The organism is Occultella glacieicola (assembly GCF_004353825.1).
In the GTDB taxonomy this organism is placed as follows: Bacteria; Actinomycetota; Actinomycetes; order Actinomycetales; family Beutenbergiaceae; genus Occultella; species Occultella glacieicola.
In genome coordinates this window covers 110,212-167,882 of record NZ_SMNA01000005.1, presented here as the reverse complement: position 1 = coordinate 167,882, position 57,671 = coordinate 110,212, and the positions used below count along the sequence as shown (strand labels likewise).

The 57,671-nt window shown below is 71.9% G+C and carries 48 protein-coding genes, 1 tRNA gene and 2 pseudogenes (2 of these 51 only partly in view); 25 read left to right on the top strand and 26 right to left on the bottom strand.

Features of this window, described 5'->3' with window-relative positions; genetic code table 11:
• A pseudogene (locus tag EXU48_RS25405) lies at positions 1–767 on the top strand (sensor histidine kinase) (its annotated part extends 1,024 nt beyond the left edge of the window); the annotation flags it as partial.
• 63 nt (positions 768–830) lie between these two features.
• On the opposite strand, the gene EXU48_RS11145 reads toward EXU48_RS25405, so the two are convergent.
• Positions 831–1,520, bottom strand: coding sequence for a response regulator transcription factor (locus EXU48_RS11145; RefSeq protein ID WP_133107735.1), 690 nt, complete (start codon positions 1,518–1,520; stop codon positions 831–833).
• A gap of 65 nt (positions 1,521–1,585) precedes the next feature.
• Entirely contained in the window at positions 1,586–2,239 is a 654-nt protein-coding gene (locus EXU48_RS11140; RefSeq protein WP_133107734.1) for a helix-turn-helix transcriptional regulator, read from the bottom strand.
• Between the two features lie 70 nt (positions 2,240–2,309).
• On the opposite strand from EXU48_RS11140, the gene folE reads away from it, so the two are divergent.
• From folE to EXU48_RS11115, 5 genes are all read left to right on the top strand, one after another.
• The gene (gene folE / locus EXU48_RS11135) at positions 2,310–3,032 is read left to right on the top strand and encodes a GTP cyclohydrolase I (protein ID WP_133107733.1); all 723 of its coding nucleotides are present in this window, start codon (positions 2,310–2,312) and stop codon (positions 3,030–3,032) included.
• On the top strand, positions 3,029–4,282 hold the full coding sequence (locus tag EXU48_RS11130) for an NAD(P)/FAD-dependent oxidoreductase (RefSeq protein ID WP_133107732.1): 1,254 nt from the start codon (positions 3,029–3,031) through the stop codon (positions 4,280–4,282). The genes folE and EXU48_RS11130 overlap by 4 nt, the downstream gene beginning before the upstream one ends.
• Positions 4,283–4,472: 190 nt before the next feature.
• Positions 4,473–5,375 carry a dihydropteroate synthase gene (gene folP, locus EXU48_RS11125; protein WP_133107731.1) on the top strand — a complete coding sequence of 301 codons (903 nt, stop codon included), beginning with the start codon at positions 4,473–4,475 and terminating at the stop codon, positions 5,373–5,375.
• A gap of 10 nt (positions 5,376–5,385) precedes the next feature.
• Complete coding sequence (locus EXU48_RS11120; protein ID WP_133107730.1) at positions 5,386–6,192, top strand: pyrimidine reductase family protein; 807 nt, start codon at positions 5,386–5,388, stop codon at positions 6,190–6,192.
• An 8-nt stretch (positions 6,193–6,200) separates the two neighbouring features.
• The gene (locus EXU48_RS11115) at positions 6,201–7,382 is read left to right on the top strand and encodes a PQQ-dependent sugar dehydrogenase (protein WP_207947695.1); all 1,182 of its coding nucleotides are present in this window, start codon (positions 6,201–6,203) and stop codon (positions 7,380–7,382) included.
• A 17-nt stretch (positions 7,383–7,399) separates the two neighbouring features.
• Here the strand turns inward: EXU48_RS11115 and EXU48_RS11110 are convergent, their stop codons facing one another.
• From EXU48_RS11110 to EXU48_RS11100, 3 genes are all read right to left on the bottom strand, one after another.
• Positions 7,400–7,747 carry a type II toxin-antitoxin system PemK/MazF family toxin gene (locus EXU48_RS11110; protein ID WP_133107729.1) on the bottom strand — a complete coding sequence of 116 codons (348 nt, stop codon included), beginning with the start codon at positions 7,745–7,747 and terminating at the stop codon, positions 7,400–7,402.
• Positions 7,734–7,964 (bottom strand): ribbon-helix-helix domain-containing protein, encoded by a 231-nt coding sequence (locus EXU48_RS11105; protein WP_133107728.1) that lies wholly within the window; start codon positions 7,962–7,964, stop codon positions 7,734–7,736. Before EXU48_RS11105 ends, EXU48_RS11110 begins: the two co-directional genes overlap by 14 nt.
• 137 nt (positions 7,965–8,101) lie before the next feature.
• Complete coding sequence (locus tag EXU48_RS11100; RefSeq protein WP_133107727.1) at positions 8,102–12,604, bottom strand: S8 family serine peptidase; 4,503 nt, start codon at positions 12,602–12,604, stop codon at positions 8,102–8,104.
• 352 nt (positions 12,605–12,956) lie between these two features.
• Here EXU48_RS11100 and EXU48_RS11095 point away from each other — a divergent pair, with 352 nt between their 5' ends.
• The 3 genes from EXU48_RS11095 to EXU48_RS11085 are packed head-to-tail and all read left to right on the top strand — an operon-like array spanning position 12,957 to position 16,394.
• The gene (locus EXU48_RS11095) at positions 12,957–13,613 is read left to right on the top strand and encodes a winged helix-turn-helix domain-containing protein (RefSeq protein WP_133107726.1); all 657 of its coding nucleotides are present in this window, start codon (positions 12,957–12,959) and stop codon (positions 13,611–13,613) included.
• A 44-nt stretch (positions 13,614–13,657) separates the two neighbouring features.
• A complete protein-coding gene (gene metG, locus EXU48_RS11090) occupies positions 13,658–15,454 on the top strand; it encodes a methionine--tRNA ligase (protein WP_133107725.1) in 1,797 nt (598 codons plus the stop codon).
• A 34-nt stretch (positions 15,455–15,488) separates the two neighbouring features.
• Positions 15,489–16,394, top strand: a complete 906-nt coding sequence (locus EXU48_RS11085) for a TatD family hydrolase (protein WP_133107724.1) — start codon at positions 15,489–15,491, stop codon at positions 16,392–16,394.
• 94 nt (positions 16,395–16,488) lie between these two features.
• Here EXU48_RS11085 and EXU48_RS11080 read toward each other — a convergent pair whose 3' ends face one another.
• Positions 16,489–16,938: a hypothetical protein gene (locus EXU48_RS11080; protein WP_133107723.1), complete on the bottom strand. Its 450-nt coding sequence runs from the start codon at positions 16,936–16,938 to the stop codon at positions 16,489–16,491.
• Positions 16,939–17,505: 567 nt separating this feature from the next.
• On the opposite strand from EXU48_RS11080, the gene EXU48_RS11075 reads away from it, so the two are divergent.
• The 4 genes from EXU48_RS11075 to EXU48_RS11060 all read left to right on the top strand — a co-directional run bounded on the left by EXU48_RS11075 (position 17,506) and on the right by EXU48_RS11060 (position 22,167).
• Positions 17,506–18,543 (top strand): aggregation-promoting factor C-terminal-like domain-containing protein, encoded by a 1,038-nt coding sequence (locus EXU48_RS11075; protein WP_133107722.1) that lies wholly within the window; start codon positions 17,506–17,508, stop codon positions 18,541–18,543.
• Between the two features lie 233 nt (positions 18,544–18,776).
• Complete coding sequence (locus EXU48_RS11070; protein ID WP_165962768.1) at positions 18,777–20,258, top strand: resuscitation-promoting factor; 1,482 nt, start codon at positions 18,777–18,779, stop codon at positions 20,256–20,258.
• A gap of 90 nt (positions 20,259–20,348) precedes the next feature.
• A complete protein-coding gene (gene rsmA / locus EXU48_RS11065) occupies positions 20,349–21,242 on the top strand; it encodes a 16S rRNA (adenine(1518)-N(6)/adenine(1519)-N(6))-dimethyltransferase RsmA (RefSeq protein WP_133107720.1) in 894 nt (297 codons plus the stop codon).
• Positions 21,235–22,167, top strand: coding sequence for a 4-(cytidine 5'-diphospho)-2-C-methyl-D-erythritol kinase (locus tag EXU48_RS11060; protein WP_133107719.1), 933 nt, complete (start codon positions 21,235–21,237; stop codon positions 22,165–22,167). The genes rsmA and EXU48_RS11060 overlap by 8 nt, the downstream gene beginning before the upstream one ends.
• Before the next feature lie 28 nt (positions 22,168–22,195).
• Here EXU48_RS11060 and EXU48_RS11055 read toward each other — a convergent pair whose 3' ends face one another.
• Positions 22,196–22,828, bottom strand: coding sequence for a TetR/AcrR family transcriptional regulator (locus EXU48_RS11055; RefSeq protein ID WP_133107718.1), 633 nt, complete (start codon positions 22,826–22,828; stop codon positions 22,196–22,198).
• Between the two features lie 169 nt (positions 22,829–22,997).
• On the opposite strand from EXU48_RS11055, the gene EXU48_RS11050 reads away from it, so the two are divergent.
• A complete protein-coding gene (locus EXU48_RS11050) occupies positions 22,998–25,217 on the top strand; it encodes an MMPL family transporter (protein ID WP_207947694.1) in 2,220 nt (739 codons plus the stop codon).
• A gap of 58 nt (positions 25,218–25,275) precedes the next feature.
• On the opposite strand, the gene EXU48_RS11045 is transcribed toward EXU48_RS11050, so the two are convergent.
• The 6 genes from EXU48_RS11045 to EXU48_RS11020 all read right to left on the bottom strand — a co-directional run bounded on the left by EXU48_RS11045 (position 25,276) and on the right by EXU48_RS11020 (position 30,993).
• Positions 25,276–25,638 carry an iron chaperone gene (locus tag EXU48_RS11045; RefSeq protein WP_133107716.1) on the bottom strand — a complete coding sequence of 121 codons (363 nt, stop codon included), beginning with the start codon at positions 25,636–25,638 and terminating at the stop codon, positions 25,276–25,278.
• Between the two features lie 39 nt (positions 25,639–25,677).
• Complete coding sequence (locus EXU48_RS11040) at positions 25,678–27,453, bottom strand: ABC-F family ATP-binding cassette domain-containing protein (RefSeq protein WP_133107715.1); 1,776 nt, start codon at positions 27,451–27,453, stop codon at positions 25,678–25,680.
• 144 nt (positions 27,454–27,597) lie between these two features.
• Positions 27,598–28,092 (bottom strand): MarR family winged helix-turn-helix transcriptional regulator, encoded by a 495-nt coding sequence (locus EXU48_RS11035; protein ID WP_133107714.1) that lies wholly within the window; start codon positions 28,090–28,092, stop codon positions 27,598–27,600.
• A 70-nt stretch (positions 28,093–28,162) separates the two neighbouring features.
• Positions 28,163–29,347: an ABC transporter permease gene (locus EXU48_RS11030; RefSeq protein WP_133107713.1), complete on the bottom strand. Its 1,185-nt coding sequence runs from the start codon at positions 29,345–29,347 to the stop codon at positions 28,163–28,165.
• Positions 29,344–30,282: an ABC transporter ATP-binding protein gene (locus EXU48_RS11025; protein ID WP_133107712.1), complete on the bottom strand. Its 939-nt coding sequence runs from the start codon at positions 30,280–30,282 to the stop codon at positions 29,344–29,346. Before EXU48_RS11025 ends, EXU48_RS11030 begins: the two co-directional genes overlap by 4 nt.
• 90 nt (positions 30,283–30,372) lie before the next feature.
• Positions 30,373–30,993, bottom strand: a complete 621-nt coding sequence (locus EXU48_RS11020; RefSeq protein ID WP_207947719.1) for a TetR/AcrR family transcriptional regulator — start codon at positions 30,991–30,993, stop codon at positions 30,373–30,375.
• A gap of 162 nt (positions 30,994–31,155) precedes the next feature.
• On the opposite strand from EXU48_RS11020, the gene EXU48_RS11015 reads away from it, so the two are divergent.
• The 7 genes from EXU48_RS11015 (at position 31,156) to EXU48_RS10985 (ending at position 37,845) form a co-directional block, all read left to right on the top strand.
• Positions 31,156–31,230 (top strand) — tRNA-Gln (locus EXU48_RS11015).
• Positions 31,231–31,285: 55 nt separating this feature from the next.
• Complete coding sequence (gene glmU / locus EXU48_RS11010; protein WP_133107710.1) at positions 31,286–32,833, top strand: bifunctional UDP-N-acetylglucosamine diphosphorylase/glucosamine-1-phosphate N-acetyltransferase GlmU; 1,548 nt, start codon at positions 31,286–31,288, stop codon at positions 32,831–32,833.
• Between the two features lie 39 nt (positions 32,834–32,872).
• Positions 32,873–33,850, top strand: a complete 978-nt coding sequence (locus EXU48_RS11005; RefSeq protein WP_133107709.1) for a ribose-phosphate diphosphokinase — start codon at positions 32,873–32,875, stop codon at positions 33,848–33,850.
• A 19-nt stretch (positions 33,851–33,869) separates the two neighbouring features.
• Entirely contained in the window at positions 33,870–34,523 is a 654-nt protein-coding gene (locus tag EXU48_RS11000) for an SIMPL domain-containing protein (RefSeq protein WP_133107708.1), read from the top strand.
• Positions 34,524–34,712: 189 nt separating this feature from the next.
• On the top strand, positions 34,713–35,369 hold the full coding sequence (locus tag EXU48_RS10995) for a 50S ribosomal protein L25/general stress protein Ctc (RefSeq protein WP_133107707.1): 657 nt from the start codon (positions 34,713–34,715) through the stop codon (positions 35,367–35,369).
• Positions 35,370–35,386: 17 nt separating this feature from the next.
• Entirely contained in the window at positions 35,387–35,983 is a 597-nt protein-coding gene (pth, locus tag EXU48_RS10990; protein WP_133107706.1) for an aminoacyl-tRNA hydrolase, read from the top strand.
• A gap of 47 nt (positions 35,984–36,030) precedes the next feature.
• Positions 36,031–37,845, top strand: a complete 1,815-nt coding sequence (locus EXU48_RS10985; RefSeq protein ID WP_133107705.1) for a hypothetical protein — start codon at positions 36,031–36,033, stop codon at positions 37,843–37,845.
• Between the two features lie 265 nt (positions 37,846–38,110).
• Here the strand turns inward: EXU48_RS10985 and EXU48_RS10980 are convergent, their stop codons facing one another.
• A complete protein-coding gene (locus tag EXU48_RS10980; RefSeq protein WP_133107704.1) occupies positions 38,111–39,259 on the bottom strand; it encodes an LCP family protein in 1,149 nt (382 codons plus the stop codon).
• Between the two features lie 180 nt (positions 39,260–39,439).
• On the opposite strand from EXU48_RS10980, the pseudogene EXU48_RS25495 reads away from it, so the two are divergent.
• Positions 39,440–40,460, top strand: a pseudogene (locus EXU48_RS25495) (DUF6777 domain-containing protein).
• Between the two features lie 150 nt (positions 40,461–40,610).
• Positions 40,611–44,345 (top strand): transcription-repair coupling factor, encoded by a 3,735-nt coding sequence (gene mfd / locus EXU48_RS10970; RefSeq protein ID WP_133107702.1) that lies wholly within the window; start codon positions 40,611–40,613, stop codon positions 44,343–44,345.
• Positions 44,346–44,400: 55 nt separating this feature from the next.
• Here the strand turns inward: mfd and EXU48_RS10965 are convergent, their stop codons facing one another.
• From EXU48_RS10965 to EXU48_RS10910, 12 genes are all read right to left on the bottom strand, one after another.
• A complete protein-coding gene (locus tag EXU48_RS10965; RefSeq protein ID WP_133107701.1) occupies positions 44,401–45,333 on the bottom strand; it encodes a dihydrodipicolinate synthase family protein in 933 nt (310 codons plus the stop codon).
• Positions 45,334–45,360: 27 nt separating this feature from the next.
• Positions 45,361–46,257, bottom strand: coding sequence for a carbohydrate ABC transporter permease (locus tag EXU48_RS10960; protein ID WP_133107700.1), 897 nt, complete (start codon positions 46,255–46,257; stop codon positions 45,361–45,363).
• Positions 46,254–47,174, bottom strand: a complete 921-nt coding sequence (locus tag EXU48_RS10955; protein ID WP_133107699.1) for a carbohydrate ABC transporter permease — start codon at positions 47,172–47,174, stop codon at positions 46,254–46,256. Before EXU48_RS10955 ends, EXU48_RS10960 begins: the two co-directional genes overlap by 4 nt.
• On the bottom strand, positions 47,171–48,460 hold the full coding sequence (locus EXU48_RS10950; protein ID WP_133107698.1) for an ABC transporter substrate-binding protein: 1,290 nt from the start codon (positions 48,458–48,460) through the stop codon (positions 47,171–47,173). Before EXU48_RS10950 ends, EXU48_RS10955 begins: the two co-directional genes overlap by 4 nt.
• Before the next feature lie 104 nt (positions 48,461–48,564).
• Positions 48,565–49,566: a LacI family DNA-binding transcriptional regulator gene (locus tag EXU48_RS10945; RefSeq protein ID WP_133107697.1), complete on the bottom strand. Its 1,002-nt coding sequence runs from the start codon at positions 49,564–49,566 to the stop codon at positions 48,565–48,567.
• Between the two features lie 47 nt (positions 49,567–49,613).
• Positions 49,614–50,063, bottom strand: a complete 450-nt coding sequence (locus EXU48_RS10940) for a RidA family protein (protein ID WP_235856971.1) — start codon at positions 50,061–50,063, stop codon at positions 49,614–49,616.
• Entirely contained in the window at positions 50,060–50,539 is a 480-nt protein-coding gene (locus tag EXU48_RS10935) for a nitroreductase/quinone reductase family protein (RefSeq protein WP_133107696.1), read from the bottom strand. The genes EXU48_RS10940 and EXU48_RS10935 overlap by 4 nt, the downstream gene beginning before the upstream one ends.
• 127 nt (positions 50,540–50,666) lie before the next feature.
• A complete protein-coding gene (locus EXU48_RS10930) occupies positions 50,667–51,812 on the bottom strand; it encodes a cysteine desulfurase family protein (RefSeq protein WP_133107695.1) in 1,146 nt (381 codons plus the stop codon).
• On the bottom strand, positions 51,812–52,663 hold the full coding sequence (gene nadC, locus EXU48_RS10925) for a carboxylating nicotinate-nucleotide diphosphorylase (protein ID WP_133107694.1): 852 nt from the start codon (positions 52,661–52,663) through the stop codon (positions 51,812–51,814). The genes EXU48_RS10930 and nadC overlap by 1 nt, the downstream gene beginning before the upstream one ends.
• Positions 52,657–54,213: an L-aspartate oxidase gene (nadB, locus tag EXU48_RS10920; protein WP_133107693.1), complete on the bottom strand. Its 1,557-nt coding sequence runs from the start codon at positions 54,211–54,213 to the stop codon at positions 52,657–52,659. The genes nadC and nadB overlap by 7 nt, the downstream gene beginning before the upstream one ends.
• A 1-nt stretch (position 54,214) precedes the next feature.
• Positions 54,215–55,507, bottom strand: coding sequence for a quinolinate synthase NadA (gene nadA, locus EXU48_RS10915; RefSeq protein WP_133107692.1), 1,293 nt, complete (start codon positions 55,505–55,507; stop codon positions 54,215–54,217).
• Positions 55,504–56,235, bottom strand: a complete 732-nt coding sequence (locus EXU48_RS10910; RefSeq protein WP_133107691.1) for an NUDIX hydrolase — start codon at positions 56,233–56,235, stop codon at positions 55,504–55,506. The genes nadA and EXU48_RS10910 overlap by 4 nt, the downstream gene beginning before the upstream one ends.
• Before the next feature lie 141 nt (positions 56,236–56,376).
• On the opposite strand from EXU48_RS10910, the gene EXU48_RS10905 reads away from it, so the two are divergent.
• Together EXU48_RS10905 and EXU48_RS10900 are read left to right on the top strand one after the other, a co-directional pair.
• A complete protein-coding gene (locus EXU48_RS10905; protein ID WP_165962767.1) occupies positions 56,377–57,348 on the top strand; it encodes a nucleoside hydrolase in 972 nt (323 codons plus the stop codon).
• Between the two features lie 84 nt (positions 57,349–57,432).
• On the top strand, positions 57,433–57,671 hold the start of the coding sequence (locus EXU48_RS10900; protein WP_133107689.1) for a hypothetical protein. 352 nt of this gene lie beyond the right edge of the window; the window shows 239 of its 591 coding nt (coding positions 1–239); the start codon lies at positions 57,433–57,435; its stop codon lies off the right edge, out of view.

Here is a 57,671-nt window from a genome sequence, read left to right as displayed (position 1 = left end):
TGAGCGACGGTGCCCGCCGGCTCGGGGAGATCCGGGTCTACGCCCGGGCCGCGAAGGACCTGCTGCCGGCGACGGCACAGTTGCTCCAGGACGTGGCCCGGCTGCTCTCGGTGCTGCTCGAGAACGATCGGCTGACCCAGGTGCTGACGGAGCAGCTCGCTGAAACCCGCGCCTCTCGGCAGCGGATCGTCCAGGCGCAGGACCAGGCCCGCCGCGAGCTCGAGCGCGACGTCCACGACGGCGCCCAGGCGCGGCTGATCGCCGTGAAGCTGCACCTCGGCGAGCTGCACCGGAACCTGGCCGAGAGCGACGGCCGCGAACTCGCCGATGCGCTCGGCCGGCTCGCGGACGACGTTGACGCCGCGATCCGGGACCTGCGCGCACTGGCCCGGGGCCTGCACCCGCCGGTGCTGGATCAGTTGGGCTTCCCGCCCGGCCTGCGTGCCCACCTGCGCGACATCGCGCTGCCGGTCACCGTCGAGCAGACCGGCAACGCCCGGTACCCGCGCGCGGTGGAGGGCGCGGCCTACTTCACCTGCGTCGAGGCGGTCCAGAACGCAGGACGCCACGCCAACGCCGCCGCGATCCGGGTGGACATCTCCTGCGAGCCCGACGAGCTGGAGTTCACGGTCACCGACGACGGCCGCGGTTTCGACCCAGCGACCGTGGTGCGGTCAGGTCTGGACGGGATCACGGACCGGGTGAGTGCCCTGGGTGGCGTGGCGCGGGTGCGTTCCGCACCGGGGGAGGGCACCCGGGTCAGCGTCAGCATCCCAACGTCCGGCTCGTCCTTGCCACCCGTTCGGTCCGCCCTCGGCGCGGCCCAGCCCTCACTCCTGGTCGCCGACCGCGGCGAGGTAGACCAGGACGGCGCGAACCCGGCGATGGGCCGCGGAGTCGTGCGGGTCGAGCCCGAGCTTGGCCAGCACCGAGGTGATGTGCTTCTCGACGGTGCGTTCGGTGAGGACGAGCTCCTCGGCGATCCGGGCGTTGGAGTCACCGATAGCGACGCGGGAGAGGATCTCCAGTTCCCGAGGCGTCAGCCGTGACAGGAGCGACGCCTCCCGCCGCTCGCGGGCCTGCACCAGGGCGTCGACCACCATCGGGTCCAACACGGTGCCGCCGGCCGCCACCGCGTTGACCGCCGCCAGCACTTGGGCGAGGTCTCCGACCCGCTCTTTGAGCAGGTAGGCACGCCTGGCCGAGGTCGGCTCGAACAATCGCAGCGCCCACTCCGGTTCGACGTAGTTCGACAGCACCACCACGCCGACTCCCGGATGCTCGCTGGCCAACTGCTCGGCCGCCCGGATGCCCTCGTCGACGTGCGTGGGTGGCATCCGGATGTCGGTCACCACCGCGTCCGGCCGATGGTCCGCCACGGCGGCCAGCAGGCCGGGGAGCGAATCGACCGCGGCGACCAGGTCGAGGTCCGGGACCGAGCCGACGAGCAGCCGTAACCCCTCGCGGATCAGGTAGCTGTCCTCCGCGAGCACGACCCGAAGCTGGGTGGGCCGGTCCATACGTGGAACGTACCGTGGTGAGCGGGTTCCGCCGTCCCCAATCGGTGCCAGAGCTGGCAGGGCCCCTACTCGGATCGGGCCTCGGCCCGCACGCAACAGCGACCGGCGCCGGGATCGGCGACCACTCGGCGCCCGCACGACGTGCCCTCGGCCATGCCCCGCACGAGCGAGTAGTTGAGGTCGCAGACCAGTTCGGTGTGCGCCTGCGCGAGCTGATGGAACGGGCAGTTGCCCATCACCAGGTCGCCGGCCGGCTCCTGGCGCGGGGTGAAGCCCACGCTCGCCAGCGCTGCCTCGAACGTGCCCGCGCGCACGCCGCGAGCGCGGCCGTCGGCGGCTGCGCGCTCGCGGAGCACGTCCCGGACGCCGGCGCCGGTGCGTGCGGACTCGGCGATCGCCCCGGCGAACAGGTCCGCGGCGAGCTCGTAGTGCCGGGGCGGCACGGACACCGAGATCTCCTCGGCGGCGCGGGTGTACAGCTTCGTCGGGCGGCCGGCCCCGGGACCGCGGCGCCCGCCCAGTCGCTGGAACTCCACGTCGAGCAGACCCGCGTCGGCCAGTGCGTCCAGGTGGAACGCTGCGGTGCTGCGGCTCAGCCCGAGCGCACCCGCGGCGGTCTCCCGACCTACGGGCTCGGTGGCCTCGGCGATCAGGTCGTACAGCGCGCGGCGCGTCGGGTGCTCCAGCGCAGCGAGCCGGTGGGTGGGGTCCTCGACCATGACGGCGACTGTACGCTTCTAAAAACAACTCTGCTGGACGAGGGTTCTGGAGCGGATCTACGGTCGGTCCATGGACGACCTGACCACCCTCACCGCCGAGCCGCCGAGCCTTCGGTCCGCCCCCGGGCGTCCGCGCGACGCCGCCGACGGAAGCGACGCCGTCGACCGCCGGCACGGGCTGTCCGACGACCCACCGATCGACCGCGCGAAGGCGATCACCGCCGTCGGCGACCTCCTCGCGGCCCTCGGCCGTGACGTGCGTGGACCGCACCTGCGGGACACGCCCCGACGGGTCGTGGACGCCTACCTGGAACTGCTCACCCCGCGCGCGCTCACCCTCACCACGTTCGACAACGACGAGGGCTACCGCGAACTCGTGCTGGTCCGCGACATCCCGTTCCACTCCCTGTGCGAGCACCACCTGCTCCCGTTCACCGGCGTCGCACACGTGGCCTACCTGCCCGGAGCGAGCCTGGTGGGCCTGTCCAAGCTGGCGCGCGTGGTGCAGCACTTCGCCCGCGACCTGCAGGTCCAGGAGCGCCTCACCCAGCAGGTCGCCGACTTCCTGGACGAGCGGCTGGACCCGCGCGGCGTCGGGGTGGTGCTCGCGGCCGAGCACGAGTGCATGTCCCTGCGCGGCGTTGGGGTGCGCGGTACCCGGACCGTGACCAGCGCGCTGCACGGTGTGCTGCAACAGGACCCGAGGCGTTCCGAGTTCCTCGGAATCTGCCTGGGAACTGCCGGGAGTGTTCCTGTACGAGCGGGCGAGGGCGGACGAGGATGGCAGTCATGACAGAGCAGACGTTCGTGATCATCGGGGGCGGGCTGGCCGGGGCCACCGCCGCGACCACTCTGCGCGAGCAGGGGTTCCCCGGCCGGGTGGTGCTGCTCGCCGGTGAGGACGAGGTGCCCTACATCCGGCCGCCGCTGTCCAAGGAGTTCCTCGCGGGCGCCGCGGACAGGTCCGAGCCGCAGGTGCACCCGGAGTCCTGGTACGCGGAGAACGATGTGGACCTGCGCCGGGGGACGCCGGTGCTCGAGTTGCGCCCGGCCACCCGCGAGGTGGTGCTCGACGACGGCGAGCGGCTCGCGTACACCAAGGTGCTGCTCGCCACGGGTGCGTCCTCGCGGCGTCTGCCCGCGGAGACCTTTCCGGACCTCGGCGGGGTCCACTACCTGCGCACGCTCACCGAGTCCGAGGCGCTGCGCGCCGCGCTGGCCGACGGCGGACGGCGGGTCGTCATCGTCGGTGCCGGTTGGATCGGGCTCGAGGTGGCCGCGGCCGCCCGCGGCTACGGCAACGAGGTGACCGTGCTCGGTCAGGAGGCCGTTCCGCTCGAAGTGGCGCTCGGCGCCGAACTCGGCGCCTACTTCGGCGCGCTGCACAGCCGGAACGGGGTCGACCTGCGGATGCGGGTGAGCGTCGCGGGCCTCGAGGGGGAGGGCGACGTCACGGGGGTGCGCCTGGCCGACGGTGAGGTGATCGAGGCCGACGTGGTCGTGATCGGGGTGGGCGCCGTGCCGAACTCCGACCTGGCGCAGGCCGCCGGGCTCCGGGTCGAGCGCGGCGTGGTCGTGGATGCCGCGCTGCGCGCCGAGGGGGACGCTGAGGGTGCCGCGGACGTGTACGCGGCCGGGGACGTCGCGAGCGCGTTCCACCCGGTGCTCGGACGACACCTGCGCTCCGACCACTGGGCCAACGCCGAACGCCAGGGCGCGGCCGCGGCGCGGAGCATGCTCGGTGAGGACGTCAGCTTCGACCGGGTGCCGTACTTCTACACCGACCAGTTCGACCTCGGCATGGAGTTCTCCGGCTACGGCGACCTGATGGCCGGCTCCCGGGTGGTCTACCGCGGCGACGTCTCATCCGGCGAGTTCATCGCGTTCTGGGTGACCGGGCCCGACGACGCCGCCCGGGTCGTCGCCGGGATGAACGTCAACATCTGGGACGTGAACGAGGCCATCGACGCGCTGATCGCGTCCGGCCGCGGCGTGGCTGTGGCACGTCTGGCGGACTTGGACGTCGCGATCGGCGACCTCTGACGCCCGGCCCGTCGCTCGAGAGTGCTGAAGTGGCAGCCAACTCCGCACGCTCACCCGAAGGCGCGCCGCTCGAGAGTGCTGAAGCGGTTGCCACTCCAGCACTCTCACCCCGGGGTGGAGGGCAGGGCGGCCCGCTCGGATGGCACGATGGGCTCGTATCCCGGCGATCCGGTGGGGAGGCCGCGCCACGATGACCCACAGCACGCTCTGCCCGGAACCGGTCAGCCGGCTGATGCCCCGCACGATCGGGGCGCGCACGTTCGACTTCGCGAACCGGGTGGCCGTGATGGCCATCGTGAACCGCACCCCGGACTCCTTCTACGACGGCGGAGCCACCTTCGCGCTCGACGCGGCGGTGGCCGCGGCGTTGCGTGCCGCCGAGGACGGCGCGGACTGGGTGGACGTGGGCGGCATGGCGTTCTCCCCGGACACCCCGGAGCTGAGCGTCGCCGAGGAACTTGACCGGGTGCTCGGCGTGATCGAGGGGATCCGGGCTGGCTCCGACGTGGTCATCTCGGTGGACACCTACCGGCCGGAGGTCGCCCGGGCGTGCGTGGCCGCGGGGGCCGACGTCATCAACGACACGATGGGGATGCGCGTGGACGGCATGGCCGAGGCCGTCGCCGAGACCGGCGCGACGGTGGTGATCGCGCACTCGATCGCCCAGCCGCACCGGCACCACCCCAGGCCCACCTACGGCGACGTCGTCACCGAGATCGCCGACTTCCTGCGGGCCACGGTGGATCGCGCGCTCGCGGCCGGGGTCGCCCGGGACCGGATCGTCATCGACCCCGGCCACGACCTGAACAAGAACACCCGGCACTCGTTGGAGATCACCCGCCGGCTCGCCGAGATCACCGGGATCGGCCTGCCCACCCTGGTGGCGCTGTCCAACAAGGACTTCGTGGGGGAGACGCTGGACGCCCCGCGCGGGGAGCGACTGGTCGGGACCCTGGCCGCGACCGTGATGTGCGTCGAGCGCGGCGCCCGGATCGTGCGCGCCCACAACGTCGCACCGACCGTGCAGACGATCAGGATGGCCGAGGCCGTGCTCGGGCTGCGCGAGCCCGCCCGGACCGGGCACAACATGTGAGGAGCCACCGATGAGCACCTCGCCCCACCCGGCCGACGAGCCGGCCTTCGACACCGACGATCTGGTCGCCGCGTACGCCGTCGCCGACCGCGCCGAGCCGCACCTGCGGGTGAACTTCATCGCCAGCATCGACGGCGCCGCCACCCACGAGGGCCTCTCCGGAGGGCTCAACAACGCCGCGGACAAGCAGGTCTTCGACACGCTGCGCCGCCTGGCCGATGTGGTGATCGTCGGCGCCGGGACCGTGCGGGCCGAGGGGTACGCCGCGATGCGGCTCGCCGAGGAGGACGGCGCCTGGCGCCGGGAGCGGGGCCTGCCCGAGCACCCAGTGTTCGCGCTCGTGTCCGCTCGGCTGGCCCTGGACCCCGCGTCGCCGGTCTTCACCGACGCCCCCGCACGCCCGATCGTGCTCACCGGCGCGGCCGCGCCAGAGCCGCAGCGGGAGGCGCTCGCCGAGGTCGCCGACGTGATCGTCTGCGAGGGCCCGGGCAGCGGACCCGCGGGACTCGCGGGCCAGACCGCACAGGTGCCGGGCGCCGGCGTGCCCGGCGGCGTCGACGCCCACGTCATGCGTCGCGAACTTGCCGCCCGCGGCCTCACCCAGATGCTCTGCGAGGGCGGCCCGCAGCTGTTCGGGACCCTCATCGGCGCCGGCGCCGTGGACGAGGTGTGCCTGACCGTGAGCCCGGTTCTCGAGGGCGGCCCGGCCGGCCGGATCTCCAGCGGCGGGCCGCAGCGCACGCTTGGCATGCGCCTCGCGCATGTCCTGTCCGCCGGTGACATGCTGTTCCTGCGGTACCAGCGCCGAGACGCCTAGGAGCGACGATGCGACGGACCATCCGGCCCCCTCGGAGCGTCCGGCCTGCACGCATGCTGCTGATGGCGGTAACGCTCGCGCTCGCGATCGGCTGCACCGCGGATCCCGAGGGCGGGCCGGTGCCGACCTCGAGTGCCACGGCCCCGAGCGAACCCGCCCCCACCACCACCGAACCGGACGAACCGACCCCGGCCACGCCTGCGCCGTCAGGCCCTCCGGCCGAGTTCTCGCAGGTGAGCGTCGGCGCCACGATCGCCACCGGCCTGCAGACGCCCTGGGGCGTCGCGTTCACGCCCGACGGCGCCGCCCTCGTCACCGAACGCGACTCCGGGCGGGTGCTGCGGGTCACGGCCGACGGCGTCACCGCCCTGGACGCGGGCGGTCCGGGCGGCGCGGTGCCGGACGTCGCCCACGGCGGCGAGGGCGGCCTGCTCGGGATCGCAGTCGGCCCGGACACCGGCGTGTACCTGTACCTGACCACGGGCTCCGGCAACCAGGTGGTCCGGATGGACCTCGACGGCGACGCGCTGACCGGCCCGCGGGTGATCCTGGAGGGCATCCCGGCCGCCGGGAACCACAACGGCGGACGGCTCGCATTCGGCCCGGACGGGTACCTGTACGTGAGCACCGGGGACGCCGGCCGGACTTCTCGCTCGCAGGACCTGGACAGTCTCGGCGGCAAGATCCTGCGGATCACCACCTCCGGCGACCCGGCGCCCGGGAACCCGTTCGGCACCGCCGTCTACAGCTACGGCCACCGCAACGTCCAGGGGCTCGGCTGGACCGGCGACGGGACCATGTACGCCTCCGAGTTCGGGCAGAACGACCTCGACGAGCTGAACGTCATCGAACCCGGCGCCAACTACGGCTGGCCGCACGTCGAGGGCTGGGCGGGCGCGCCCGACTACGTCGATCCCGTGGTGACCTGGCCGACGTCGGAGGCCTCGCCGTCGGGCATCGCCGTGACCGATGCCGGCGTCTGGCTCGCCGCGCTGCGCGGCGAGCGGCTCTGGTACGTGCCGATCGGGCCCGACGGCGTGGGCGAGCCGAGCGCGTACCTGGACCTGGGCAGGCTGCGGGCGGTGACGCTCACGCCCGACGGCGGCCTGTGGGTAGCGACGTCGAACACCGACGGCCGCGGCGACGTCCGCGACGGCGACGACCGGATCGTCGAGCTGGACGTCTCGTAGTCCTCGCCCAGGTGTGGTCAGAGCTGGAGATGGAGGCGGAGGGCGTCGTCGAGCGCGGCCATCAAACGCGTCGGAACGCTGCCCAGAACTGAGCCGACGCGTTCGACGGAGACAGATCGAACCTGCTCGGCCTGAGCCTTACCGTCGATCCGCAGGCCGGTCTCGGCTGCCGGTAGGAGCGTCTGGAAGTCGAATACCCGGCTGGTGTTGCTCGTCACGGGGACGACCGCGAGGACGCCTCTGCCCAGTCGCGCCGCGCTGGCATTTGCCCGGTCGTTGCTGACGATGACCGCCGGTCGCTGCTTGTTCGCCTCGCTGCCCCGGACCGGCTCCAGATCGACCAGGCGAATCTCACCGCGCAGCACTTGTCAGCCCGTCCGCACCTGTGGACTCCCAGGCGGCGGCGTCGCCCGATGCCTCCCACTCGTCCCAGGCGTCGGCGTAGGCATCCTCGAGCCCGGGATCTCCGAGGCGCCGGATGGCGTCCTGGAGTGCTGCGGAGCGGGACTTGAGGCCAACGGCCCGGGCATGGGCATCGAGGCGCGCGACATCGTCGTCGGTCAGACTGACGCTCAACTTCATGACCCAATGCTACTCCGGTAGCACCGCCCTTGCTACCGAATCCGCCGGGCTCCCCTTGACCTCAGCCGAGCCCGCACACGGCGACGGCCGGACACCCAAGGTGCCCGGCCGCCGTCGTGCTGCGGTCCAGTACTACCTCACAGGTCACCCCGCTCGGTGACCCGCAGCGTGTTCACGATCGGGTACTCGTAGCTGCGCCGGTTGCCCAGCTCGACCACCAGATCTCCACCGGTGTGCTCGACGATCACCGTGTGCTGGTCGGCCCACAGGCCGCCCGCCTCCTCGGCGACGTCCACCCCGACCAGGACGTACTCGTCGTTGACGAGGACGTCGAAAAGACGGTCGCGCTCCGGATAGTCCGCGTCGAACTCGGCGAACCCGAGGTCGATCGCGTACGTCCCGGCCGGTGCGTCGGAGAACACGTAGCTGAAGATCCCGGTGCGCCGGGTCTGGAACAGCGTGTCCTCCGTCGTGCCACCGATCGCGAGGTCGGTCGCCTCGGTCTCGGTGCGCTGACCGGTCCAGCCCCAGTCGCCCGCAGTGAGCGGCTGGTCCGCGGACCAGGCGAACTCGCCGGCGTCGGTGTAGGCGCCGCCACCGGCGTTCACCCCGACCTGGTAGGCGGAGACGATCAGGGTCACCGGGACCGTGATCGTCGGGACCCGCCCGGCGTTCGTCTGCACCAGGATGTTCGCGCCGTACACCCCGGGCGCCAGGCCCGTGGTGTCCACCGTGACCTCCAGGGTGGCGGTCCGGTTGGCCCGCACGGTGCCCTCGGCCGGGGTGACCGTCAGCCACGGGACGTCCGTGACGTTCGGGTCGCCCACGTCCACGAGGTACACCTCACCGGTCACCTGGTTCGCGGTCCAGAGGGCGCCGGTGGCGTCCAGGTCCAGGCCGGCGCCCGGACCCTCGTCGGACGTCGGGTAGGCGACCGTGCTGATGGTGGAGCAGTCCTCGGGCGAGATCTGGAAGAACGACGTGACCAGCGCGCTGTTCACGTACCAGATCGTGTTCGAGGTGGGGTTGTACGCGATGCCCGCGATGGACGCGTCCGCCGGCTCGCACTGGGCCAGGGTCTCACCCGGGGTGGCGTGCGTGGTGCCTGCCACCGTGTAGATGATGCCCTCGTTCCAACCGCCGGTGTAGAACACGTCCTCGGCCGCGTTGTAGGCCAGCCCGCGTTGGGAGACGGACGACCACGGTGAGCCGGTGAGGGTGGTGGTGGCCGCCCCCGTCGCCTCGTCGAAGCAGTGGATCCCGTTGTCCCCGCCCACGTTCACCTGGCACAGGTCCCCGGTCGTGGAGTCCTGCGCGAGGTCACCGGACCAGGTACCGCCCCAGTTCGCCGGGAACTGGTTGCCCGGGGTCCCGTCGGTCGAGTACTGCTGGTTGACGATCGCCTCGGCGTCCGAGATCCACACGTCTCCGGTGAACCCGGTGCCCCAGGCGACCCCGGCCAGGCCGGAGTCCCACTGGTTGAGGATCTCGCCGACGGCGTCCGGTGTGACCGGTGCGGCCAGCAGCTCGCGCTGGTCGTCGGTGTACAGGCCGAGCGCCGTGTGGGCGTTCGGGTCGGTCTGGGCCGCAGCCGCATCGAGTGCGGCGAAGGCCCGGTTGACCTGGCCGATCGTGGTGTTGCCCGCGGGCACCACGGCCGCGTCGCGTGCCGCCGCCGAGAGCGCCGGAGTCTGCGCCGCCGTGTTCACCGCACGCGGCAACTCACCGATGGTGTAGGTGAGCGGGGCCGAGCCGGTGTTCTCGATGGTCAGGTCCGCCGACCTGGTCTGGCCCTCGGTGAGTGTCCAGGAGTACGACGGCGGAGCCACCGTTGCGATGCCCGTCTTCAGTTTCGGAGAGAACCGGTTCCGTTCGCCATCGAGGTCGACCACCACGTCCCGCGTGCGGGGCGTGTAGCCGGGGGCCTCGATGTCGACGGTGTAGGCGCCGAAGAACAGCAGCAGGCTGTAGTCGCCGTTCGCGTCGGTGGTGACCGACCGCGGCTCTCCGCCGTCGTCCGGGGTGGCCGTGACGGTGGCTCCCGCGATGGGCAGACCGTCGTTGTAGTCCGTCACGTTCCCGAACACGGTGCCGTTCGGGGGCAGTTCGTAGCGCACCGCGGACCCGGTCGCGAGGACCGGCTCGTTGAACGAGTACTGGCTCGCGATCGTGCCGGACTCGTTCTCGATGCCGGCCGTGGCCGAGTCACCCAGCAGGCGCGGGTTCTCGGGGTTCGACGCCGGACCGTAGCCGATCTCCACGTCGCCGCCGGCGAACAGGGTGATCGAGAAGCTGACCGTGTCCGTGGAGGAGAGCGGGCTGACCTCCCGGTACTCGATCACGAAGGCGTCCTCACCATCGATGGTGGTGCTCGCCGTGTAGGCGGTGCCCCCATTGTTGAAGGTGAGGTCGTCCCAGAGCGCGTAGATGGCTGCGTTCGGAACGGCCGTGCTCGGGATCGCCACGTTCGAGTAGGCGGTCACCGGGGCGAGGAAGTTCACGTGCCCGTTCGTGGACACGTTCACCGCGGAGTACGAGCCTCCGTAGAACGGGAACGCGAACGGAAGGTCCGCGGCCACCGTGGAGTCGTCACCGGTCAGGACGAGCTGCGTGTCACCCTGGCGGAAGCCGTCGGTGCCCACGGAGCAGAAGTAGCCGTACTCGTCCTGGATGCCGACGAGTGCCGCGTCGAGCGTCTCGTCACCGTCGACCACGAGTTCGGCCGAGAACGGCGCGCTGCACCGGTCGCCGGTGATGGTGACGGTGTACGTCCCCGCCGGTACGTCGGCGACGGCGTAGGTGCCGTCCTCGCCGGTGGTCACCGGCTCGATCGGAGCGCCGGAGAAGGCGACGGTCGCACCCGCGACCGGGGCGCCGTCGGCGGCGTTCGTGACCGTTCCGGAGACCGCGAACGACGTCGCCGCCTCCAGGATGAGGTCCACGCTGACCGTCTCCTCGGCCACCACGGTGACCTCGGTCGTGGCCGGGGCGTACCCGAAGGCGGACGCGGTCACGGTGTAGTCGCCGGCGACGAAGGTGCCCGTGAAGGCGCCGTTGTCGTCGGTGGTCAGGACCCGCTCCGTGTCGCCGGTGACGGTGACGGTGGCGCCGGCGATGCCGCCGCCCTCGGAACCGGAGACGGTGCCGGAAAGGACACCCGCGTCGGCGGTCGGAGCCGCCTGCACAAGCGCGAGGGCGTCGAGCTTGCCCTCGCCCCAGACGTTGTTGTCCTCGGCGGTGCCGCCACAGGAGGTGTCGTCGACGTCCACGGCGGTGGCGTCCAGGAGCGCCTGGGTGCCCGGGATGTCACCGATCAGCGACGGCGCCGCGCTCCACAGCAGGGCGATGGCGCCAGCCAGGTGCGGCGCCGCCATCGAGGTGCCCGAGGCGGTGCCGTACGCGTCGCCCGGGAGCGAGGAGCGCACGTTCGAGCCGGGTGCGGCGATGTTCGGCTTGATGGTGCCGTCCTGGCCCGGACCACGGGCGGAGAAGGACGCGATGTTGCCGCTGATGTCGAACGCACCGACCGAATAGGTGATGGTCCGGCTGCCCGGGGACCCGGAGGTGGAGCAGGCCGGTCCGCTGTTGCCGTTGGACCAGGTGCCGAAGATCCCGGCGGCCTCCCACGCGGCGATGATGTCCTCCATGAACGGGTCGTTCGACGGGAACCGCGAGCCCCACGAGTTGTTCACGATGTGGGGGCGCTGGCTCGGGTCGGCGTTCTCACCCGCGGAGTCGGTCGGCGCGATGACCCATTCGCCGGAGGCGATCAGGTCCGGGTCGGCGCAGGTGGAGCAGCCGTTCGCGGCGATCCAGTCGGCGCCGGGTGCGACGCCGATCTGGTTGGCGCCACCGTCGCTGCCGATCATCGTGCCCATCGTGTGGGTGCCGTGACCGTCGGTGTCGCATGGGGATCCGTCACAGGCGCCGGCGACGTCGAACCAGTTGTAGTCGTTGACGACGGTGCCGTCGGGCTGGAGGCCGCGATAGTGCGGGGCGAGGGCGGGGTGGTCGCCCTGCACGCCGGAGTCGATGTTCGCGACCGTGATGCCCTCACCGGTCGCGCCGAACTCGGCCCAGACGTCGTCGGCGTTGATCGCGCTGACGCCCCACTCGAGGACATTGCGGCCCATCGAGGAGGTCTCGACGGTCGGGCCGGCGACGGGCTCCTCGGCGGGGTAGACGGTGACCTGGCGGATCTCCAGGACCTCGCTGCTGGCGGCGGCCTGGCGGGCCAGGTCGAGGGAACCGCCGCGGACCAGTACCGCGTTCGAGATCCAGTGCGGTTCGAAGGTGGCCCCGGCCGCGGTGAGCTCGGCGACCACGCCGGCCTGTGAGGCCTCCGCGGTCTGGACGAGGGCGTCGTGGACGGCGACGCCGCGGGCGTCCCAGTCGGCGATCGCCGCGGCCGCGCTCAGGTCTGCGCGGTCGGCGAAGCGGATCCAGAAGTCCGCGGACTCGGTCGACGACAGCGTCGACATCGCCTCCGTGGTGAACTTCTCGTCGGCTGTGGCCGGAACGGCCGGTGTCGTCGGCTCCGCGGCAGCGGGGATGGTTGCGACGGCCATCGTCGCGACCATCGCCGCTACCGCAGAGGCAGCGACCACCAGTCGTCTGGCGAACATCAGGGGTGTGCGCACTGTGCCTCCATATGACGACGCGCGCCCGGGCGGTGCTCAGGTACGCGTGAGTGATCCCCCGGATCAGGGGATCCAGCCACGCTTTCGTGAACGACTCGGGCGGACAAGGACGGCATCCGGCCAGAACATGGTCAGGTTGCGGTCAGATCACGGTCAGCGCTTCGTCAGTATCTGCTCAGCGGACGTTCAGACGATCGTCAGGTGCCCGACGCCCGGTGTTCAGCCGGTCCCGGCGGTGTGTCGGGCGCGCCACGCCGGATGGAACGGGGTCTGTGGTCGCCCGAACCCTTGACCTGACCTGCGCAATTGGAAAGGATCACGGCAGACCGCACTCGGGGGAGGTAGCAGTCAGGTGTCTATTGGGGATCTAGAAGCCGAACGCAACTACGTGCTGTGCATCGGCGTGCCGCTGGAGGTGTGCAGCGAGGTTGCCCGGTTGGTCGGCCCGCACGCTGTGGTGGTGGCCGCGGCCGATACGCACGCGGCCCGCGAGTTGCTCGCCCACGACCGGGACGACACCGACGCGGGGGCGGGCGCGGCCGAAGGTCTGGGCGACCTGGTGCGAGCGAGGACCAGCCGGACGAACGCCGGTCAGGCCGCCGGCAGCCACGCCGTCGGCGACTGGGCAGCCGGCGGTCCGCCGAGCCGGCGCGACGTGGCCGAGCGGCCCGAAGCCGTCGGGCAGCCGGACACCGTCGGTCGACCCGCCCGGACGTTCACCCGCGGACCGCTCCAGGTGAACCTGGCCACCCGGGAGGTCACCTTCCGAGGCCGCCGTGTGCACCTGTCGATCCGGGAGTTCGACCTGCTGGCCGCACTGGCCTCCGAGACCGACCGGGTCTGGTCCTTCGCCGAACTGACCGCGAACGTGTGGCGCACCGGGTACCTGGGGGACTCCGACGTGGTGGTCTCCACGGTGAAGCGGTTGCGCCGGCGGCTGCTGGCGGCGGACGGCCTCGAGGTCGCGTCCGTGCGCGGCATCGGGTACCGGCTGAAGATCGCGAGCTGAGCGGGGCGGTATTCGGCTGGGTCCACGCCCCTAAGATCGGACGCATGACCCGCATCCTCTCCGCCGTGGCCTGGCCCTACGCCAACGGCCCACGGCACATCGGCCATGTCGCCGGCTTCGGCGTTCCCTCCGACGTGTTCTCCCGGCACATGCGGATGGCGGGTCACGAGGTGCTCATGGTCTCCGGCACCGACGAGCACGGCACCCCGATCCTGGTCCAGGCCGAGCAGGAGGGGGTCAGCCCCCAGGAACTCGCCGACCGGTACAACCGGGTCATCGTCGAGGACCTCACCCAGCTCGGACTCACGTACGACCTGTTCACCCGGACCACCACCCGCAACCACTACGCCGTGGTCCAGGAGATGTTCCGTACGGTGCACCGGAACGGCTACATGATCGAGCAGACCACCAAGGGTGCGATCTCGCCGTCGACCGGCCGGACCCTGCCGGACCGCTACATCGAGGGCACCTGCCCGATCTGCGGCTATGACGGCGCCCGCGGCGACCAGTGCGACAACTGTGGTAACCAGCTCGACGCCATCGAGCTGATCAACCCGCACAGCCGGATCAACGGCGAGGTGCCGAAGTTCATCGAGACCGAGCACTTCTTCCTGGACCTGCCCGCGCTGTCCACGGCGCTCGGGAAGTGGCTCGAGACCCGCACCGGCTGGCGTCCGAACGTGCTCAAGTTCTCGCAGAACCTGCTCGAGGACGTGCGCCCGCGGGCCATGACCCGGGACATCGACTGGGGGATCCCGGTGCCGCTGCCCGGCTGGGAGGAGAACCCGGCGAAGCGGCTCTACGTCTGGTTCGACGCCGTGATCGGCTACCTGTCCGCGAGCGTGGAGTGGGCCCGCCGGTTCGGCACCGGGGACGAGTGGCAGCAGTGGTGGGGTGATCCCGCGGCCATGCAGTACTACTTCATGGGCAAGGACAACATCACGTTCCACTCCCAGATCTGGCCCGCGGAACTGCTCGCCTACGACGGGCTCGGGGACTCCGGCGGGGCGCCCGGGGAGTTCGGGATCCTGCAACTGCCGACCGAGGTGGTCTCCAGCGAGTACCTCACGATGGAGGGCAAGCAGTTCTCCTCCTCGCGCGGGGTGGTCATCTACGTCCGGGACATGCTGGCCCGGTACCAGCCCGACGCGCTGCGGTACTTCATCGCGGTCGCCGGGCCGGAGTCCGCGGACAGCGACTTCACCTGGGCCGAGTTCAAGCGCCGCACGAACGATGAACTCGTGGCCGGCTGGGGCAATCTGGTGAACCGCACCGCGAACCTCATCCACAAGAACTTCGGCGAGATCCCGGCCGCCGGTGCGCAGACCGACCTGGACCGGGACCTGCTGGCGCAGACCGCCGGCGGCTTCGACACGGTGGGAACCGCGATCGCCGGGCAGCGCCAGCGCGCCGGCGTCAACGAGGCGATGCGGCTGGTCGGCGAGGCGAACCGGTACCTGTCCGAGACGGCGCCGTGGAAACTCAAGGAGGACCGCGAGCGGCAGGGCACCGTGCTGCACACGGCGGCGCAGGCGATCGGCGACCTGAACACGATGCTCGCCCCCTACCTGCCGCACTCCGCCCAGGCCGTGCACGCCGCGTTCGGCGGAACCTCCGCCGTCGCCCCCCAGCCACGCATCGACGAGGTGACCGATCTCGACGACCCGAGCCGGCACTACCCGATCATCACCGGCGACTACCGGCTCGGCGAGACGCTCGCCGCGTGGGAGCGCAGCCCGGTCGTGCCCGGCACGCCGGTCGGGCCGCCGACGCCGGTGTTCACGAAGTTGGACGACGGCATCGTCGAGGAGGAACTGGACCGGCTGCGGAGCCGGGCGTAGTCGTGGTCCTCGGCAACCTCGCGGGCCGGCCCGGATGAGCAAGCGACGCCGGGACTGGCCGGACGCTCCGGAGCCGCTGCCGTGCGGAGTGATCGACAACCACACCCACCTCGAGTCGATCGCCGGTGTGCTGGCCGACGGCGTCGGTGACCCGGGCGTGGCCGGTCACCTCGAGCGGGCGGCCGAGGTGGGCGTGGAGGCGATCGTCCAGATCGGCTGCGACCTCGACGCGGCGCGGGTCAGCGTCGAGATGGCCCGCGAGCACGCGCGGGTCGTCGCCGGGGTGGCGATCCACCCGAACGAGGCGGTGCTGCACGCGGGGATCCACGAGGTGGCGCCGGACGGGTTGGAACCGGCCCCGCTGGCCCGCCACGACGTCGGGCTCGACGACGCGATCGCCGAGATCGCCCGGCTCGCGGCCGATCCACGGGTCCGGACGGTCGGTGAGACCGGGCTCGACCACTTCCGGGCCGGTCCACGGGGTCGGGCCGCCCAACGGGAGGCGTTCCGGGCGCACATCGCCCTGGCCAAGGAGTTGGACCTGCCGATGCAGATCCATGACCGGGAGGCGCACGCCGAGGTGCTCGAGGTACTGGAGGCCGACGGTGCACCCGAGCGCACCGTGTTCCACTGCTTCTCCGGTGACGCCGAGATGGCCCGGTACTGCGCCGACCGGGGCTACTACCTCTCGTTCGCCGGCACGCTCACGTTCGGTAACGCGCACGGGCTCCGCGAGGCGGCTCGGCTGGTCCCGCAGGAGTTGCTGCTGGTGGAGACCGACGCCCCGTACCTGACGGCGCACCCGTGGCGGGGTCGACCGAACGCCCCGTATCTGCTGCCGCTGACGGTGCGTGCGCTCGCGCAGGTGCGCGAGGTCGAACTGGCCGAACTCTGCGCGGCGATCACCTCCACCTCGGAGGAGCTCTACGGACCCTGGTGAGTGAGGTGGTCGCACCCTCGCACCGGTGACGGCGGGCGGATGTGCGGCTCAGGACCTCGGCTTCTCAGGGCTCCGAACCTCGGCTCCTCGCGGCTCAGAACGTCGGCTCTGCCGGAAACGGGTCGCGGCACCGCTCCTGGATCTCGGGCAGCACACCGCCGGTGTCCGGCGGCTCCACGCATGCGCGCGGCAACAGCGGGATGACGGCTCGGATGCTCGCCCATTCATCGAGTTCCCGGCTCAGCACGCCCGGGACGAGTGTCGATGGCTTCTGCGCGCGTGCGGCCGCTTCCGGGTCCATCCCGGCGAGGATGTCGCGGGCGTGCGCGCGCAGGCGTTCGACCTCTCCGGGATGGTCGAACGGCTCAGGATCGCGCACATACCGACGCCCACGCGGTGAGGTCCAGTGCGTGGCGCCGGTGCGTGGGTCGCGACGAACCCGCCATCCACCCCAGGTCTTGAGATTGTGGTGGAACTGACAGAGCAGGTGCAGGTTCGCTTCGGTCGTCTGCACCCACGCGGGTCGCGCGTCGTCGAAAGGCACGATGTGATCCAGCTGGCACCGACGAGCGGGCACCGAGCAGCCGGGAACCGACACGTGCGATCCCGTTCGGCGACCACCCGCCGGACGCGCATCGACGGCGCGTACGAGTTCGAGCTCAGCGGCCCGAGTTCGGCCCGGAGTGCACGAGGTGGAGGGAGACGGTCTCATCCGCCCCGCCCGCCGCCGAGTCGGTGGGACGGCGCCCAGGCCGTGGATCGGACGGGTGCCGGCGCGCGAGGTAGCGCGGAACGGTCGCCGCCACCTCGTCCTCCACCGGACCCCGTGCCATCTGCGCCATAGAACAACCGTCAGATACCCTCTGACAATGGCGGATTTCCGCCGTTCCCGGGCGTAGGGGGCCTCGCGCGAGGGGCGTCGCGCCGAGTCGCGAGCCGCGCCCACACGGGTCATGCCCGGGGCGGGGCAGGCGGTGGCGGTCCTCCTGTGGAGGAGGTGTGAACGTCCACACCCTCCGGACCCTGGTGTGGCCATCGAGGTCACGGATCGGTTACGGTCGAGGCTCGGCCAACCCCTCCTAGGCCGAGTGCAGTCAGACAAGGATTCCCCGTGGCAGTTGAGAAGACCGGGTCGCGCCACCGCGCCGACTCGCCCGCAACAACCGAGATTCCCCGCCCCCTCCGCCGCGTGATCGGCGTCGGTGGCCTGGTCGTCGTCCTGGCCGGCAGTCTCGCGTTCGCCACCACGCAAGCGGACGGTATCGACGGCGGATCCGTCACCGGCGACGTCGGGCGGGCGCCCGAGGTGACCGGTCGCGGCAACGTCTGGGCCCAGGTCTCCCGCGGCGAACTGCCGCGGACCGCGCTCGAGGCCGAGAACGAGGTCACCTTCACCGTCAATGTGGACGGAGACGACCTTGAGATCACCTCGAACGCGCTCACCCTCGCGGACGCCCTGATCGACAACGGGATCGTGGTCGGCGTGGACGACCAGGTCAGCTCCGAGATGAACCAGCAGGCCGTCGACGGCGACACGGTGACGATCGCCCGGGTGGGCCTGCAGCACGGCACCGAGTCCGAGGTGCTGCCCTTCGAGACCGTCGAGACCGAGACCTCCGCCCTGCCCGAGGGGACCACCCGCGTGCAGACCGAGGGCGTCGAGGGCTCGCAGATCACCGCCTTCACCGCGACCTACGAGAACAACGTCGAGGTCTCGCGCACCGTGACCGCCACCATCCTCGTCGCCGAGCCGGTGGACGAGGTCGTGCTGGTCGGCACCGGCAGCGGCTCCTCCGGATCGTCGGGTTCCTCGGGCTCATCCACCCCGCCGCTCGGCGCCTACTCCGGGGCGGACCCGCGCGGGATCGCCCAGCAGATGGTCGCGGCCCGCGGCTGGGACTCCAGCCAGTGGTCCTGCCTCGACCGGCTGTGGCAGCGGGAGAGCAACTGGAACCCGCACGCGCAGAACCCGTCGTCCGGCGCCTACGGCATCCCGCAGTCGCTGCCCGGATCCAAGATGGCCAGTGCCGGCTCCGACTGGCGCACGAACCCGGCCACCCAGATCACCTGGGGCCTGAACTACATCTCCGGCCGGTACGGAACCCCGTGCGGCGCCTGGAGCCACTCGCAGTCGGTCGGCTGGTACTGATCGCCCGCTAGCACTCACGTGAGTGGGCTCACAAGTCGCCACGCTGGCGGGTTCAATAACGATTGCGTTACAGTCGGGGCGGCCCTTCGGGTCGACCACGCGTGACCGAGGGCTGATCGCCGCCTCCGGAGTGTCCCTCCAACACCCCGGCCCGGTGCTCCGCACGTCGTCGTGAACGCACCATGAGCGGGTCCTCCCTCCCCCACCCGGGCCCGCGTGACCGTAGGACATCTGTGAGCCTGTTCTCCAAGAAGCACCCCGAACCCACCCCCGATCCGACCGACGGGACCGCCGAACTCGAGGCGACCTCCGCCGTCGGGCCCGACGGCGGAGCATCCGTCGACGAGGCGTCGTCGGCCGAGCAGGTCGCGGACTCCTCCGACGACACCGCGGCGCAGGGTGCCTCGTTCGACGACGTGGTCGCCGGCTACGCGACGAGCGCGCAGCCGGACGCCGGCACCACCGCGGCGTTCGACGCCCCCGCAGAGGCGGCCGAAGCCGGCTCCGACACCCCGGCCGCCGCGGCACGCGCCAAGCGCGACAAGCCCCACCGGGGCCACCGCCGCGCGCTGATCGGCGTCGCCGCCGCGCTGGCGCTGGTCCTGGGGACCGGCGGCGTCGTGTTCGCCTCGGCGCACAAGACCGTGGACGTCGACGTGAACGGCGAGGTCCGCACGGTCACCACCTACTCGGGTGACATCGAGGGACTGCTGGAGCAGGAGGGTATCTCCACCGGCGAGCACGACCTGATCGTCCCCGCCCTCGACGAGGCACTCGTGGACGGCTCGGACGTCGTGATCCGGTTCGCCCAGCAGATCACCTTCGAGGTGAACGGCGAGACCACGCAGCTGTGGACCACGGCCGCCACGGCCGGGCAGGCTGTCGCGGACGTCGCCGGCGCCGGCCGGGACATCCAGATCAGCGCCTCACGTTCCATGGACGGCCGCGCCGAGCTCGAGCTCCCGCTGGTCACTGATGGACCGGTCGTGTTCGAGGTCGACGGCACCAGCACCACCGTGGAGATCGAGGGCGAGGCGACGTTGGACGCGGCTCTCGAGCAGGCCGGGATCACGCTGTCCCTGCAGGACACCGTCGCCATCACCGCACGCGAGGATGGGACCCCCGTCGTCACGATCACGCGCCGGTCCTACGAGACCACCGTCACCAGCGAGCCGATCGCCTTCGAGAGCGTCGAGCGCGGGACCGACGACCTGTACGAGGGTGAGTCCCGCGTAGTCCAGGAGGGCGTCGACGGTGCGACCGTCTCGACGTTCGTCAACCAGATCGTCGACGGCGAGGTCGTCTCCACGAAGCTGCTGCGCAGCGAGGTGACCGACGCGGTCGCCGAGATCACCGAGGTCGGCACCGCGGAGCGCCCGGTCGTGCGCGCTCCCGAGCCGGCCACCGGTGGCGGTTCCGGCGGTTCCTCCGGCGGCGGCTCCACCGAGCCGGACCCGCCCGCGAGCACCGTGGGCGGCGACGTCTGGGCCGCGTTGGCTCAGTGCGAGTCCGGTGGCGACCCGACCATCGTCAGCTCGAACGGGCTCTATCACGGCCTGTACCAGTTCTCGGTCGGCACCTGGCAGTCGGTCGGCGGCTCCGGGCTGCCCTCGCAGGCCTCGCCGGCCGAGCAGACCGAGCGCGCGCAGATCCTCCAGGCGCGCTCCGGTTGGGGCCAGTGGCCCGCCTGCTCGCGGGCGCTCGGCCTGCGCTGACCACCGCGCACGAACCCGTCCCGGGCCGTCCCTGCACACGCAGGGGCGGCCCGCGTCGCGTTCCGCGGACTTTCCCCTAGGCTCTCAGTCGTGACTGAGCCAGCGGCCCCTGCCGATTCCGGTGTGCGGCTGCTGACGGCCTCGGACGTGCGCGCTCTCGCCGCCGAACTCGGGCTGCGCCCGACGAAGACCCTCGGTCAGAACTTCGTGATCGACGGCGGCACCGTGCGGCGGATCGTGCGCGCCGCGGATGTCACCGCCGCCGACGAGATCGTCGAGGTCGGCCCCGGCCTCGGGTCCCTGACCCTCGGACTGCTGGAGACCGGCGCGCGGGTCACGGCCGTGGAGATCGACCCCTTGCTCGCGGCCCGGCTGCCCCGGACCGTCGCCGAACACGCACCGGACGCCGCGGACCGACTAACCGTGATCGGCGCCGACGCGATGACCGTCCGGGACCTGCCCAGCCCACCGACGGCGATGGTCGCGAACCTGCCGTACAACGTCGCCGTGCCGGTCCTGCTGACGTTCCTCGAGCACCAGCCGACGCTGCGGGAGGTGCTCGTGATGGTGCAGGCCGAGGTCGCCGACCGGCTCGCCGCCGGGCCGGGCTCGCGCACCTACGGGGTGCCCTCGGCGAAGGCGGCCTGGTACGCCGATGCCAGCCGGGCCGGGTCCATCGGGCGCAGCATCTTCTGGCCGGTGCCGAACGTGGACTCCGCCCTGGTGCGCCTGGTCCGGCGGGAGCCACCGGCCACCACGGCCGAGCGCACGGCCGTGTTCGCCTGCATCGACGCGGCGTTCTCCCAGCGCCGCAAGACGCTACGCTCCGCGCTGGCGTCCTGGGCCGGATCCGCGGCCGCCGCCGAGGACGCGATCCGGGCCGCAGGGGTGGACCCCGGCCTGCGCGGGGAGCGTCTGGACATCACCGAGTTCGCCGCGATCGCCGCGCACCGACCCGAGGCCAGGACGTCCGGCGATGACTGAACCTCGCCCCGCCGGCGCTGTGCACGTGCGCGCCCCCGGCAAGATCAACCTGTCCCTGGCCGTCGGCCCGAAGGGGGAGGACGGGCACCACCCGCTGGCCACCGTGTTCCAGGCGGTCACCCTCTACGAGGACGTCTTCGCGGTCCCGGACGAGGCTATCCGGGTCAGCGTCACCGGCCGGCATGCGGACCGGGTCCCGACCGACGGGCGCAACCTCGCCCACCGCGCGGCGACCCTGCTCGCCGAGGCCACCGGGGTCGACGCCGGGGTGCACCTGCAGATCACGAAGGGCGTTCCGACCGCCGGTGGGATGGGCGGCGGCTCTGCGGACGCCGCGGCCGCACTGCTCGCCTGCGACCTCCTCTGGGGCACCGGTCTGGCCCGGGAGGAGCTCGGCCATCTCGCCGCCGAGATCGGCCCGGACGTGCCGTTCGCGCTCACCGGACAGACCGCCGTCGGGCTCGGACGCGGCGACGCGCTCACCCCGGCGCTGGCGCGGGGGCGGTTCCACTGGGTGCTGGCGATCATCGAGGACGGACTGAGCACCCGGGAGGTGCTCCGCGCCTGGGACCAGTTGAACTCGGACGCCAGGTTCGCGCCCCGGGTCTCGGACGCCCTCATGCAGGCCCTCGTCGCGGGTGACCCGGGGCGCCTGGCCGGGCACCTGCGCAACGATCTGCAGCCGGCGGTGATCCAGCTGCAGCCACGGTTGCGCCCGGTGTTCGAGGCGCTCGACGGGACCAGCGCCCTGCGTGGCCTCGTCTCCGGGTCGGGTCCCACGGTGGCGGCGCTCGCCCCGGACCACGCCCAGGCGCTCGCGATCGCCGCCGCCCTCGAGCGCGCGGACGTGGCCGACGAGGTGCTCGTGGTGAGCGGCCCGGCGCACGGTGCCCGGCTCGTGGAGTCGGTCCGCGAGGCCGAATAGTTGCGGTTCGACCCAGCTGCTCCGGGCCTCAGACCTGCCGACGCAGGTAGCCGACGAGGGCCTCGCGCAGCTCCGCGGTCAGGGCGTCGCGTTCCGGTCCCTCTGCCTCGGTGATCAGCGGGGTCATGGCGCGCACCAGCTGGATGGCGACCGTCGCCGTGCGGGCGACGCCCTCGGGTGGACGGTCCGGGACGAGGAGGGCGATGAGGTCGGCCACCCGTTGATGGATCGTCGCCTGGATCGGGGCGACGGCGTCGCGCAGGCCCGCGGGCATGTCCGTCCTGGCGAAGAGTGCCTTGAAGCCGGGGTGGGCCAGGTTGAAGGCCACGAGCGGTCCGAGCACGGCATCGACGAGATCTTCGAGGTCGGCACCGTCGACGGTCTCCACCGTGAACACGCCGGCGCGCAGGGCGGTGAGCTGGGCGGCGTAGTGGGCGGCCAGCGACCGGGCGATGTCGTCCTTGTCCTTGAAGAACTGGTACAGCGAGCCCGGTGAGATGCCGGCGCGCTTCGCGATCGCGTTGGTGGTGGTCGCGTCGTAGCCCTGTTCGCCGAAGACCGCGGCGGCGGCGTGCAGGATCTCCTGGATCCGCTGCTGACCGCGGGCCTGGCGCCGTGGCGCCGCGGGCGTGCCCTCGGTGACTCTACCGTCGCCTGCCATCAACCCACCCTCGCTCCCCGCCCGCCATGAGCCCTCCTTCTCCGCACTCTCGACAACACGAGCATTTACTCGTATTGTTAAACGCGAGCATCTGCTCGCACAACGTTAGCAGGGGCGATCAGCCGCACCGCGTTGCCGTCCGCCACCGGAGACCACTGGAGAAGACATCGTGACCGATGCGCCGCCGTCGAACACCGTCCTCGAACGCCTCGGCGAGGTCATCTATCGCCGCCGCAGGCCGGTGCTGATCGGCGCGCTGGTGGTGCTCGCCGGACTTAGCGCGATCGCCGCCGGCGCCCTGTCCTCGTTCGTGCTGAACCGCTGGGAGGCGGCCGGGAGCGAGTCCGTGGCCGCGCAGGAGGTGCTGCGCGAGGAGTTCGCCACCGGCAACTCCAACCTGATCCTCCTGATCACGGCCGTGGACGGTCACGTCGACGATCCGGACGTGGCGCGGTCCGCGACCGCCGTCGCCGACGAACTGGCCCGCGAGGACGCCGTCGGGGACGTGTGGTCGTACTGGTCGCTGGGTGGCGACGGGACGCTGCGCAGCGACGACGGCGCGTCCGCGCTGGTGCTCGCCCACGTGACGGGCGACGCCACCGAGGCCCGTGCGGCCATCGCCGAGTACATCCCGGACTACACCCGCGAGGACGCCACGGTCACCGTCCAAGTGGCGGGCTCGGAGGCGGCCTCGACGCAGATCAGCGCCCAGGCCACGCAGGACTTCGTGCGGGCGGAACTGATCATCATCCCGCTCATGCTCATCCTGCTGGTGTTCATCTACCGACGCGTGAGTTCCGCGCTGCTCACGCTCGGGGTGGGCCTGTTCTCAGTGATCGCGACGCTGGCCGGGCTACGGGCGCTCACCGCGGTGGTCGAGATCGCGAGTTTCGCCTCCAACATCGTGCTCGTGATGGGCATCGGCCTGGGCGTCGACTACAGCCTCTTCCTGATCTCCCGGTTCCGCGAGGCGCTCGCCCACGGGGCGACAGTCCGCTTCGCCCTGCGCGAGACGCTCAACACGGCCGGACGCACGGTCGTCTTCAGCGGACTGACCGTGGCCGCCTCGGTCGCGGTGCTGCTCGCGCTGCCGTTCCCGTTCCTGCGTTCCTTCGCCTACGCCGGGGTGCTCACCGTTCTCACGGCTGCCCTCGGGGCGATCGTCATCCTTCCCGCGGCGCTCGCGGTCCTGGGCGAGCGGATGGCGCGCCGGGGCATCACGGTCCCCGCGCCGAGGCCGATCGAGCAGGGCCGTTGGTACCGGCTCGGTCAGCGGGTCATGCGCCGGCCGATCGTCTGGGGCGGCGCCGCCCTGCTCGCTCTGCTCGCCGTGGCCGCCCCCGCCCTCGGCGTCCAGATCGGCGTCCCCGACGATCGGGTGCTCGCGCAGGGCTCCTCGGTGCGCGCCACCTACGACCGGTTGCGCACGGACTTCGGCACCGAGGCCAACGACGCGCTCCATGTGGTCGCGACCGGGGACGGGGTGGCCCAGCCCGAATCCGCCGAGGTGGAGGCCTACGCCGCGGCGATGTCCCGGATCGCCGGGATCGCCCAGGTGAACTCCGCGGTCGGCGTGTTCGTCGACGGAACCCGGGTCGGCGATGGTGACGAGCGGCTCGAGTCCGGGCAGTCGCAGCGCCTCGAGGCGATTCCCGTGCGCGCGGACCTCGACGGCGACGCGGCCCGGATCGTCGCCGACGTGCGCTCCCTCGAGGGCCCGTTCGAGGCGACGCTCGTCGGCGGCTACCCGGCGCAGCTCGTCGACTTCCGCGCGGCCCTGCTCGAACGCCTACCGCTGATCGCGGGCCTCATCCTGGCCGTCACCTTCGTGCTGTTGTTCCTGCTCACCGGAAGTCTGTTGATCCCGCTCAAGGCCACGGTGCTGAACCTGCTCAGCATCGGGGTCATGTTCGGCGTGCTGACCGCGGTGTTCCAGAACGGCCTTCTGGCGGACCTGATCGGCTTCACGCCCGTCGGCACCCTCGATCCGGCCTTCCCGATCCTGATGTTCTGCGTCGTCTACGGGCTCTCGATGGACTACGAGGTGTTCATGGTGTCCCGGATCCGGGAGGAGTACGAACGCACGGGCGAGGCCGACCGTGCCGTGCTCGCCGGCCTGCAGCGCAGCGCCCCGCTGATCACCGCCGCGGCGCTCACCCTCGCGGTCTCCTTCGGCGTCTACGCGACCGGCTCGGTCATGTACCTGCAGATGATCGGGATCGGGGTCGCCGTGGCGATCGCGATCGATGCCACCGTCATCCGCGGCATCCTCGTCCCCGCGTTCATGCGCCTCGCCGGAGCCGCCAACTGGTGGGCGCCGGCGTTCCTGGTGCCGGTCTTCCGCCGGTTCGGGCTCCGAGAGGAGTCCACAGCCCCGGCCGTCGGCTAGCGTGTGCTCGCCGCGACCCGCTCCAGCTGCCCGGGGGGCTTCGACGAGGACAATCGGGTCACTGCCGGTCGGCGTCGATCTCGCGCACATGGACGCGAACGAGATCCTCGATCAATGGGGTGGGCAGCGGCTTCTCCAGCGTGAACTGGATCGCGTGCTCGGTGGTCCTGTAGTCCGTCAGCCGGTCCTTCAGCTCCTCGATCGCCCAGGAGGAGGGAAAGAAGCTCAGGTGCCTCTTGGACGCGGTGAAGTACACCAGCGCACGGTTCTTGTACTTCAGTGTGGGCATGCCGTAACTCATCGACTCCTCGACGCTCGGCACGAGCCGGGTCACCAGCACGCGGATCCGTTCGAGCTCCTGCCGGGATGCGGGGTCGACCTCATCCAGGTACTCGTCGATACTCGCTGCCTTCACGCCCATCGCCCCAATATAGGCCGCGACCCGCGGGGCTCCGGTGCACTACTCGACGAGTTCGCTGAGTTCGTACCACCGGTCCTCGAGCTCGGCCAGTTCCGCCTCGAGGGCGCGGATCCGCTCCGTCTCGGCGGCGAGTCCCACGTAGTCGGAGTGATCGTGGTCGGCCAGGGCGGTGCGGGCGGCGTCGATCTGCGCCTGCAGCTTCGCGAGCCGACGTTCGAGGGAGGCGAGCTCCTTCTGCATCGCGCGCAGCTGCGCACCGCTCTGGGCCGCACCCGCAGGCCGCGCCTGCGGCCCGCCGGCTGCGGGCGGCTCGCGGCGCTCGCGCAGCCGCAGGTACTCCTCCACCCCGCCGGGCAGGTGCCGCAGCCCGCCGTCGATGATCGCGTACTGCTGGTCGGTGACCCGCTCCAGCAGGTACCGGTCGTGGGAGACCACGATGAGGGTGCCGGGCCAGGAGTCCAGCACGTCCTCCATCGCCGCGAGCATGTCCGTGTCCACGTCGTTGGTGGGCTCGTCCAGCACCAGCACGTTCGGTTCGGAGAGCAGGATCAGCAGGAACTGCAGCCGCCGCTTCTGCCCACCGGAGAGCTCGCCGACCCGGGCGGACAGGTGCTCGCGGGCGAAGCCGAGACGCTCCAGCAGCTGCGCCGGGGTCATCTCCTTGCCGTCCACGACGTACGTGGTCCGCGTCCGGGCGAGCACGTCGCGGACCCGGTCGCCGCCGATCTCGGCGAGCTCGGTGAACTGCTGGTCGAGCATCGCCAGCTGCACCGTCCGGCCGCGCTTGACCCGGCCCGTGTCGGGCTGCAGGGTTCCCGCGATCAGCGCCAGCAGGGTCGACTTGCCCGCGCCGTTGGCCCCGAGGACGGCCGAGCGTTCGCCCGGGCCGATACGCCACTCGATGTCGCGCAGCACCGGCTTGTCGCCGTAGGACACGGACACGTCCAGCAGGTCGACGACGTCCTTGCCCAGGCGGGCCGTCGCCAGTCGGGAGAGCGCCACCCGGTCCCGGATCGGGGGCACGTCCTCGATCAGCTGGTTCGCCGCGTCGATCCGGAACTTCGGCTTGGAGGTGCGCGCCGGTGCACCGCGGCGCAGCCACGCGAGTTCCTTGCGCATCAGGTTCTGACGCTTGCTCTCGGACGCGGCCGCCTGGCGGTCCCGCTCGACCCGCTGCAGCACGTACGCGGCGTAGCCGCCCTCGAACGGTTCCACGATCCGGTCGTGGACCTCCCAGGTGGTGGTCGCGACCTCGTCGAGGAACCACCGGTCGTGGGTGACCACGAGCAGCCCGCCCGCGTTCGGGGCCCAGCGACCACGCAGGTGCGCGGCGAGCCACGTGATGCCCTCGACGTCGAGGTGGTTGGTGGGCTCGTCGAGGGCAATGATGTCCCAGTCGCCGACGAGCAGCGCGGCCAGGGCGGTGCGGCGCCGCTGGCCCCCGCTGAGGGAGCCGATCGTCGCGTCCCACGGGATGTCCGAGACCAAACCGGCGATCACGTCCCGGACCCGGGCGTCGCCCGCCCACTCGTGCTCCGGGCGGGTCCCGACGATCGCCGCCCCCACGGTCGAAGCGGGGTCGAGGGTGTCGCCCTGGTCGAGCACCGCCATCCGCACCCCGCCCCGCCGGGTGACGCGACCGCCGTCGGGCTCGATCCGGCCGGCCAGCATGCCGAGCAGGCTCGACTTGCCGTCGCCGTTGCGGCCGACGATGCCGATCCGCATCCCCTCGTCGATCCCGATGGTCACCGAGTCGAAGACGACCCGCGTCGGATATTCGAGGTGGAGGGCCTCGGCCCCCAGTAGATGCGCCATCGGGGACAAGCGTAGACGCGACCGGGCCGGTCGCCGAACGCGCGGTAGCCCGGGTCACGGCGCGGTCGACCCGTGGCAACCGCGCGCTCGAGCCCGTAGGGGCGGGGGAGGGGGCGACGGCGGGGGGGTGGTGGGCGGGGTGGGTCAGTTCTCGAAGGGGGTGAGCAGGGTCCGTAGGGTCGCCGCGAGTTCGGCGTCCTCGCCCGGGCGCAGCCGGTCGAGCAGGGCCGCCTCGCGGGCGAGCAGGTCGGTCATGGCGGCGTCGACGATCTCCTGGCCGCGCTCGGTCAGCCGCACCAGGACCACCCGGCGGTCGCCGGGCGCGGAGTGCCGCAGCACCAGGCCGTGGTCGACGAGCCGGTCGATCCGGTTCGTCATGGTGCCCGAGGACACCAGGGTCTGGGTCAGCAGAGTGCCCGGGGTGAGCTCGTACGGGGCTCCGGCCCGGCGCAGCGCGGAGAGCACATCGAACTCCCAGACCTCCAGCCCGTGCTGGGCGAAGGCGGCCCGCCGGGCCAGGTCGAGGTGCCGGGCGAGCCGGGAGACCCGGGAGAACACCCGCAACGGGTCGACGTCGAGGTCGGGGCGCTCGCGCTCCCAGGCCTCGACGATCCGGTCGACCTCGTCCTGTCCGGTCATGCCCAGAGATTACTCGACATCGAGAGACCTTCCGGGGACCGCCGCTCGTGCCGGCTCGAGCGGCGCAACCTCAGCGGGCCAGGGCGTCCTTGAGCTTCATCCGGCCGCCCGTGTTCAGGACCGCCCGGGAGTAGACCCGCCCGGCGAGCCACACCAGCAACGGCACGAACACGACACAGAGCCCGATCGACAGCGCGAGCTCCCAGGCCTCGACCGCGTCGAACGCCTGCCGGACCGGCATCATGAACGGCGCGAAGAACGGGACCTGGGACAGGATCCTCACCACCGGGGAGTCCGGGAGGTTCGGGACCAGGTAGATGGCCAGGTAGAACGGCGCCATCATCCCGAAGATCATCGGCGTGGTCACCGCGCCGATGTCCTCCTGCCGGGAGACCAGGGCCGCGAAGCCACCGAACAGCACCGCGTACAGGGCGAAGCCGAGCAGGAACCAGACCAGCATCCACACGAACGCGCTGCCGAGGTTCAGGTCCACGCCGTCGAGGAGGCCGGTGGCCGCGGCCGCGATCGCCGCGGCGCCGCCGAACACCAGCAGTTGCACGAGGCCGACGATTCCGATGCCGAGGATCTTGCCGCCCATGAGCTGGGCCGGCCGGATCGTGGCGAGCAGGATCTCCACGACCCGGCTCACCTTCTCCTCCACCACGCCCATCGCGATCAGCGAGCCGCTCTGCAGCAGGGTGAACAGCAACAGCGCGCAGGTGACCATCGCCACGATGAACGCGTACGGGTCGAACTCGGTCTCCTCGGTGGACAGCGCCTCGACCGTGGGTGCGGCGGCCGCCACGTCCGTGCCGACCTGGGCCGGGTCCCCGCCGAGGTCGGTGATGGCGCTGGACATCACGTACTGCTGGGCCGCCGTCGTCAGTGCGGTCAGCAGTTCCGGTGCGGGGGAGTCCTCGACGAGCAGCACCGGGGCCCGCGGGTCCCCGGAGACGAACGCGGCCAGGTCGCCGTCGGTGATCGCGGTGGTGGCGTCACCGGTGGTGGTCTCGGTGAGCTCGATCGGGTACCCCGCGGACTCGGCGGCCGCCGAGAGGGCGGGGCCGAGGTCCGCGGTCTCGGCCGCGATGCCCACCCGTTCGGCCTCGGAACCGGCATCGTTGTCAGCGATGATCTTGACCGCGACCACCCCGGCGACGATCAGGACCAGCACCACGAGGGTGGAGATGATGGTCGCCTTCGCGAAGAGCCGGGTACGGACCTCGCGGGCGGCCACCTGCCAGACGGTGTTCACGCTGCCTTCTCCTCGGTGGCCGCGGCAGCGGCGTCGTCCGCGGAGACGACGTGCCGGAAGAGGTCGGTCAGGGTGGGGCGCACCTGAGTGAACTCCCGCACGGGGGAGTGGGCCAGGGCCGCCTGCAGGATCGCCTGCTCGGCCCCCACCCCGGCGCCGCCGAGCTCGAGAACGGTCGTGTCGCCGTCGGCCTCCAGCACCGTGGTGCCGGCGAGGTCGTCCGCCCACCCGGGCGGTGCGTCCGGAGCGACCACCCGCCAGCGGGAGGTGGCGGTGGTGCGGAGCTCGTCGATGCTGCCCAGCGCGACCATCTCACCGCCCCGGACGATGCCGACCCGGTCGCAGAGCCGCTCGACCAGATCGAGCTGGTGGGAGGAGAACACGGTGGGCACCCCGGCGGCGGCCCGCTCGCGGAGCACCCCGCTCATGACGTCCACGGCGACCGGGTCGAGACCGGAGAACGGCTCGTCCAGGACCAGGACCTGCGGGTCGTGCACCAGCGCGGCCGCGAGCTGCACCCGCTGCTGGTTCCCGAGCGAGAGCTTCTGCACCTCGTCGCCGCGGCGGGTGGCCACCCCGAGCACCTCGGTCCAGTGCTCGACGGCGGCACGTGCGTCCGCGGCGGACATCCCGTGGAGCCGGGCCAGGTAGGTGAGCTGCTCGCCCACCTTCATCTTCGGGTACAGCCCGCGCTCCTCCGGCATGTAGCCGACCCGGCGGCGCATCTGTAGGTCCAGCGGGCGCCCGTCCCAGCGCACCTCGCCGGAGTCCGGGCGGAGCACGCCGAGGGCGATACGCATCGTCGTCGTCTTGCCGGCCCCGTTCGAGCCGACGAAGCCGAAGATCTCGCCGGACTCGACGGAGAAGGTCATGTCCTTGAGAGCCCGGAGCGTTCCGTAACTCTTGTTCAGGTGGTCGATCTCGAGCGTGGCCACGGGCCCGGTTCCTCCGGTGAGTGGGTTGAGGACGCTCCGACGCTAGCGCACCCCACCCGCGAACCTCACCTGCCGCGGCCCGCCGCGGGGTCAGCCGTTCTGGCGCTGCCGCACCGCGGCCGGGGTCAGCCTGGGCTCGACCTCGAGCGCCCGCAGGCCGTTCCAGGCGAGGTTCACCAGGTGGGCGGCCACCACCGACTTGTCCGGGGAGCGGGCCTCGAGCCACCACTGGCCGGTCAGCGCGATCATGCCCACCAGCATCTGCGCGTACATCGGCGCGTTGGCCGGGTCGAAGCCCTGCCGCCGGAACTGGTCCGCCAGGACCGACTCCACCTGGGTGGCCACGTCCCCGATCAGGGACGAGAACGTGCCGGTGGCCTGCGCGACCGGCGAGTCCCGGACCAGGATGCGGAACCCGTCGGTGTTCGTCTCGATGTAGTCGAGCAGCGCCAGGGCGGTGGCCTCCACGGTCACCCGTGGGTGCCCGCCACGCTTCAGGGGGCCGATCAGCGCCGCGAGCAGCGTCTGCACCTCACGGTCGACGATCACCGCGTACACGCCCTCCTTGCCGCCGAAGTGCTCGTAGACGACGGGCTTGGAGACCTGCGCCCGGGCCGCGATCTCCTCGACGCTGGTGCCCTCGAAGCCGCGTTCGGCGAACAGCGACCGGGAGACCCCGAGGAGCTGCTCGCGGCGCTCGCTGCCGGTCATCCGGGGTCGACTGGGGCGTCGGGACGTCTCGGGCATGGGTCCATCATGCCGTGCGGGCTCCGCGGTGGGCCGGGCAGGTGGTCGGTGTGGGATCGATCACCGCCGGAAGTTTGGCAGACTGGTCCCCGGTCTTCGCCCGCGGTCGCGCGGGCGCGGGCCCGTTCCGCCCTGGTGTAATGGCAGCACGCCGGCCTTTGGTGCCGTGCAGTCCGGGTTCGAATCCTGGGGGCGGAGCCACCGGGCACCCACCGCACCGGCATGGTGGGGCCTCGCCCGACGTTAGAGTGGGCGGGTGAGCCTGAAGCGTCCCGCCGCCGTCCTCGTACTCGCCGCAGGTCAGGGCACCCGGATGAAATCCGCCACCCCGAAGGTGCTGCACGGCATCGGTGGCCGGTCCCTCGTCGGCCATGCGATCGTCGGCGCCCGCGGTCTGGACCCGGAGCACCTCGTGGTCGTGGTGCGTCACGAGCGTGACCTGGTCGCCGCGCACGTGCAGGAGGTCGACCCCGAGGCCCTGATCGCCGACCAGGACGAGATCCCGGGCACCGGTCGTGCCGTGCAGTGCGCCATGGAGGTCGCGGACGCCGCCGCGCAGAGCCGCGCCGTCGCCGACCTCGACGGCCCGGCGCCGCTGGGCGGGTCCGGAGCGGGTCTGGAGGGACCGGTCGTGATCGTCGCCGGCGACGTACCGCTGCTGGACACCGGAACGCTTGCCGCACTGCTGGAGGCACACGTCGAGGACGGCAACGCCGTGACGGTGCTCACCACGGTGGTGCCCGACCCGACCGGCTACGGGCGGATCGTGCGCGAGGACGGCACGGGCGACGTCGTCGGGATCGTGGAGCAGAAGGACGCGACCACCGAGCAGGCCCTGATCGACGAGATCAACTCCTCCGTGTACGTCATGGACGCCGCCGTGCTCCGGGACGCGCTCGGGCGCCTCGGCCGGGACAACGCCCAGGGCGAGGTCTACCTGACCGACGTGATCGCCATCGCGCGCGAGGCCGGCCAGCACGTGCGCGCCGTCATCGCCGAGGACTCCCTGCTCGTCGAGGGCGTCAACGACCGGGTCCAGCTGGCCACCCTGGGCGCCGAGCTGAACCGCCGGATCCTCACCGAGTGGATGCGCGCCGGGGTCACCGTGGTGGACCCGGCCACCACCTGGGTGGACGCGGACGTCGAGCTCGCCCCGGACGTCACCCTGCTGCCGGGCACCCAGCTGCACGGGGCCACGCAGGTCGGCGCGGGCTCCACGATCGGCCCGGAGACGACCCTGCGCGACGTGCAGGTCGGGGAGAACGCGAGCGTGGTGCGCACGCACGGGTCCGAGTCCCAGATCGGTGACGGCGCGAGCGTCGGCCCGTTCGCCTACCTGCGGCCCGGCGCGATCCTGCGCGCCAAGGGCAAGATCGGCACGTTCGTCGAGGTGAAGAACTCCGAGATCGGGGAGCGCTCGAAGGTCCCGCACCTGTCCTACATCGGGGACGCCACGATCGGCCACGACTCGAACGTCGGCGCCGCGAGCGTCACCGTCAACTACGACGGCGTCCACAAGCACCGCACGGTGATCGGCTCGCACGCCCGGACCGGTGCGGACAACATGTTCGTGGCACCCGTGACGGTGGGCGACGGCGCGTACTCCGGCGCCGGCACTGTGCTGCGGCGGGACGTCCCGCCGGGGGCACTCGCCGTCAGCCAGGGAAACCAGCGCAACATCGAGGGCTGGGTGGTCAGCCGCCGTCCGGGCACGGCCGCGGCCGAGGCGGCCGCCGCGGCCAGCGCGACCGAGGAACTCTCCCCGCAGGCCCGCGCCGAGCGCGAGCGCGGCGCCACGTCCTGAGCACGACCATCCCCCACGAGGCGCGAGGAGCCACGACCGATGACAGGTATCACCAGCCACGGCGAGAACCGTCTCGTCCTCGTCTCAGGGCGGGCGCACCCCGAACTCGCCGCAGCGGTGGCCGACGAGCTGGGCATCGAGGTGGTCCCGACCACGGCGTACGACTTCGCCAACGGTGAGATCTACGTCCGGTTCGCCGAGAGCGTGCGGGGCGCCGACGCGTTCGTGCTGCAGTCCCACACCGCGCCGATCAACGAGTGGATCATGGAGCAGCTGCTCATGGTCGACGCCCTCAAGCGGGCCTCGGTCAAGTCGATCACCGCGGTCGTTCCGTTCTACGGGTACGCCCGCCAGGACAAGAAGCACCGCGGTCGCGAGCCGATCTCCGCGCGGCTGATGGCGGATCTGTTCAAGACCGCGGGCGCGGACCGGATCATGAGCGTGGACCTGCACGCCGCCCAGACCCAGGGCTTCTTCGACGGCCCGGTCGACCACCTGTGGGCGATGCCGATCCTCACCGACTACGTCCGCACCCGCGTCGACGTCGCCAATGCGGCCGTGGTCTCACCGGACGCCGGCCGGATCCGTGTGGCCGAGCAGTGGGCCGCCAAGCTCGGCGGGGTGCCGCTGGCGTTCGTGCACAAGACCCGGGACATCAACCGGCCGAACCAGGCGGTCGCGAACCGGGTGGTCGGCGAGGTCGCGGACCGGGACTGCGTGCTCGTCGACGACCTGATCGACACCGGCGGCACGATCTCCGAGGCGGTGAAGGTCCTCACCGCCGCCGGTGCCCGCAGCGTGATCGTGGCAGCGACGCACGGGGTCCTCTCCGACCCGGCCGTGAGCCGGCTGCAGGAGAGCGGCGCGCGTGAGGTGATCATCACCGACACCCTGCCCATCCACGTGGAGAAGCGGTTCGCGAAGCTCACGGTGCTGTCGATCGCCCCGCTGCTCGGTCGGGCCATCCGCGAGGTGTTCGACGACGGGTCGGTCACGAGCCTGTTCGACGGCGTCTGAGCCTGGCTACGCTGGGTCGATGACGACCGACGGCGGCATCGTCGTCACCGGGACCGGTGGCGTGGACGTGGAACCCGACGTGGTGCATGCCGACCTCGGGGTCAGTGTCAGCGGCCCGGACCTGTCCGAGGCCCTGCCGGCCGCGGAACAGGGTCTCGCCCGGATCCGCGACGGACTCCTCGCCCGCGGCGTGGAGCGCCGTGACCTGCGCACCACCCAGACCTCGATCTGGCACGAGGACCGCACCAACGAGGCCGGTGAGCCGGCCCCGAGCCGGGTCCACGTGCGGCTCGGGCTGCGCGTGGTGCTCCGAGACCTGGGCGCCTCGGGTGCGCAGGTGCATGCCGCACTGGCCGACGGCGGGCACATCGCCCGGATCGACTCGCTCACCTTCGCCGTCTCCGAGCCGGAGCAGGCTCAGGTGCGCGCCCGCGCAGCGGCGTTCGCCGACGCACGGCACCGGGCCGAGCAGTACGCGAGCCTGGCCGGCCGGGCGCTCGGCGCCGTGGTCCAGGTGGTCGAGGGTGGTGCGAACGTCACCCCGATGCCGAAGGCGCGCATGATGGCGGCCGCGCCGGCGTCGATGCCGGTCGAGGGCGGCGAGCAGACCGTCGGTGCCAGCGTCACCGTGCACTGGGCGTGGGCCGCCGGCACATCCGGCACAGCCGGCTGAACGTCGCGGTTCCCGGCAGTGCCGGAGTGCGGGTAGGATGTCCAGGTTGCCTCGGCGAGGGATGCCGGGCGGCCGCACGCGCAGCCGCCGGGTCCGTGATCGACGTGGTGGAGCGCGACCGTGAGCCGCCCGCCCGACGTCCCGCGCTGAGGCCACCAGCCGCCCCCACCAGCTTTGGAGAAGACACCCATGTCCGAGAGCAACGAGAACCTCCTGAAGGCCACCGTCCGCACCGAGTTCGGCAAGGGCGCCGCCCGCCGCACCCGCCGTGCGGGCCTCATCCCCGCCGTCCTGTACGGCCACGGCACCGACCCGGTGCACCTGTCGCTGCCGGACCACGACACCTTCCTGGCGCTGAAGGGCAACGCGAACGCGCTGCTCACGCTGGACTTCGGCGACAACACCGAGCTGGCCCTGGTCAAGGACGTGCAGCGCGACGCCGTCCGCCGCACCATCGACCACCTCGACCTCATCCTGGTCCGCCGTGGCGAGAAGGTCGTCGTCGACGTGCCGGTCGTCATCGTCGGTGAGACCGCACCCGGCACCATCCACACCCTCGACCTGCAGACCATCAGCCTGCAGGCCGAGGCCACCCACCTGCCCGAGCACGTCGAGGTCAACATCGAGGGCCTCGAGGAGGGCAGCATCGTCCGTGCCGGCGAGCTGACCCTGCCGACGGGTGCGGTGCTCGAGGTGGACCCCGAGGCCGTGGTGATCAACGTGACCGTTCCGCGCGTCACCGCCGAGGACCTGGAGGCCGACGCCGAGGCCGAGGCGGCCGGCGAGGCCGCCGGTGCCCAGGGCGAGGCCGCCGCTCCGGCCGAGGAGGCCGACGAGGAGGCCTGAGCCACCTCGCCGCAGTCATGAGCGTCTGGTTGGTGGTGGGCCTGGGCAACCCCGGGCCCACCTATGCCGGGAACCGGCACAACGTCGGGCAGATGGTGCTCGACGTGCTCGCGCGCGACGTCCCGGGCTCGTTCACCAACCACAAGGCCGGTGCGATGGTCCTGGACGGGCGCCTCGGCACCCTGCCCGGCGGGGCACCCGGCCCAAGAGTGGTCCTGGCCAAGCCGACCAGCTACATGAACGTCTCCGGCCGACCGGTCGCGGGCCTCTGCCGGTTCTACGACGTGGAACCCGACCACCTGCTGGTCATCCACGACGAGCTCGACCTGCCCGCCGCCACGCTGCGCCTCAAGCGCGGCGGCGGCGAGGGCGGCCACAACGGGCTGAAGGCGATCTCGCAGTCCCTCGGCGCTCGCGACTACCTCCGGCTGCGCGTCGGCATCGGTCGCCCGCCCGGTCGGATGGACCCGGCCGAGTACGTGCTGCGCGACTTCTCGGCCGTCGAGAAGGCCGAGCTCGGAGTCACCCTTGAGGAGGCGGCCGACGCCGTCCGAGACCTCCTCGCCCTCGGCCTGGAGAAGGCCCAAACGGCGCTGCACACCGCGAGAGCCTGAGTCCGCCCGGCCGAGGACCCGTGACGGGGCTTGCTACTCTGCCCTGCATGGGGACGCCGGATCAGGGGCCATGGACGAGTGCGCCGTCGCACCAGCAAGCCGGGCAGCAGCCGCCGGCCGGGGCGGGCACCGACGCACCGCACCAGGGCCCGTACGCGCCGGCGCCGCATCAGGGTCCGTACGCGACGGCGCCGGAACAGAACCCGTACGCCCCCTCGCCGCTGGGCCCGTCGGCCGACTCGCAGTCCCGGACCGGACTGGGCCTGCTGCTTCTCGCGCCGGCCGCCGTCGCGCTCCTCCTGGGGCAGGCGATCCCCACCGTGCGCCTGTTCCTCGCCAGCTTCCAGGAGCGCGCGCTGCTCGGCGACGGGGGGTTCGTTGGCCTCGACAACTACGCGAAGATCCCACCCGACCTGGTGACCGGTCTCCTGCTCGGCGCCGCGGCCGGGCTCGCACCGGCCCTCCTCGGATTCGGCGTCGGCCTGCTGATCGGCCGGCTCCTGACGAGGGCGTCCGTGCGGACGGCGGCGCTCGGCCTCGGCATCGTCGGCGCCACCCTCGTGACCATGGCGCCGTTCTCGTACGGTTTCGGCGTCGGCCCGCTCGTACCGGGCGAGGGTGCTGGGATCATTCTCGGCTTCCTCGCCGTCGGGCTCGGGGCGGCACTGCTCGTCGGGGCACTCGTCGGTCGGCTTGCGGACGGACCGGGGCGCGGTCGCGCCACCACGCTGGCACTCGTCGGGACCGGGCTCGCCGGGATCGCCGTCGGCTGGCAGGCCTTCACGCCGTACATCGTCGGCGCCGATCGCGGACTTCCCGGCGCGCTGATCTATGAGAGCGCCTTCCTCTATGCCGACGCCGGCTTGGCCGCAGCGATCGCGATCGTCGTCCTGATGCCACTCGTCCTCTTCGGCCTGCTCGGGACCGCTCTGGTGGTGGGAACGCGCTACCGACTGGAGCCGCGGTTGGCAGCGCACGCCGACGGCGCGGCGGGCACCGTCGGCGTCGTCATCGCGGCGGTCGCGCTCGTCGGCCTGGTCGTGGCCGCCCTGCCCTGGCTGACGAGCCTCGGGCTCCCGGACGACGAGCTCGGCATCTCGGTCGCCGGGGTGTTCGTGACGACCTGGGGCAGTGCTCTCGTCAACGCCCTGGTGGGGACGGCGATCGCCGCAGCCGGTGGGTACGCCATCGGCTATCTGCGCCCGTTCGGCCGTCGCAGCGAGCGTGTGCTCTGGTTCTTCGCGCCGTGGCTGTTCGTGGGCCTCGGCGTCCTCGCGCCGGCCCACTTCATGTTCCTGCGGGACCTCAACTGGCTGAACCGGCCGACCCTCGAGCCGCCGTTCGTCGCGATCCCCGCGCTGTTCCTGTTCACGTTCCTGTTCGCGGCGGTGCGCCGCAGCCCGGACCGGCGCAGCGCCCTGCGCGTTGCCGGGGTGGCCGTGCTGGGGGTGCTCGCCATCGAGACGTGGCTGGGCCCGCAAGGCGCACTCTGGCCTTACCTGAGTTCGTTCAGCCAGGACACCCAGCACGCCGTTCTGGTGCTGTCCCAGTTGTACTCGCGGCTGTTCGACGGCGGCGCCGTGCTCGGCCTGCTCACGCCGGTGCCCGTGGTGCTGCTGTTCGCAGCGGGCTTCGCGTATCTGGCCGCACAGCTGGCGCGGGTGCGGATCGTCAGTGCGGACGCGGCCGGTGCCGCGCCGGGTCCGTACGGTGGCCCGCCGGGTTCGTACGGCGCCCAGCCGGGCCACTACGGCGGCCAGCCGGGCCACTACGGCGCCCAGCCGGGCCCGACCGTCCCGAATCCCGGTCCGCAGCCGCCGGCCGGTCCCATCCACGGAGGTCCATCGGCACCGACCTATTGATGCAATCGAGGTGCTCGGCACACAATCAGTCCAAGCACCACCACTCCCCGCCCGGCTGGGGGCCGCCTGGGGAGACTACGAAGGGAGGCGTAGATGTCCGTGAACGACGAGGTTCGCATCCAGGAGGTGCGTCGCTACCGCGACCGCCTGCTGATCGGGGTCAACACCACCCCGGACCCCGCGGAGTCCCGCATCCTGACCCGGCGCCTGCACGCCGTTGACGCCCTGCTCGGCGACATCGAAGGCCGGTGGGTCCGGCCGATCCTCAGTTCACTGCCGAGCCGAGTGTGGTCACATCGTCCGGGTGCTCGGCCACATACTGCGACACCGTATCGGCGGCGACCGCGTCCATGAGGGCGTCGAAGCGCGCCTGATCCAGGACCACGATCGACTGCCGCCCGTCCGGGCTGCGACCGGTGCCCTCGACCGGCACGGTCAGGTAGTCCATGGAACCCGGCCGCAGGTCCCGCATGCTGAGCGCCAGGTCGCGCATCGTGGCCACCGTGAAGCCCTCGTCCACGGAGAGGCTCGAGGAGACCGCGTCGAGCAGCCCGGTCAGCGCCAACGGGTCCGCGAGCACGTCCGTGCGGAACGCCTGGGAGACCATCGCACGCATCCAGTTCTGCTGCCGGGCGACCCGGTCGAAGTCGCCAGCGGGCAGGCCGTAGCGCTGCCGGGCGTAGGCCAGTGCCTCGTCACCGGTGAGCGTGTGGGCCCCGGGGGCCAGGACCACGCCGGCGTTGTCGAGCCCGTTCGGGAGGTCGATCTCGACGCCGCCGAGTTCGTCGGTGAGGATCGCGAAGGACTCGAAGTCCGCGATCGCGAAGTGGTCGATGTGCACCCCGGTCAAGGCCTCGACGGTCTGGATCATCAGGGCCGGGCCGCCGAACGAGAACGCGGCGTTGATCTTGTGGTCGCCATGCCCGGGGATGGTCACCCAGGAGTCCCGGGGGATCGACATGATCTGCGCGGACTGCCGGTCGCCTGCGATGTGGACCAGCATGATCGCGTCGGTGCGCTGCGCCCCGTAGGACCACTGGCTCGGGTCACCGGCTGAGATCCGGCTGTCCGAGCCGAGCATGAGGATGTTGACGGCGGAGCCGGGCGGCGCCTCGGTGGCGTCGCTGCTCGGGGCGCCACCGGCGGAGGGCCGGTCGGTCAGGCCCTCGAACGGGTCCTCGATCCAGTCGATGTTCGCCGCGATGCGGTTCTGGATCGCGGCCACGGTGAGGATCAGGCCACCGACCAGCAGGACGATCAGCCCGGCGGCCACGATCAGGGCCACCCGCGCGCGGCTGCGCTGCTTGCGCTCCGGACGGTCGCCGCGCGACTCGTCGCCGGACCCGTCCGCCGGATCGTCCGCGGGCGCGGTCGAGACGTCCTCATCGATGCCGCGTTCGCCAACGCCCGCCATGTCCACCAACCTCGAATCCGGCTGGGTGTCAGCCTGCGTCGATGATAAAGGCAACCGCCGTATCGCCGGGGCGTACCGAGAGGGCGGCTTACGATCACCTGCAAGCGGTCGCTCGCCGGGGACAGGAAAGGTCCAGAGTTCACCCAGCAATCCTTCGCCGTCGAAGGAAGGACGGCCGTGATGTCCGAGCACGAGACCCTGCCCCAGCCACGACCGGCGCGCCGTCGCGGCACCACGACGATGGTCGCCGTTGCTGTCCTTGTCGTGGCGATCGCCGACCTGGTCGTGGGAGTCCGCGCGCTCCTCGGCGACTCCGCACAGGCCGACGTCCTGACCCTAGAGCCGGCCACGGCAGCGGGCGAGGACCCCTTCACCGAGTCGGTCACCACGACCGACGGCGCCGCACCGGCCACCTTCTCCGAGACGATCGTCGCCCGCACGGTCGAGCTCACCCAGGACCTCGACCCCGATCCGGCCACCGGAGTCCTGAGCATCTCCGGCACCGCGCCCGGGCTGTACGGCGGCACGAACAGGCTCGAGACCTGCGGCGCCGGCGCCCTCGTGGCGTTCCTCGCCGGCGGCGCCGCAAAGGCCACCGCGTGGGCCGGGGTCTTCGGCATCTCGACGAGGCGATCGCCGAGTTCGTGGGTACGTTGGCGCCCGTCACCCTTCTCGTCGACACGCGCGTCACCAACCACGGCTTCTCGGCAGGGGAGGCGACCCCTCGGCAGTCGGTGCTGCAGGCGGCACGGCGGTCGACCCCCTCGGCCTGCCGGCGGTGCGATGCGAGTGCGGGAACCCGATGCTGGCACCGGCGGCACTGGTGGGAGCGCTCGCGGACACTCGGACGACCGGCACGGTCTGGGCCGGCTTCGACCCGGGGCGCACGGTCGAGGAGGAGGACAGCAGCAGCGCCACGGACTGGTGGGTCTCCGTCGACGACGGTACGTCCGGCCCCCTGCCCGTCGACGGCCCGGGCGGAGTCGTGCTCGGGCAACGCATCGACGCGGTCCGGGCCGAACACCCGCAGGCCCCCATCGAGTCATTCGTCCACGAGGGGGTCGCCTACGACTACGTCCACCTCGATCCGGTGACCCACGAGGGCGACGGGGGCTCGTACGACCTGGCCGTCGAGGTCGGTGCGCGCGACGGCGTGGTCACTCACCTCGGTGCCCCGGTGCACACCGAGGGGGACTGCTGAGCTGCACGCTGGATGGGATGGCGGGTTGGTCCGGCCGCAGGCGTAGTCTGGAGGGCGCAGCTGACCCGGCCCGAGATTCGGTCCGGGCTCGACGTGTGCGGCTAGCGGGCTCGAGCGCCCATCCCGCACCGCCCTGGAAGGAAGCCCCGCGTGCCCCAGAACCTCACCGGAATCCTGCCTGCGCTGCGCGCCGACGACGGCGTGCGCGAGTTGCTGGAGTCACTCGTCGCACGCGGGGCGATCGACGTCTCCGCTTCCGCCGGGGCGCGGGCACCGCTGCTCGCCGAACTTGCCGGGCACCCCGAACACGGCACGCGACCGCTGGTGGTGGTCGTGGCGACCGGGCGCGAAGCCGACGATCTCGCCGCCGCCCTCGGCGCGTACCTCGACCCTGCCGACGTGGCCATCTTCCCGTCCTGGGAGACGCTCCCGCACGAGCGCCTCTCGCCGCGCAGCGACACCGTCGCCCGGCGGATCGCCGTGCTGCGCCGGCTCGCCCATTCCGAGCCGCTCGCCCCGCTCGCGCCGGAGGCGACGCCCGACGGCGGGGCTGCTTCGGGAGCGTCGCTCGCCGGTGCGGGTGGGTCGACCCGCCCGATCCGGGTGCTGATCCTGCCGATCCGCGCGGTGCTGCAGCCGGTGGTCGCCGGCCTCGGCGACCTGGAGCCGGTGGCGCTGCGGGCCGGGGACACCGTGCCGATGGAGCAGGTCATCGACGCCCTCGTGGCCGCCGCCTACACCCGCGTGGACATGGTCGAACGGCGCGGTGAGTTCGCCGTCCGCGGCGGGCTGCTGGACGTGTTCGCGCCCACCGAGGACCATCCGCAGCGGATCGAGTTCTGGGGTGACGACGTCGAGGAGATCCGCTGGTTCTCGGCCGCGGACCAACGCTCCCTCGAGGTCAGCGAGGACGGCATCTGGGCGCCGCCGACCCGCGAGGTCCTGCTCACCGACACGGTGCGGGCCCGGGCCGCGGACCTCGTCCCGAAACTGCCCGGCGCGGCCGAGATGCTCGAGAAACTGAGCCAGGGCATGGCCGTGGACGGCATGGAGTCCCTGGCCCCGGCGCTGGTGGACCGGATGGAACCGGTCCTGGACCTGGTCCCGGCCGACTCGCTGCTCATCGTCAACGACCCGGAGCGGGTCCGGCGTCGGGCCCACGACCTGGTCGCGACCACCGAGGAGTTCCTGGCCGCGGCATGGACCTCCGCCGCGGCCGGGGCGAACACCCCGCTCGACCTGTCCGAGGCCAGTTTCGCCACCATCGCCCAGGTGCGCGACATCGCCGCTCGGCGTGGACTCGGCTGGTGGACGTTCGGCTCGTTCGCCGGTGACGCGGAACTTGAGGAGCTGCTCGACAGCACCGACAGCACGGTCGACGGCGAGGAACGCGACGCCCGCACCGTCACCGTGGCCTCCCGTGACGTCGACGTCTACCGTGGCGAGACTGCGCGGGCCGTGGCGGACCTGCGTGACCTCACCGCCGCCGGCTGGCGCCTCGTGCTCGTGACCGAAGGCCCGGGGCCGGCCCGCCGGATGGTGGAGCAGCTCCTCGACGGTGACGTGCCCGCCCGGCTCGTCTCCGCCGTCGAACCGGCCCAGGGCGACGCCCGCCCGGGTGAGGACCCGGACCTGCCGCCCACCGGCGTCGTCCTCGTCACCACCGCCAGCCTCGGCCGCGGCTTCGTCTCGGAACCGCTCAAACTGGCTGTGTTCACCGAGGCGGACCTGACCGGCCGGGCCGGCACCTCCACCCGGGACATGCGCCGGATGCCGTCGAAGCGGCGCAACGTCGTCGACCCGCTCGCGCTGCGCCCGGGCGACTACGTGGTGCACGAGCAGCATGGCGTCGGGAAGTTCGTGGAACTGATCCAGCGGACCATTGGCACCGGGCGCTCCGCCGCCACCCGCGAGTACCTGGTCATCGAGTACGCGCCGTCGAAGCGCGGCCAGCCCGGCGACCGGCTGTACGTGCCGAGCGACGCCCTCGACCAGGTGACCAAGTACACCGGTGGCGAGTCGCCGTCGGTGAACAAGATGGGTGGCTCGGACTGGGCCAAGACGAAGGGCCGGGCCCGCAAGGCGATCAAGGAGATCGCCGGCGAGCTGATCCGGCTGTACTCGGCCCGGATGGCCACGAAGGGGCACCCGTTCGCCCCGGACACCCCGTGGCAGCGTGAGCTGGAGGATGCGTTCGCGTTCGTCGAGACCCCCGACCAGGTGGTCACCATCGACGAGGTGAAGGCGGACATGGAGAAGCCCACCCCGATGGACCGGCTGATCAGCGGGGACGTCGGCTACGGCAAGACCGAGATCGCCGTCCGGGCCGCGTTCAAGGCGGTCCAGGACGGCAAGCAGGTGGCCGTACTGGTGCCCACCACGCTGCTCGTGCAGCAGCACTTCGACACGTTCTCCGAGCGGTACGCCGGGTTCCCCGTGGTGGTCAAGGGCCTGTCCCGGTTCCAGAGCGACGCCGAGGCCCGCGCCGTGAAGGAGGGCATCGCCGACGGCAGCGTGGACGTGGTCATCGGCACCCACCGGCTGCTCACCGGCGAGGTCCGGTTCAAGGACCTGGGCCTGGTCGTGGTGGACGAGGAGCAGCGGTTCGGGGTCGAGCACAAGGAGACCCTCAAGCAGCTCCGCACGAATGTGGACGTGCTCGCCATGAGCGCCACGCCGATCCCGCGGACGTTGGAGATGGCGGTCACCGGGATCCGGGAGATGTCCACCCTGGCCACCCCGCCGGAGGAGCGGCACCCGGTGCTGACGTTCGTGGGCGCCTACGCGGAGAAGCAGATCGCCGCCGCGGTCCGACGGGAACTGCTGCGCGAGGGGCAGGTCTTCTACGTGCACAACCGGGTCGAGTCGATCGACCGCACCGCCTCGCGACTCGCCGAACTGGTGCCAGACGCGAGGATCGCCGTCGCCCACGGAAAGATGGGCGAGCACCAGCTCGAGCGGGTCATCATGGACTTCTGGGAGAAGAGGTTCGACGTCCTCGTCTGCACCACCATCGTGGAGACCGGCCTGGACATCTCGAACGCGAACACCCTGATCGTCGAGCGCGCGGACGTGCTCGGCCTGTCCCAGCTGCACCAACTCCGCGGCCGCGTCGGCCGGGGTCGCGAGCGCGCCTACGCGTACTTCCTCTACCCCCCGGAACGCCCGCTCACCGAGACCGCGCACGACCGGCTGCAGACCATCGCCGCGCACACCGACCTCGGCTCCGGCACCGCCATCGCCATGAAGGACCTGGAGATCCGCGGCGCCGGGAACCTGCTCGGCGGGGAGCAGTCCGGGCACATCGCGGGCGTCGGCTTCGACCTGTACGTGCGGATGGTCTCCGAGGCGGTGGCGAACTTCCGCGGCGAGGTGCCCGAGGAGCTGCCCGAGCTGAAGGTGGAACTGCCGATCGACGCGCACCTGCCGCATGAGTACATCGCGCACGAACGGCTCCGGCTGGAGGCCTACACGAAGATCGCGAAGGCCGCTGACGCCGCGGCGATCGACGCCGTCCGGGAGGAGCTCGTGGACCGGTACGGCCCGGTGCCGGAGCCGGTCGAGCGGTTGTTCGCCGTCGCCTCACTGCGGGTCAAGGCTCGCGCCGCGGGTCTCGCGGACATGACCTCGCAGGGCAAGTACATCCGGTTCGCACCGGTAGACCTGGCCGAGTCCGCCGGGATGCGGCTCAAGCGGCTCTACCCCGGGACCATCCTCAAGCCGGCCGTGCGCACTGCGCTGGTGCCGGCCCCGACGACGTCCCGCGTCGGCGGCACCCCGTTGCGGGACGAGCAGCTGATCACCTGGGTGAGCGAGTTGATCGACGCGGTGCTGGCACCGGGAGCGACTGTGGCCGCTGCCGCGAAGGTGGCGAGCTCGTCCTAGCGCGATCGCGCCAGGCCGCACTGCCCCATTGGCCGGAATCAGTGGCCGGCGGGCCTCATCGGCGGCCTGGGGTGAGCGCAGGCAGCCCGGCTCCCTCGAGGTAACGGGCCAGATCGATCAGGGGCTGCCCCTCGTGGGGCCCGATGCCTTCTGGCTTCCACCGGCTCACACTGGACATGGTCAACCGCGAACTGTGCGCCAGGAAGAACTTCGCCGAGGACGGGTAGCGCGCGTTGATGCTGTGCTCGGCAATGCTCAGCACCTGCTGCACGGTGGCGACCTCCTCCTGCGGGGCCGTGGCGTGGTTCGCGCAGAGCCAGGCGACGAGCTCGGGATAGATGTTCGCCGCGTAGCCGCTGAAGCCGGCCCCACCCGCACCCAGGCTCTCGACCAGGGAGGAGATCTCGGCGTTGTAGTGGCGCAGGGGCGAACCGGCCAGGACGTCGATCCGGGCGGCCATGACGTCCGCGCGGTGGCTGGTGTCCTTGAAGAACGTGAACCGGCCGGTTCCGGACATCCACCGCACGGTCTCGAGGGTCAGCAGGCGCTTGTACGGGACCGGGCACTCGTAGACCCCGAAGTCCAGGCCCGGCACCCGGTCGAGGATCTGCTCGGCGGTCCGGATCCACTCCGAGTCCGGCTCGTCCGGGGTGGCCAGCAGCGGGCTGACCAGCACGGCCGCCGTCACGCCCGCCTCGGCGAGCCCTGCGGCGGACTCGGCGATCTCGTCGACGGAGCCGCCGACAGCGGACGCGATCACCGGCACCCGACCGTCGACGGCCCCGACGACCCGGCCCGCGAGCTCGAGGCGCTCCACGGGAGTGAGGTCGTACATCTCACTGGACAGGGCCACCGTGAACACCCCGGCCGATCCCAGGTCCACGAGCCAGTCGGCGTACGCCTCGACCTGTTCCCAGTCGATCGAGCGGTCGGCGCGGAACGGGGTCAGCATGACGGGCCAGGCGCCGTCGGGCAGAGGTGTGGGCACGAAGATCCTTTCGGGATGGGGCTGAGGTCAGCCCTTGAGGGAACCGCTGATCAGATCCAGGCGCCAGTAGCGCTGGAGGAACAGGAAGAGCGCGATGAGAGGTACGACTGCGAGCAGGCAGCCCATGATGACGAAGCTGTACACGTTGGTCTGGTCCGAGCCCTGGTTCATCATCGAGTAGAAGCCGACCGTGAGCGGCATCATGTCGCTGCGGGTGACCATGATGAACGGGAGCAGGAAGTTGTTCCAGATCCCCACGAACTGCAGCAGGAACACGGTGATCAGCCCCGGCACCATCATCGGCAGCGCCACGGACCGGAACAGGCGGAACTCGCGGGCGCCGTCCAGGCGGGCCGACTCGATCACCTCGTCGGAGACCGCACCTGCGGTGAACACCCGGGTCAGGTAGATGCTGAACGGGCTGATCATCGCGGGCAACAGGATCGACCACCGGGTGCCGGCCAGCCCGAGCTGGGACAACAGCAGGTACTGGGGGATGGCCACGATCACCCCGGGGACCAGGACTCCGACGAGCAGGTACCCGAACACGAGTCGCTTGCCGGGGAACTCGTACTTGGCGAGCGCGAACCCGGCAAGGGCCGCCACGGCGGTCGCGGCCACCGCGCCGCCGCCGGCGTAGATCACGCTGTTGAGGCACCACTGCCAGAACGCGCCGCCGGCGTACTGGGACAGGCCCACGAGGTTGTCGAGGAAGCCACCGTTGAAGCTCGGTGCGAGGGAGAAGGTCGAGAACAGTTCGTCGGGCCGCTTCGTGGCCGCCGAGATCAGCCAGTACACGGGCAACAGGCAGTACGCCGCTCCGATCAGGAGGACGGCAGTCGGAAGGATCCCCGACGACGGCCGCCGACGTGTCCCGGGCCCGGCCTCGGTGCGGGTCCGGGTGCGCGCCTGCGTGGCGCTCATGAGCGGCCCTCCGATCCGAAGGCTCGACGCTGGGCGATACCCAGGAGCAGGAACGACGCTGCCAGCGTGACGACGGTGATGATGACGGCGAGGGCAGACGCCCCGTAGAGGTCGTTCGTGATGAAGGCGTCCCGGTAGACCACCATCATCGGCACCCAGTCGGAGCCGATCGCGGTCGAGAGCGTCACCATCGTGTTGGGTTCGCTGAACACCTGGAGTGCGCCGATCACGGTGAACATGCCGGTCAGGATCAGGCCGGGGACCACCAGTGGAACCTTGATCCGAAGCGCCAGCTGCCACTCGCTGCACCCGTCGATGCGGGCCGCGTCGTACAGCTCGCTCGGCAGCCCGCGCAGGGCGGTGTACAGGATCACCATGTTGAACCCGACCGCACCCCAGATCGCGATGTTCGCGATCGAGGCGATGATGCCGGAGTGCCCGAGGAAGTCGGGCTGGGGCAGGCCGAGCGCCGCAGCCGCGTCGTGGAACGGGCTCACCCCAGGCAGGTACATGAAGCCCCACATGAGCGCGGCGATCACCCCCGGCACCGCGTACGGCACGAAGATCGAGATGCGGGAGAACCTGGTCAGCCGGCTGGAGGCGTTGTCCAGCAACAGTGCGAACACGAGCGCGAGCAGCATCGCCGTCGGCACGAAGATCGCCGCGAACCCCGCGAGCCGGCCGAATGAGGGCAACAGGTCGGCCCGGCCGAGCACCCGGGCGTAGTTCGCGAACCCGACGAAGACCTCCTCGGCGACGCCGAGGCCGCCGCCGGTGATCCTCGTGGCGTGCAGGCTCCGCCAGACGGCGTAGCCGATCGGGATCGTCAGCAGGGCGGTCGCGAGGATGAGGGCCGGCGCCAGGAACGCGTACGGAACGAGTTGGCGCCGAGCGGCGATTTCGCGTCGGCCGGTCATTCGATCGTGTACCCGAGCGTCTCGAGGTCGGTGACGACGGCCGTCTCGACGACGTCGAGGGCGTCCCGGAACGAAGTCCCGTTCGCGATGGCGTCGCTGAACGCGTTGTTGAACGTGTCGAACCCGGCCGCGACGTTCGGGCCCCACGTCACCTCGACCGTGTACTCGTCGATCTGCGCCGCGAGCTCGTAGAAGTCCGGCTGGTTCGCCAAGAAGGTCGGCGGCTCGCCGAGCCCGTCGAACTCGCGACCGCTGAGCGCCGCGGGCCAGATGTTCGCGTACTGGATGTAGGCCTCGAGCGCCTCGTCGGAGGTGTTCAACCAGAGGGCGAACTCGCGGGCCTCGTCGGGATGCGCGGACTGAGTGGTGACGATCGTCCCGGACCCTCCCATCACGCCCGCCGCCGGTGCCTCCGGGGTCCACTGGGGCAGCGCCACGGCCTGCCACAGTCCCGCAGTCTCGGGGGCGTTCTGCTCGATCAGCGGCGGGGTCCAGACCGCGCCGAGCCAGCTCACGAGGGTGCCGTCGGCGAGGGCCGCCTGCCATTCGGGCGTGTAGGTCTTCATGGTGGCCACCACGCCCTCCTCGACAAGCCCCTGCCAGTAGTCCGCGACCTGCCCGCTGGCGTCATCGGCGATGTCGACCGACCAGGCATCTCCGTCCTGGGACCACCACTGCGCGCCGGCCTGCTGGCTGAGGGCCGCGAACAACTGCGCGTCGTTGGCCGGGAAGGTCGCCAGATAGGTGTCCGGGTCCGCGGCGTGGATGGTGCGCGCGGCCTGCGCGTACTCGTCCCAGGTGGTCGGGGCCTCAAGGCCGTGCGCGGCGAACACGTCCGTGCGGTAGAAGAGCATCTGCGGGGAGGTCCCCTGTGGAACGGCGTAGTTCGAGCCACCGAAGGTGGTGAGATCCCAGGCCGGCCCGGCCGTCTCGGACTCGCGGTCGCCCATGACGTCGGAGACGTCCGCCGCGATGTCGTTGATGATCAGGGTCGGCAGGTTGTCGTACGTCGTGTTCGAGACGTCCGGGAGGTTGCCGGCCTCGGCCGCGGCAAGGAGTTTGGCCGTGATCTCGGCGCCGGCGACGGCGGTGTTGACCTCGACCTGGATGTCCGGGTTCGCCTCGTTCCAGACGGCCACCACCTGCTCGATGTTCGGTGCCCAGGACCAGTACTCCAGGACCACCGGGCCATCGTCGGTCGGCGATCCCGAGCACCCGGCCAAGACCAGGGCCGAGGCCGAGAGGACGCCTGCAAGGGCGCCGAGACGTGTTCGTCGCGTTGACATGTACACCACTCCTTCGTGCTGACACCTGAGGTTCCGAGCCAAACGTTACCGGTAACGTTTTGGGTGCCGCCACTGTAGACAGGTGGTTCCGGAGTGCGCAACCCTCAGGTGTTGGCCCGGCCCGTGGAGGCGCGGACGACGAGGTCCGGTTCGGGATAGGGGTACTCCGACGGGCGGCCCTCGATCATCGCGATGAGGCGGGCGGCGCTGGTTCGGCCGCCGGCGTCGACGTGCTGGCGCACCGTGGTCAACGGCGGGTGGAAGAACTCGGACTCGTGCATGTCGTCGAAGCCCACGATGCTGATGTCATCGGGCACGCGGACACCGAGCTCGTGGAAACGGAGCAGAGCGCCGAGGGCGATGCGGTCATTGGCGGCGAACACGGCCGTGATCGAGCCGTCGTTGACGACCCGCTCCGCCCGGGTGTATCCGGACCGGGACTCCCAGTCGCCCTCCCAGACGAGCGAGGCCCCGGCGTGTTCGGTCATGAAGGACTCGTAGGTCTCCCGGCGCAGGTGCGCCGCGGTCCATTGCGAAGGACCGGCGAGGTGCGCGATCCGCCGATGGCCGAGCGCGTGCAGGTGGTTCAGGGCGAGCAGCGTGCCGCGGCGTTGCAACTCGTCCGTCTCCCGGGCGCCGTCGACCAGGACCGGGACGTCGATGCGCAGTCCGCTGAGTTCCTCGGCGATTCCGACGGTGGGGGAGGTGATCAGCAGCCCCTCCACGCCGTGACGGATCAACGTCTCCACGCCGTCCGCGAGCTGGCCGGGATCGAGTGGATCGAGTCCCATCACCTCGACCACATAGCCGAGCTCGCGGGCGGCGTCGCTGGCGGCCTGCAGCACCCGGCCGGGGTTGTGCCCGGCGATCTCGTAGCCCAGCGCCCCGATCCGGAACGTACGCTTCGTGGCCAGGGAGCGCGCGGTCATGTTCGGGCGGTAGCGCAACTCCGTCAGCGCCGCCTCGACCTTCACCTTGTTGTACGGCCGGATACCACCCTCGCCGTTCAGGAACCTGGCGACCGTCTGATGGCTCACGCCGGCGAGCCGGGCCACGTCGTAGATCGTTGCCCGGCCCGTCTCTCGGTCGCCGTCCTGCCCGGTCATGACCCCGAGGGTATTGCAGCCGATCGCTCGTCACGGGCGCTCCGGGGTCAGGGCCCCGCGTCCTCGCCGACCGCCGCGTCCACCTCGGTCTCGACGAGCCAGTCCGGGTCGATGAAGCCCGACACCTCCACGAACGTCGTCACCGGGCGGATCCAGGCGAAGAACTCGCCGTGCACGGCGGCGGCCTCGCGCCAGCGGGTGATGTCGGTCAGCATGATCCGGGTCCGGATCACGTCCTCGGGGAGGGCACCGACGACGGCGAGCGCCTCGATCGAGACCTCGAGGCACCGCCGGAGCTGGGCGCCGACATCCCCGTGACCCACCGTGCCGCCGTCGGGCCCGATCGGCGCGGTGCCTGCGACGGCGACGTGCGCGCCGACCCGGACGGCACGGGAGAACCCGATCTCGGGCTCCAGCGGCGACCCCGATGAGGCGCTCCACCGCACGGGGGGCCCGGCATCGCCGACACCGCCGGCGCAGCAGGCCGGGCGGGTCACGGGGCGTCCCCCACCACGGGCTCGAGCACCACCAGGTCGGTCGGACGCGAGCGCAGCCTCGCGAACGCGTCGAGGTTCTTGTCGAGTTCGGCGTACCGGGCCCAGAGCCGCTGGTGTTCGGCACCGGAAGCAGCGCGGGCACGCATCCGGCGGGAGCCGCCGACCAGATCCACGGTCGTCTCCGGCCGCTCGCGCAAGTTCAGCCACCAGGACGGAGTCGGGTCGGCCCAGCCGTTCATCGCGAGCGTGAACAGGTTCGCGTCGTCCTCGAGGTAGGCCAGGACCACCGCGTGCGGGTTCCCGCTGCGCCGCCCGACCGTGTGCAGACGGAGCATCCCGTACCGGCCCGGCTTCGGCCGGCGCAGCCCGAGTCGGCCACCGCTCACGCGCAACAGCGCCCGATGGCAGGCCCAGAACGTGCGGATGAACCACCGCGGGGGCAGTCGCGGCGCGGCGGGTCTGGCCTGGTCGCTCATCACCGGCCTCCCTTCGCACGGGTCTGCCGGCCACGACTCGACGCTACGCGCGCGGCAGCGAGGTGGTCAACGAGTGTCGGCGTCGTGCCGGGCCACGGTGGCGTCCCGCCGCGTGACGGGCGTGATCTCACACGGTGCCCACCGACGCGACGCTCGCGACCGCCGCGCCTACCGACTCCGCGGCGCCGGCCAGGTCCGCCTCCGTGACGTCCCGCCCGAACGTGAACCGGACCGAGGTCTGCGCCACCTCGGGGGCCGTCCCGATCGCGATCAGCACGTGCGAGGGCTCGTCCGACCCGGCCGCGCAGGCCGACCCGCTCGAGGAGACCACACCGAGACGCTCCAACTCCAGCAGCACGGCCTCGCCGCTGGTACCCGGGAAGCAGAACGAGGCGTGGTTCGGCAGGCGAGCCGACCTCGGCCCCGTGAGCACCGCCGTCGGCACCAGTTCCAGGACCCGGGCGATGAACGTCTCCCGCGCCGCGGCCAACCGGGGAGCCAGTTCTGCCCGCTCCGCCTCGGCCAGGGACAGCGCGACCCCGAGGGCGACGGCGCCGGGCACGTTCTCGGTGCCGGACCGGCGCTCACGCTCCTGACCGCCGCCGTGCAGCACCGGCTCCACGGGCAGCCGCCCGCGCAGATACACGGCGCCGGTGCCCTTGCCGGCACCGACCTTGTGCCCCGAGATCGAGAGCGCATCCACGCCGAGATCGCGGGCGCCGACCGGCAACCACCCCGCCGCCTGGACGGCGTCGGTGTGGAACAGGGCGCCGTTCGCGCGAGCCACCGCAGCGAGCGCCGCGATCTCCTGCACGGTGCCGATCTCGTTGTTCGCCAGCGCGACGGAGACCAGCGTCGTGTCCGGTCGCAGGGCCTCGGCAAGCGCCTGCGGGGTCACCGCGCCCGCGTCGTCCACGGCCACCTGTGTCACGGAGAACCCGTGTACCCGCTCCAGGTACGCGACCGAGGCCAGCACCGCCTCGTGCTCGATCGCGGCGGTCACCAGGTGCCGTCCGCGTGGGTTCGCCAGCGCGAGCCCCTTGACCGCGAGGTTCGCGCCCTCGGTGCCGCCGGAGGTGAACACCACCTCGCCCGGCCGGCAGCCGAGCACCGTGGCGACCCGCGCCCGGGCGTCGGTGAGGGCGGCCGCGGCCCGCTCGCCGACGGTGTGGTGGCTTGACGGGTTCCCGAACTCCCCGGTGAGGTAGGGCCACATGGCCTCCAGTGCCTCCCGGCGCATCGGGGTGGTCGCGGCCGCGTCCAGGTACAGCATCAGCGCACGCTCACGTCGAGCCCGAGGTCGAGGGCGGGAGAGGAGTGGGTCAGTGCGCCGACCGAGATCACGTCCACGCCGGTCTCCGCGATGGCCCGCACGGTGTCCAGGCGCACATTGCCGCTGGCCTCCACGAGCGCCCGGCCGCCGATCCGCGCGACCCCCTCGCGTAGGTCGTCCAGGGTGAAGTTGTCGAGCATGATCGTGTCCACCCCGGCCGCCAGAACGGCGTCGAGCTGGTCGATCCGGTCCACCTCCACCTCCAGGTGGGTGGTGTGCGGCAGCCGCTCGCGGGCCGCCAGCAGCGCCTGCGTGACACCGACCCCGGAGTTCACCAGCACCGCCAGGTGGTTGTCCTTGACCATGACCGCGTCCGACAGCGAGAACCGGTGGTTGTGCCCGCCGCCGGCCCGCACCGCGTGCCGCTCGAACGCGCGCAGCCCCGGCGTGGTCTTGCGGGTGTCCGCGATCCTGACGCCGGTGCCGGCCACGGCGTCCACGTAGGCGCGCGTGACCGTCGCGATCCCGGACATCCGCTGGGCGAAGTTCAGCCCGATCCGTTCCGCCTGCAGCACCGCGCCGGCCGGGCCGACCACCCGGGCGAGCACCGCCCCCGCGACGAACGCGGCGCCGTCGGGCTCGGCGAGCGTGACCCGAACGGAGGCGTCCGTGAGGGTGAACGCAGCCGCGAACACCTCGCCCCCGGCGAGCACGCCATCGGTGCGGGCCACCAGTTCCGCGGTCGCGGTGGCCGACGGCGGCACGAGCGCCGCGCAGGTCAGGTCTCCCCAGGGTGCGTCCTCGGTCAGGGCGGCCCGCACCGTGGCCTCGATGGCGGCGGGGGTCAGCATGCGCCCACCGCCACCTCGACCGAGGCAGCGCCGGCCCGCGTGAGCGCCGGTGCAGCGCCGGAGTCGGTGCGGAAGTGAGCGCCCACCGACGCCGGGCGGGCCAGCGCGGCCCGCGCCGTGAGCCGGGCCAGCAGGAGCAGGTTCGCGTCCTCGTGCTCGGCGGGGGAGTGCGGCGCCGGGGCGTCGGCGGCCCAGCCGTCGAGGGTCCGGATGGCCCGGGCGAGCCCGGCGCCGTCCCGGCGCAGCCCGACGGCGTCCCACATCACGTCCTGGACCGCGGCCCGGGAGAACGGAGCGGTCCCGCCCCTCGGGCGTGGCTCCCCGGCCGGCTCGGACGCGCCCGAGGGCGGCCTCGTCGGCCAGGGCCCGGCGGCATCCGGATCGACCAGGGCCCGCACCGCCCGGTGGGCGAACACCGCTCCCTCGAGGAGGGAGTTCGAGGCGAGCCGGTTCGCGCCGTGCACGCCGGTCCGGGCGACCTCGCCGACGGCGTACAGCCCCGGCAGCGAACTCCGGCCCCACAGGTCGGTGACCACCCCGCCCATCCAGTAGTGCGCGGCCGGGGTGATCGGCACGGGCTCCCGCGCCCAGTCCAGGCCGGCCCCATGCACGGCGGCGTCGATGCTCGGGAACCGGCGGGCGAGCACGTCCGCACCGAACGCCGTGGCGTCCAGGTACACGGGCGCCCCCGTCGCCGCCATCCGGTCCGCCACGGCCCGGGCCACCACGTCCCGGGGAGCGAGTTCGGCGCCGGGATGCACGGCGAGCATGAACCGCTCGCCGTCGGCGTCGCGCAGCACCGCGCCCTCCCCGCGCACGGCCTCGGAGACCAGGAAGTTCCCGGGCAGGGCGAGCGTGGTCGGGTGGAACTGGTAGAACTCCAGGTCCGCCAGGGCTGCCCCGGCGCGCGCGGCGGCCGCGAGGCCGTCGCCGGTGGCCACGGCGGGGTTCGACGTGTACGGGTACAACCGGCCGGCGCCCCCGGTGGCGAGCACCACGGCGTCCGCACGGACCTCGAGGACGCCGGCCTCGCCGTCGAGCAGGCGCGCCCCGACCACGCGGCCGTCGGAGAGGAGCAGATCGGTCAGGAACGTGTGTTCGTGGATCGCCACCGCGCTCGCGCGCGCCCGCGCCGTCAGCGCCTCCTCGATCCGGGCGCCGGTGGCGTCCCCGCCCGCGTGCAGCACCCGCGGGAACGAGTGCGCCGCCTCCAGACCCCGGGCGAACTCGCCGGTCGTGTCACGGTCGAACTCGACGCCCGCGGCCACCAGGTCCCGGATCCGGGCCGGGCCCTCGGCGCACAGCACCCGCACGGCCTCGGGGTCGCACAGGCCGGCGCCCGCCACCAGGGTGTCCGCGATGTGCGCCTCGACGTCGTCCTGCGCGAACATCACCGCGGCGATGCCGCCCTGGGCGTAGCGGGTGTTGCTCAGCCCGAGATCGCCCTTGGTGGCCAGCACCACCTCATGGGTGTGGGCCGCCTCCTCATGGATGCGGGTGGCCGCGACCAGCCCGGCGATCCCGGAGCCGATGACCAGTACCCGCGCCATCTCAGGCTCCCGCCACGGGAGGCTTGGCGGCGAGCATCCGCTCGAGCGCCACCCGGGCCGGGTCGGCGACGTCCGCCGGCACGGTGATCCGGTTCGGCACCTCACCGGCCACCAGCGACTCGAGTACCCAGGCCAGGTAGCCGGGGTGGATCCGGTACATCGTGGAGCACGGGCAGACCACCGGGTCCAGGCAGAAGATCGTGTGCTGCGGGTACTGCGCGGCCAGGCGCTGGACCAGGTTCACCTCGGTGCCGATCGCGAACGTGGTGGGTTCGGTGGCGGCGTCGATCGCCTTGCGGATGTAGTCGGTGGAGCCCGCCTCGTCGGCGGCGTCGACCACGGGCATCGGGCACTCCGGGTGCACGATCACGCGCACGCCGGGGTGCTCGGCGCGGGCCTGCTCGATCTGAGCGACCGTGAACCGGCGGTGCACCGAGCAGAAGCCGTGCCACAGGATCACCTGGGCGTCACCGAGGGTCTGCTCGTCGTTGCCGCCGAGCGGCTTGTTCGGGTTCCACATCGGCATCGCCGTCAGCGGCACGCCCATCGCCTTGGCGGTGTTGCGGCCGAGGTGCTGGTCCGGGAAGAACAGCACCCGCTGCCCGCGCTCGAACGCCCACTCGAGGACCGTGGCGGCGTTCGAGGACGTGCACACGATGCCGCCGTTGCGCCCGCAGAAGCCCTTCAGCGCGGCGGAGGAGTTCATGTAGGTGACCGGGATGACCGGCACCCTGCCGCTGGAGTCGGGCTCGGTGCCGTACAGCTCGGTGAGCTGCTCCCAGCACTCCTCGACCTGGTCGATGTCCGCCATGTCCGCCATCGAGCAGCCGGCGGCGAGGTTCGGCAGGATCACGGCCTGCTCGGGACCGGAGAGCAGGTCGGCCGTCTCGGCCATGAAGTGCACGCCGCAGAACACGATCGCCTCGGCGTCCGGGCGGGTCAGCGAGGCGTTCGCGAGCTGGAAGGAGTCGCCCACGAAGTCCGCGTGGGTGACGACCTCCTCGCGCTGGTAGAAGTGGCCGAGGATGACCACCCGGTCGCCCAGCGTCGCCTTCGCGGCGCGCACCCGCGCGTCCAGGTCGGCCGGGTCCGCCTCGCGGTAGGCCCTGGGCAGTTCGCCCTGGCGGGGGGCGACGGCGGGGGGCGGGTCCGCAAGGGACGCGCCCGGCCCGTAGCCGGGACTGGCGTCGAACGCCCACGGGCCGCTGGCGAGGTCCGGGCTGCAGGTCGAGCCGGCGGTCCGGCCGGCGTCGATCAGCGCGATGGTGGTGTCGACCGAAGCAATGGTGCTCATGAGGTCTCCTCGGTGGAGGTGGGGGGATGGTGCGGTTCGGGGGCCAGCGGGCCGAGATCGACCGGCTCGATGGCGGTGTCGTAGCGGTACAGCTGGGCGGGTCGGTGCCGCCCGCCCGTGCGGACCTGACCGGTCGGGACGACGGCGCCGCTCGCCTCGACCTGACGGCGGAAGTTGGCCGGGTCGACCTCCTTGCGCAGGACCACCTCGTGGACCTCGCGCAGCTCGCGCAGGGTGAACGTCTCGCCGAGGAACGCGTGGGCGATCCGGGAGTACTCGACCTTCGTGCGCAGCCGCCAGAGTGCGTACTCCACGATCCGGTTGTGGTCGAAGGCGAGGTCCGGCAGCCGGTCCGCGGCGAGCCAGCGCACGTTCTGACCGGTGGTGGCCAGGTGCGCCTCCTCGGCGCCGATCATGGCCCAGTACACGACCGAGACCACCCGCCCGTGCTCGGCGCCGGGCCGGTCCGCGTCGCCGAACGCGTACAGCTGCTCCAGGTAGTTCGGGCGCAGCCCGGTGGTCTCCCGCAGGGTCCGGGAGGCGGCGTCGGCAAGCCCCTCGTCCGCGCGCAGCGGCCCACCCGGCAGGGCCCAGTGCCCGTCGAACGGGTCCCGCAGACGCACGACGAGCGGCAGCCAGAGTTGGGGCCGGGCGCCGGCCGGGGCGGAGCGGCGCTCGTCGGGGCGCAGCGCGAAGATCACCGTGGACACCGCGAGGGTCGGGGTCATGGTCACCTCCACGCTCCATGAGTAAGGGTCAGTGTGACGTTAACAGCGGGTCGATCTTAAGGTGGGATGGACACTAACGTCCAATCGGGTCCGCCGGCCGATACGGTGGGGCTTTCGCAGGACCGGCCCGGGAGGCACCTCATGCGGCGGATCATCATCGACACGGACCCGGGGATCGACGACGCGATCGCGTTGCTGCTGCTGTGCGCGGCGGACTCGGTCCGGATCGACGGTGTCACCACCGTCGGCGGGAACGTCGACCTCGACCTGGTCACCGCGAATACGCTGACCGTGCTGGAACTCGCCGGTCGCACGGACGTGCCCGTGTACCCGGGCGCCGGGCGCTCCTCCACCGACGGGCGCGAGCCCAGTGCCGACGTGCACGGCGTCGACGGGCTCGGCGGTCTCGGCCGGACCGCGGCGGCGATGCGCGCCCGGGACACCCCCGCCGTCGACTTCCTCACCGCGCACGCGGCCGCGCACCCGGGTGAGGTGACCCTGCTGCCGATCGGTCCGCTCACGAACATCGCGGCGGCGGTCGAGGCCGACCCGGCGTTCGTGGAGAACGTCGCGTCCGTGGTCCTGATGGGCGGGGCCGAGGGCGCCGGCAACATGACGCCGTCGGCCGAGTTCAACCTCTGGTACGACCCGCGGGCCGCCGATGTGGTCTTCTCCGCCGGGTTCGCCGACCTGATCATGGTCGGCCTGGACGCCACCCGGCAGGCGGACCTGGCGCCGGGCGTCGGGGAACTGCTGCGGCTCCTGGACACCCCGGTGTCCCGGTTCATCCACGCCATCACCCGTTCCTACGTCGACGTCGCCTTCGCCGCCCATGGGCGGCTGGCCTGCGACCTGCACGACCCGCTGGCCGCCGCGTTCCTGCTCGATCCCGCGGTGATCGCGACCGTCCCGGCGGACGTCTCCATCACCGTCGACGGCGAGCACGAGGGCCGGTCGGTCGTGACCCGCACGGCAGGCGTCCCGGGCGCCACCGCGAACGCCCGGGTCGCGACCGGCGCGGACACCGCCCGGTTCTACCGCGTGCTGCTGACCACCCTGTTCCCGGAATCGGTCGACGTGATCGAGAGGGTCGTGGCCCACGAGTACCGCTGAGGGGCCGGTCCCGTTCGGTGAGGGTGCGGTGTTGGCTGCCATCTCGGCACCCTCGGCGGGGAGTCGGCGCGGGGTGAGGATACGATGGCCCGGTTCGTCTACCTCTGTTCGCACGTGAAGGGTTTCGCCTCGGTGGTCACAACATCTCGCCTCCTCAAGACCGCCGGATCGTTGGCCGTGGGTGCCCTGGCCCTGAGCGCCTGCTCGATCAACCCCGGCGCCGCCGCGGTCGTGGACGGGAACCGGATCACGGAGAACGTGCTGGCCACGACCGACGAGCAGATCTCCCCGATGCTGACCGAGGACCCCGAGCCCGCCCGGGT

Coding starts and splice junctions, on each gene's coding strand:
- EXU48_RS11145 (WP_133107735.1), bottom strand. CDS start 1,520: ATGGACCGGCCCACCCAGCTTCGGGTCGTGCTCGCGGAGGACAGCTAC.
- EXU48_RS11140 (WP_133107734.1), bottom strand. CDS start 2,239: ATGGTCGAGGACCCCACCCACCGGCTCGCTGCGCTGGAGCACCCGACG.
- folE (WP_133107733.1), top strand. CDS start 2,310: ATGGACGACCTGACCACCCTCACCGCCGAGCCGCCGAGCCTTCGGTCC.
- EXU48_RS11130 (WP_133107732.1), top strand. CDS start 3,029: ATGACAGAGCAGACGTTCGTGATCATCGGGGGCGGGCTGGCCGGGGCC.
- folP (WP_133107731.1), top strand. CDS start 4,473: ATGACCCACAGCACGCTCTGCCCGGAACCGGTCAGCCGGCTGATGCCC.
- EXU48_RS11120 (WP_133107730.1), top strand. CDS start 5,386: ATGAGCACCTCGCCCCACCCGGCCGACGAGCCGGCCTTCGACACCGAC.
- EXU48_RS11115 (WP_207947695.1), top strand. CDS start 6,201: ATGCGACGGACCATCCGGCCCCCTCGGAGCGTCCGGCCTGCACGCATG.
- EXU48_RS11105 (WP_133107728.1), bottom strand. CDS start 7,964: ATGAAGTTGAGCGTCAGTCTGACCGACGACGATGTCGCGCGCCTCGAT.
- metG (WP_133107725.1), top strand. CDS start 13,658: ATGACCCGCATCCTCTCCGCCGTGGCCTGGCCCTACGCCAACGGCCCA.
- EXU48_RS11085 (WP_133107724.1), top strand. CDS start 15,489: ATGAGCAAGCGACGCCGGGACTGGCCGGACGCTCCGGAGCCGCTGCCG.
- EXU48_RS11060 (WP_133107719.1), top strand. CDS start 21,235: ATGACTGAACCTCGCCCCGCCGGCGCTGTGCACGTGCGCGCCCCCGGC.
- EXU48_RS11055 (WP_133107718.1), bottom strand. CDS start 22,828: ATGGCAGGCGACGGTAGAGTCACCGAGGGCACGCCCGCGGCGCCACGG.
- EXU48_RS11045 (WP_133107716.1), bottom strand. CDS start 25,638: ATGGGCGTGAAGGCAGCGAGTATCGACGAGTACCTGGATGAGGTCGAC.
- EXU48_RS11040 (WP_133107715.1), bottom strand. CDS start 27,453: ATGGCGCATCTACTGGGGGCCGAGGCCCTCCACCTCGAATATCCGACG.
- EXU48_RS11035 (WP_133107714.1), bottom strand. CDS start 28,092: ATGACCGGACAGGACGAGGTCGACCGGATCGTCGAGGCCTGGGAGCGC.
- EXU48_RS11020 (WP_207947719.1), bottom strand. CDS start 30,993: ATGACCGGCAGCGAGCGCCGCGAGCAGCTCCTCGGGGTCTCCCGGTCG.
- EXU48_RS11005 (WP_133107709.1), top strand. CDS start 32,873: ATGACAGGTATCACCAGCCACGGCGAGAACCGTCTCGTCCTCGTCTCA.
- EXU48_RS11000 (WP_133107708.1), top strand. CDS start 33,870: ATGACGACCGACGGCGGCATCGTCGTCACCGGGACCGGTGGCGTGGAC.
- EXU48_RS10995 (WP_133107707.1), top strand. CDS start 34,713: ATGTCCGAGAGCAACGAGAACCTCCTGAAGGCCACCGTCCGCACCGAG.
- pth (WP_133107706.1), top strand. CDS start 35,387: ATGAGCGTCTGGTTGGTGGTGGGCCTGGGCAACCCCGGGCCCACCTAT.
- EXU48_RS10985 (WP_133107705.1), top strand. CDS start 36,031: ATGGGGACGCCGGATCAGGGGCCATGGACGAGTGCGCCGTCGCACCAG.
- EXU48_RS10980 (WP_133107704.1), bottom strand. CDS start 39,259: ATGGCGGGCGTTGGCGAACGCGGCATCGATGAGGACGTCTCGACCGCG.
- EXU48_RS10960 (WP_133107700.1), bottom strand. CDS start 46,257: ATGAGCGCCACGCAGGCGCGCACCCGGACCCGCACCGAGGCCGGGCCC.
- EXU48_RS10955 (WP_133107699.1), bottom strand. CDS start 47,174: ATGACCGGCCGACGCGAAATCGCCGCTCGGCGCCAACTCGTTCCGTAC.
- EXU48_RS10950 (WP_133107698.1), bottom strand. CDS start 48,460: ATGTCAACGCGACGAACACGTCTCGGCGCCCTTGCAGGCGTCCTCTCG.
- EXU48_RS10945 (WP_133107697.1), bottom strand. CDS start 49,566: ATGACCGGGCAGGACGGCGACCGAGAGACGGGCCGGGCAACGATCTAC.
- EXU48_RS10935 (WP_133107696.1), bottom strand. CDS start 50,539: ATGAGCGACCAGGCCAGACCCGCCGCGCCGCGACTGCCCCCGCGGTGG.
- EXU48_RS10930 (WP_133107695.1), bottom strand. CDS start 51,812: ATGCTGTACCTGGACGCGGCCGCGACCACCCCGATGCGCCGGGAGGCA.
- nadC (WP_133107694.1), bottom strand. CDS start 52,663: ATGCTGACCCCCGCCGCCATCGAGGCCACGGTGCGGGCCGCCCTGACC.
- nadB (WP_133107693.1), bottom strand. CDS start 54,213: ATGGCGCGGGTACTGGTCATCGGCTCCGGGATCGCCGGGCTGGTCGCG.
- nadA (WP_133107692.1), bottom strand. CDS start 55,507: ATGAGCACCATTGCTTCGGTCGACACCACCATCGCGCTGATCGACGCC.
- EXU48_RS10910 (WP_133107691.1), bottom strand. CDS start 56,235: ATGACCCCGACCCTCGCGGTGTCCACGGTGATCTTCGCGCTGCGCCCC.
- EXU48_RS10905 (WP_165962767.1), top strand. CDS start 56,377: ATGCGGCGGATCATCATCGACACGGACCCGGGGATCGACGACGCGATC.